The following is a 53,512-nucleotide window of genomic DNA, read 5'->3' as shown; positions in this document are numbered from 1 at the left end:
TGGAAAGCGCGGCTTGAAAGGCGGCAGATCGAGGGAATCGATGGACGGGGGCACGGTGGGTCCGTATTCACGCTTTGGTTCGCATGAAAACGCTCGCCACCTTGCCAAGTTCCCCTCTGCTCGGTGTGCTGTTCGCCGTCGCTGCCGCTATCACCTTCAGCACGGCAGGCGTCATCGTTCGACGGATCGACCTTCCTGCATGGGACGTGTCCTTCTGGCGCTCGGCCCTCCTCGTGGCCACGATGCTGCCGCTTCTGGTCTGGCAGCGCCGGCAGATACTGATCGACATCCGCAACGGCGGCCCTGCCCTGCTGCTCAGCGCCCTTCTGCTCGCAGGAAGCTTCGTCAGTTTCATCCTGGCGTTGGGGTTGGCGCCGGTCGCCAACGTGCTGATCATGTTCGGCGCGACGCCCTTCATCACCGCCATCGCCGCCCGCCTGTTCCTCCGCGAGCCCCTGCATGGTCACACGATCCTCGCCATGGCCGTGGCGGTCGTCGGCCTGGCGATCAGCGTCGCCGGCTCCCTGCAGCCCGGTGCCCTGGCCGGCATGGCGGTCGCCTTCATCGTCGTGCTGTGCATGAGCGGCAACTACGTCGTCGTCCGCCACCGCCGCGACATCGGCATGACGCCTTCGATCTGGCTGGCCGGCCTGATCTCCGGCCTGGTGGCGCTGCCCTTCGCCCACCCCGAGAACGTCACTTGGTCGCAGCTCCCCTGGCTCTTCGCCCTGAGCCCGGGTCAGCTGGCGGTCGGTCTACTGCTCTACATGGCCAGCTTGAAGCGCATTCCCGCCGCGCAGGCGGCCCTGCTCGGCCTGCTGGAGCTGGTGCTGGGGCCGGTCTGGGTGTGGCTGTTCGATGGCGAAAAGCCGGACGATCTCACCTTGTTCGGCGGCGTCATCGTGATCTCGGCGGCGGCGGTCAACGTGTGGCTGGATTCGCGGCGGTCCACTGGCTAAGAACCGGGCATGACCCAGAATACCAAGGGCCCGCTGTCGGGCATTCTCGTCGTCGATCTCTCCCGCATCCTGGCGGGCCCCTACTGCACCCTTCTGATGGCCGAAATGGGCGCCCGGGTGATCAAGGTCGAGCCGCCCAAGGGCGGCGACGATGCCCGCGCCTACGGTCCCTTCGTGAACGGCAAGTCGACCTATTTCGCGTCGGTGAACCGCGGCAAGGAGAGCATCGCGCTCGACCTCAAGAACGACGAGCACCGCAAGATCTTCGAGAAGCTGCTCGAGAAGGCCGACGTGGTCGTCGAGAATTTCCGCCCCGGCACGATGGAGAAGCTGGGCTACGGCTGGGAGACGCTGCATGCCAAGTATCCCAAGCTGATCTACGCTTCGGCCTCGGGCTTCGGCCACACCGGTCCCAACTCGAAGGACCCCGCCTACGACATGGTCATGCAGGGCCAGGGCGGCATCATGAGCATCACCGGCAACGAGGGCCAGCCGCCGAGCCGGGTCGGCATGTCGATCGGCGACATCGGCGCCGGCCTCTATACCGCCGTTGCCGTCAACGCCGCCCTCGTGCACCGGCTCAAGACCGGCGAGTCGACCAAGGTCGACATCGCGATGTTCGACTGCCAGCTCGCGCTGCTCGAGAACGCGATCATGCGCTACACGGTCGAGAAGGAAATCCCCGGCCCGCTCGGTGCCCGCCATCCGACCATCACGCCGTTCGAGGCCTTCGCGACGTCCGACGGCTCGATGATCATCGCGGCCGGCAACGACAGCCTGTTCATCAAGATGTGCGAGGCGCTCGGCCGTTCCGACATGGCGACCGATCCCGCCTACAAGTCGAACGCGCTGCGCCAGAAGAGCCAGCAGAAGCTGAAGCAGGAGATCGAGTCCGTTCTCAAGACGAACACGACCGAGCACTGGATCACCGTCGTGTCCAAGGGCGGCGTGCCCTGCGGCCCTATCAACAACATCGCGCAGGCGATCGAGCATCCGCAGGTCGCCGCCCGCAACATGCTGGTCGACGTGCCGGACGGCAGCGGCGGCACGCTGAAGCTGGCCGGCAACCCGCTCAAGATGTCGGCCTTCCCCGATCCGACCAGCCGCCCGGCCGCACCGGACCTCGACGGCGACCGCGACGCGATCCTCTCCTATCTGGGCGGTTGACCCGGTGAGGCTGTTGGTCCGCGTCGCAGCCTTTCTCGGAAAGTTCCTGCTCGGCACGGCGCTGGCCGTCGCGGTCTTGCTGGCCGGCACGTACTTCCATGTGCGCGGCGCGCTGCCGAGCTACGCGGGCCAGCTCGAGGCGGCGGGCCTCAAGGCGCCCGTGGAGATCCTGCGCGACAAGAATGCCGTGCCGCACATCATCGCGGGGTCGATCGAGGATGCCTCCTTCGCCCTGGGCTACGTCCATGCCCAGGACCGGTTCTGGCAGATGGAGTTGATGCGCCGCATCGGCCAGGGACGTCTCGCAGAACTCGTGCCGCCGGCCGTGGTCGGCCAGGGACTGGTCGACACCGACCGCACGATGCGCGGCCTCGGCGTCTACCGTCGTGCCAACGAAAGCGTGGGCGCGCTGTCGCCGGCCATGCGCGCCCAGCTCGACGCCTATGCCGCGGGCGTGAATGCCTGGATCTCCAACGACGCCCAGCAGTACGGGCTGGAACTGACGCTGATCAAGCTCCTGTCCGGCGGGCGTTACCGCCCCGAGCCCTGGCGGCCGGCCGATTCTCTGGTCTGGGCCAAGCTCATGGCGCTCGGCCTCGACGGCAACTGGCGCGCCGAGCTGTTGCGCCTGCGGCTGTCGCAGAAGATCGGCGAGGACGGGGTGAAGTTCCTGATCCAGCCCTCCGGTGATAGCAAGGACTCGACCCTCTCGATGGTCATGGCGGCGACGAAGGGCATCGACCTCGACCGCCTCTTCCATGGCACCGACAACGAGGTGACGCGCAAGCGCGAGGCCTCCAACGAATGGGTGCTGTCGGGCGCCCACGCGGTCTCGGGACGCCCCCTCCTCGCCAACGATCCGCATCTCGGATTCAGCTTTCCCGGTGTCTGGTATCTCGCTCGCCTGGTCGGTCCGGGCTTCGACATACGCGGCGCCACCTCGCCGGGCTCGCCCGCCGTGGTGCTGGGCCATAACGGCACCATTGGCTGGGGCTTCACGACCACCAACCTCGACAGCCAGGATGTGTTTGTCGAGCGCGTCGATCCGACCGATCCCAACCGCTACATCACGCCCGACGGCGCCCGTCCCTTCGCGGTGCGCGACGAGACGATCAAGGTCGCCTGGGGCGATCCTATCACGATGCGGGTGCGCGAGACGCGGCACGGGCCGGTGATCGACGACTTCGTCCGCCGCGGCGACAACCTCACGCCGCAGGGACACGTGCTTGCCCTTCAGGCGACCGCACTCGATGGCGCCGACACCTCGGCCGAGGGCTTCAGCCGCATCGGCTCGGCGCAGAACTGGGAGGACTTCCTGGCGGCGGCCCGTCGCATCGTCTCGCCGATGCAGAACATGGTCTATGCCGACACCTCGGGGAACATCGGCCTGATCTCGCCGGCACGCGTGCCGATCCGGCGCAAGGGTGACGGCTCGATGCCCGTACCGGGATGGACCTCGGAATACGACTGGGCGGGCTTCGTGCCGTTCGACGACCTGCCTCGGGTCTACAATCCCGGAACCGGCGTGATCGTCAACGCCAACGGCCGGCTCGTGCCCGACGACTACCGTCACTTCATCAGCCGCGACTGGGCCGAACCCTATCGCCAGCGCCGGGCCGCCCAGCTCCTGGGCGAAGTCCAGCGCCATCCGGTCTACGGCATGATCGTCATGCAGGCCGACAATCTCACGCTCGACGCTGCGGAGATGCTGCCCCACCTGCTGAAGGGGACGCCGCGCAACGCCCGCGCCGCCCAGGCCCGCGAGCTGCTGACGCGCTGGAACATGTTCATGCTGGCAAGCCGGCCCGAGCCGCTGATCTACGACGCCTGGATTGCCGAACTCCAGAAGGGCCTGCTGGGCGACGAGCTGGGCGAGGATCTCTATGCCTCCCTGGCCGTGCCCAATGTTCCTCTGCTGGTGCGCATCCTGCGCGACAAGCCGGGCTGGTGCGACGATGGCGGCACCCGCCAGCCCGAGTCCTGCGAGGAGGCGATCGCCCTGGCACTCGACCGCGCGCTCGACTGGATCTCGCGCCGCCAGGGCGCCGACATGACCAAATGGCAATGGGGCCGCGAGCATCTCGCCGTGCATCGCCATCCCCTGTTCGATGGAATCCCCCTTCTGCGTGACATCGCATCGGTGCGCTATCCGTCGGACGGTGGAAACCAGACGCTGAACCGGGCCGCCCCCTCGTTCCGCGGCAACCGGCCGTTCGACGCCGTGCACGGCGCGGGCTATCGCGGCATCTACGATTTCAGCGATCTCGAGAACAGCCGGTTCGCCACGCCGCTCGGGCAGTCCGGAAACATGCTCTCCCCCTGGGCGCGCAACTTCGTCGAACCGTGGCAGAAGCTCGCCTACATCAACATCGGCGGCACCCGCGCCGAAACGGCCCGCAGCGCCATCGGCACGCTGACGCTGGCGCCCCCGTCGTCACACTGACGGGTCAGGCCTCGAGCGTCGGCGTGCGGCGCACCAGCAGCTTGTCGATCCGCCGCCCGTCCATGTCGACGATCTCGAAGGTCCAGTCCTCGTAGGTGAATTGCTCGCCGGCCGTCGGGATATGGCCGAGCTGGGCCAGGGCGAAGCCGGCGATCGTGTGGAACTTGGTGCTGACGGGCAGCTTGTCGAGCTTCAGCCGGTCGAGGGTCGCATGCACCGGCGCCATGCCGTCGATCAGCAGCGAGCCGTCCTCGCGCTCGAAGACGTCGGGATCCTCGCCCAACGCCTCCGGAAGGTCGCCGGCCAAGGCTTCCAGCAGGTCGGCCTGCGTGACGATTCCCTCGATGCCGCCATACTCGTCGACCACCACGGCAAGCCGTACCGGCGTCTTCTTGAACTGCTCCAGCACCTTGAAGATCGGCATGGCCTCATGGACCATCAGCGGCGCCACGACCACGGCGCCCGGGTCGATTGTGCCGCCGCGCAGCATCTGGTTCAGCAGGTCCGTCTTGGTGACCGCGCCCAGCAGGTTGTCGATACTCCCGCGCCCGACCAGCATCTGCTCGTAGGGGCTCTCCAGGACCGTCCGCACGATCTCGTCGCGCCCGTCGTCGATGTCGATCCAGTCGAGTTCGGTTCGGGGGGTCATGATCTCGCCAATGCGACGATTGCCGATCTCGAGCGCACGCACCATGACCTCTTCCTGCGCATCCTGCAGGAGCCCGGCGTCCTGGCTGGCCTCGACCAGCAACTTCAGCTCACCCGGCGAATGCAGGGATTCCTCCCCTGTTCCCGGCCGCAGCCCGCACAGCCTCAGCACGAGATTGCCCATCCCGTTCAGCACGAGGATGGCCGGGCTGAGCAGCCACCTGAACAGGCTGAGCGGCCGCACCACCCACAGGGCCGTGCCTTCGCTGCGCTGGAGCGCGAGGCTCTTGGGCGCCAGTTCGCCCAGCACGATGTGCAGCGCGGTGATCAGCAGGAAGGAGATGCCGACGGCGATCGCGTAGGCGCTGACGCCGGCCGTCGTGCCCCAGAGTTGCGTCAGCGGCTCTTCGATCAGATGCGCGATCGCGGGCTCGCCGATCCAGCCCAGCGCCAGGGACGAGATGGTGATGCCGAGCTGCGTTGCAGCGAGGTTGGAATCGAGATGGTCGAGGGCCCGCACCAGCGCCTTGGCATTGATCCGCCCCGAGGCGGCGAGTTCGATGACCCGGCTGCGGCGGACGGCGACCAGCGAGAATTCGGCCGCGACGAAGAACCCGTTGGCCGCGACCAGCACCAGAACCGCCAGCAAACCTCCCGCTCCGGACATGTCCCTCTCCCTCTATCGCGGCTTGTCGCCGGCGAGCGTGATCCGGTGCATGACGCGCCGGAAGCCGTGATAGTCGTTGATCGGATTATGCATGGCGCAGCGATTGTCCCAGAAGGCCAGCGAGCCGGGTTCCCAGCGGAAGCGGCAGGTGAACTCGGGCCGCGTCTGGTGCTCCCACAGGAAGCGCAGCAGCGGCAGGCTCTCCTTCTCCGTCCAGCCCTTGATGTGCGCCGTATGGGCGTCGGAGGTGTAGAGCGCCTTGCGGCCGGTCTCGGGATGGGTGCGCACGATCGGATGCTCGGCCGTCATCACCTTGAGCTCGGCGCCCGCGGCCTTCATGCGGTCCTCGCGGGTCTTGGTGACGTCCGCCTTGGCCGATGAACTGACTCCGATCAGCCCATCGAGTGTCGCCTTCAGCCCGTCCGACAGCGCTTCGTAGGCGAGATACTGGTTGGCGAACATGGTGTCGCCGCCGAAGGCCGGCACCTCGCGCGCCAGCAGCATGCTGCCCATCGGGGGCACCGGCAGGTAGGTCGTGTCGGAATGCCAGATCCCGCCGAAATTGTTGCGCTCGTGCTCGAGCTTCACCACCGGGGTGATCATCGGCGACTCGGGAAGTCCCTTGAGCTGCGGATACTCGACCGGCTCGCCGAACTTCCGGGCAAAGGCGAGCTGTTGCAGCGGCGTCACCGTCTGGTCGCGCAGGAAGATCACGAGATGATCGAGGAAGGCCTGACGCATCTCCGCCACGACCTCCGCATCGAGATCCTGCGCCATGTCGACGCCGTGGATCTCCGCGCCCAGCGCCCCCGCGATCGGCCTCACTTCGATGTGGCGATAGTTACGCATGTCTACCTCTTGGCCCAGGAGGGCGTCGTCTTCGCCATGAAATGCCGGATGCCCTCGGCCGCCTCCGGTTGCCGCAGCAGGCCGACCAGGTTTCCCGCCGCCTCGTCCAGCACGTCGAGATCATCCTTCGTCGCGCAGGACAGCACCAGCCGCTTGGCCACGGCCAGCGCCTTCGGCTCCATCTTCAGAATGTCATCGAGGAGACCCTGAAGCGTCGCTTCGACCTCGGCGCCCGTCGCGCAGAGATGGCCCCCGACTCCCAGCCGGTACGCCTCGGCGGCATCGATCACGCGGCCGGTCACGGCAAGGTCGCGCAGCGCGCCCTCGCCCATGCGCCGCACCAGGAACGGGATGATCTGCGAGGGAATGAACCCCACCCGCGGTTCTGGGATCCCGAACCGGGCGTCGCCGCGCAGGATCACGACATCAGAGCAACAGGCCATGCCGAAGCCCGCCCCGACCGCCGAGCCTTCGACCACGGCGACCGTGGCCTGCGGCAGCGTATCAAGCGCCAGCAGCGCGTTGCCGAACTGGCGATAGGTGGGCAGCAGCGGATCCGTCCCACCCGGCGGCACGGGCGGAAGGTCGGCCATCGTGTCGAGATCGCCGCCGGCGCAGAAGTGCCCGCCCGCCCCGCGCAGCACGAGCGCCCGGCAGGCGGCATCGTTGCCGACGCCGACGAAGGCGTCCTCCAGTTCCAGCATCATGCGGTGGGTCAGCGCATTGCGCCGCTGCGGCCGGTTCAATGTCAGGTAGGTGACAGCGCCCTGCCGGTCGATCTTGAGGAACTCGTAGTCGGCCATGGGCAAAGTCTTAGCGAGCGACTATCGTGCCAACAAGATGATGCGCCTCGCGGTTCCGCTGCTCGCGGCTCTCCTTTTCCTGACGAACGCGGCCCGCGCCGACGATTGGGCCACGGTCCAGACGCCCGCACCCGGTCCGACGCAATCGATCGGCTTCTACACTGCCGGATGTCTGCAGGGCGCCCAGGCACTGCCGCTGGAAGGCCCTGGCTACGAGGCCATCCGGGTCAGCCGCAACCGCTACTGGGGCCAGCCGGTCACCATCGAGTTCATCAAGACCCTGTCGGAGAAGATCCGGGCTGCCGGCCAGGCGCACCTCTATATCGGCGACATCGGCCAGCCGCGCGGCGGCCCCGCCCCGTCGGGCCATGCCAGCCACCAGATCGGGCTCGACGCCGACATCTGGTTCGAGCGCCAGCCCGGGGCTCGTCGCACGCCCGCGGATCGCGAGAATCCGCGCCTGCGCTCTCTGGTCCTTGCCGACGACAGCGGGATCGACGATTCGGTCTTCAACGAGCAGCATGTATTCCTGCTGAGGACGGCCGCGCAGATGCCGAACCTGGACCGCATGTTCGTCAACAAGTGGATCAAGCAGCGGCTCTGCCAGACGGTCGGCGGCGACCGCTCATGGCTGCGCAAGCTCGTCCCCTGGTACGGGCACGACTCGCATTTCCATGTCCGCCTCTACTGCCCGCCGGGCAATCCGCAATGCCAGCCGCAAGCCGACTATGCGCAGGATGACGGCTGCGGCGAGGCGCTGGAATCGTGGTTCCGCAAGGCGCCGGTCGTTCCGCCGACCACCCCGCCCAAGCCCTACCGACCGAAGCTGCCGGCCGCCTGCACCGCGGTGCTGAACGCCCGGTAGCGTAGCCGGATCAGCCGATCCCGCCGCAGCGGTTGGCGCGCTCGCGGGCCTGGACGTCGAGCCAGTCGAGACCGCCCACCGTGCCGATGCGGATCCAGTCGACCTGGATCGTGCCGTCGGGCACGCGCTTCACGACGTAGCGCGACTCTGCCTGCGGGGCGCTCTGCGGCACGTAGAGGACCGTCGTCGTGCCGGGCGCCGAGGACGGCTCGATGTTCACGACGAAGCCGCTGGCGGCCGGGGCTGCCAGGCAGGCCACCATCGCGTCATAGGGAACGGTGTAGACGCTCGACCAGGCCGGCACCGGCTTGGGCGGCGTAATCGGCTCGCTGCCCAGTTTGTCCACGGTCGAGCACGCTGCGGCGGCGAGCGAAAGAACAGCGGGAATCATCACATGCTTGAGCATCACTCACCTCCGGAAACGGCCCTATTCTACTCACCCTGACCGAGGAGTGAACCGGCCCGTCGCGACGAGCGGAAAAACCATTGAAACACCTGGAAGCCGATCACCAGGTAGACGGCCGACAGTCCGAAGGCGAGGGCCAGCATGTCCCAATGGACCGTCTTCTCCAGCATGATCGAGCGCATGCCTTCGAAGATGTAGGCCGGCGGCAATCCCCAGGCGATGACTTGCAGCCAGTGCGGCAGCACGGAAACCGGATAGTAAACCCCGCTCACCGGCATCAGCACGAACACCGCCGCCCAGGCGAAGCTCTCCGCACTCTGCCCCACCCGCATGACCAGGCCCGACATGGCGAGCCCGATCGACCAGGAGAACATCTGCAGGATCAGGAAGAAGGCGAGCAGCGGCAGGCCCAGCGTGTAGATCGAGTAGCCGAAGAACGCCCAGGCCATCAGCGACACCGGGATCATGCCCAGGAGCGTGCGCAACAGCGACGCGATGATGATGCCGGTGGCCAGCTCCCAGGAGCGGATGGGGCTGACGAAGAGATGGCCGAGATTGCGCGACCAGATCTCCTCCAGGAAGGCGATCGAGAGCGAGAGATTGCCGCGCACCACGACTTCCCAGAGCAGCAGCCCCGACAGGAGCACACCCGCCGCCTGCGCCACGAACGAGGCCTGCGGCAGCAGATACTGGGTCATGAAGCCCCACATCACCATCTGCACGGCCGGCCAGTAGATCGAATCGACCAGGCGCATCACCGAGCTGCGCCAGAGATAGATATGGCGCAGCACGAGGGCATAGATGCGGTTGGCGGAGCCGCTCATGGCTTCCGACCGTCTGGCTTCTGACCGTCGGGCCGCTGACTGTCGGGCTTCAGGGCGTCGAGCCCACGGGCACGACCGCGCGCCATGTCGAGGAACACCTCCTCCATGTCCTCGCGGCCGAACCGATCGAGCAGCTCGCGCGGACTGCCGCGCTCGAACACCTTGCCGGCCTGCAGCAGGATCACGTCGTCGCACAGCCGCTCGACCTCGGCCATGTTGTGCGACGCGAGCAGGATCGTGGCGTGGGTTTCGCGCTGGTAGGTTTCCAGGTAGCCGCGCACCCAGTCGGCCGTGTCCGGGTCGAGCGACGCCGTCGGCTCGTCGAGCAGCAGCACGTCGGGCCGGTTGATCAGCGCCTTGGCCAGCGCCACGCGCGTCTTCTGGCCGGCCGAGAGCTTGCCCGCCGGGCGGTCGAGAAAGGCCTGGACCTGCATGTGCTCGGCGATCTCTTCGATGCGGTGGCGCAGGTCCTTCACGCCATAGAGCCGGCCGTAGAACTGCAGATTCTGACGCACCGTCAGGCGATGCGGCAGGTCGACATAGGGCGAGGAGAAATTCATCCGCGGCAGCGCCGCGTAGCGTCGCCGCAGCATGTCGATGCCGAGGATCTCGATGCGACCGCCGGTCGGCTCCAGCAGCCCGAGCAGCATCGCAATGGTGGTCGTCTTGCCCGCGCCGTTGCCGCCGAGCAGCCCCAGCACGGCCCCGCGCGGGGCCCAGAAGCTCAGATCGTCGACCGCGACGATCTCGCCATACACCTTGCGCAGGTGATGGACCGCGATGGAGGGCGTTTCGGGCATGCCGGCATTACAACGCCTTGACCGCCGCTTCGATGCGATCGAGGCCCTTGCTGAGCCGCTCGGCGCTCGACGCGAAACACAGGCGCACATTGCCCTGCCCGCCCGGCCCGAAGGCCTCGCCCGGCGCCAGGCCGACCTTGTGCTGCTTGGCCATCGTCTTGCAGAAGGCAAGCGTGTCGCTGACGCCCTCCACGGAGAAGAAGGCATAGAAGGCCGCATCCGGCCGCGCGATCGTGACCTTCGGCAGAGCGGAAAGCCGCTGAAACACCAGCTCTCCACCGGCGCGGCAACGCTCGACCATCTCGTGGACGAACTGGTCGCCCTGCTCCAGCGCCGCCACCGCGCCCTTCTGCAGGAAGGCGGGAACGCCCGAGGTGTTGATCTGGACCAGCTTGGCGAACTGGTCGCCCAAGGCCGCCGGATGGGTGAGCCAGCCCAGGCGCCAGCCCGTCATCGCCCACGGCTTGGAGAAGCTGTTGAGCACGATGACCGGATCGTCCGGTCCGGCCAGTTCGAGGAAGGACGGCGCCACCTGCCGGCCGTCCGGCCGCTTGCTGTAGATCAGGCGAGCATAGACCTCGTCGGCCATGATCCAGACGCCGCGCTTCCTCGCAAAATCGAGCAGCGCTGCCTGCTCCTCGGTGGACATGGTCCATCCCGTGGGATTGCCCGGTGAGTTGACGAAGATCGCCCGCGTGCGGTCGTCGACCGCGTCGAAGATCTTCTGCAGGTCGAGCGTCCAGCCGCCGGTCGGCGTGCGGTCGAGCGCCACGTACTTCGGGACCCCGCCTACCAGCTTGGTGGCAGAAGTGATGTTCGGCCAGATCGGCGAGACGATGACGATATTGTCGCCGGGATCGAGCAGCAGCTGGCAGGTGAGCAGGATGGCCTGCATGCCGCCGGTCGTCACCGTGAGGCGCTCCACCGGGCAATTGATGCGATAGAGGCGCTCGGTGTAGGCCGACAGGGCGCTCCGCAGCTCAGGGATGCCGCGCTGCCAGGTGTAGAACGTCTCGCCCACCTGCAGGCCCTTGGCCGCGGCGTTGCGCACGAAATCCGGGGTCACGAGATCGCTTTCGCCGAACCACAGCGGCACGACGTCGGGGTCTCCGAACACGGTCATCGCCACTTCGGAAATGGGGGTTTCGGCCAGGCCGGCGGTGGCGCCGCTCAGCGAAGCCGGGAGACCCGGCGCGACAAATCTGGGGTGGTCCTGCATCCTTCGGACGTACCGCATCGTTCGGAATTGCGCCAGCCATCCGCCTGCACGACAATTGTTGGCGGCGAGGCCCAACCCTACTAATCACAGGAGAAAGCCATGAAGTATCCAGCCTGCCTGCTTGCGACCGCCTTCCTGCTGGGCGGTTGCGTGCACGGCGACAATGTCGAGCGCCTCCAGGCGGGAATGGACCGCGAGCAGGTCCGGGCCGTCATGGGACCGCCCGAAGGATCGACCTACACCCCCGGCAAGGATTGCGCCTACTACACCGTGCTCAGGGACTTCTGGAGCCGCACGCCCTGGTCGATGTCGGACCGCTATTACGTCTGCTTTACCGACGGGAAGGTCGAGACCTACGGCAAGGCGACCCAATCGGCCCAGATGACAGCGCCATAGGCTGGCGCTACGCTATCGCCAGGGAGAGACAATGCATTCACATCAGGATGACGGGCAGATCGCGCAGTGGCTCGGCGATCGCCAGGACAGCCTCTACGCCGACGGGCGCCGCTGCGATGAAATCCAGTACCTGCAATGCAAGCTGATCCTCAAGCCCGATCGCTTCACCTCGGCCCATGTGTTCAAGGAGTTCGCCGCCCTCGTTCAGCGCGCCGCGGCGACTACCGGTGTCGGCTACCAGCACACGCCTAAGTCCCAGCAACGGCCCGAGGTGCGCGAGGTCCTGTTCCTCGATACCGGCGGCTACCACCTCTACAACAACAACTTCATCGTGCGCCGCCGCATCGCCTATCAGGACGGCTTCGCGATCGGCGATCCCGAGATCGTCTTCAAGTATCGCAGCGACAACATGGCGAAGGCCCAGGCCCTCGACGTGCGGCCGCGTATCGACGGCAAGTACAAGATCAAGTTCAAGCTCGAGGTGATGCCGCTCAAGGAGAGGATCGGCGGCATCCGTCGCCTGCTCTCTCACAATGTCGAGTTCGGTCTCAGCCAGGCGCCCCAGGCCGCCCGGATCGTGATGTCGTCGCTCGGCAACATGTCCCTGCCGGAACTGACGCAGATTTTCCCGACCCTCAGCTCGGTCAATTGCGACGGTCCCAACGACGTCTCCCTGGTGAACCAGACCATCGTCGAGGAACTGCTGCAGGACATCTGCCTGCTCGACTTCGGCCACCACACCGCGGCGACGGCCAATCTCGGCCTGTGGCGGGCACGCGGCGACCATCACGCGTTTGTCGGCGAATTCGCCTTCCAGCTCCGGTTCGCGGGCCCCGACGATATCAAGCACAAGTCGCTGAACCACTGCGAGCGCTTCTTCCTGGAGCTCCAGCAGGTCGCGGCCGACTGGCTGACCCTGACCACGACCAAGACCGGTGCGGTGTACCGCCTGAAGGGCAACCCGCCGCAAGCGCACGAATGAGCGTCGTCGAAACCTCCCCGCCCCCGCCCTCGCTCGGAAAGCTTTTCTGGGTTTTCCTGGTGATGGGCGCGACCAGCCTGGGCGGCGGTGTCGTTGCCTACCTGCGTACCGGGCTCGTCGTGCGTCAGCGCTGGCTCGACGACCTCACCTTCGTCGAGTTGCTGTCGATCAGCCAGACCCTGCCGGGCCTCAACGCCACCAACATGTCGATCCTGGTGGGCGACCGCCTGCGCGGCGGGATGGGCGCCCTGGTCGCCACCTTGGGCATGTGCCTGCCCGGTGCCAGCCTCATGATCGCTGCCGGCTATCTTTATGGGGCCGGCGGAGACGGCCCATGGTCGAAGGCCTTCCTGCATGGCATTGCCGCCGGCGCGGTCGGCCTCATCCTCGTCGTCCTGGTCCAGCTGGGCGCCAAGACGCTGAAGACCTTTGCAGATTATGTGTTCGTCGTGGCCACCGCCGTGGCGGTCGCCTTCTTCAAGGTCCCGGTCCCCTACGCGCTGCTCGCGGCGGGATGCATCGCCATCTGGTGGCACCGGCCGCGCGACCGCGACAAGGGCAACCCATGAAGCAGCTCTGGGACCTCGCCGGCGTCTTCGCCTACCTGTCGCTCCTCACCGTCGGCGGCGGCATGGCCGCATTCCCGGAGATGAAGACGCTCACGGTCGACACCTATCACTGGGTGACGTTTCCGGAACTGCTGCATTTCTACAGTCTGGGGCAGCTCGCGCCGGGGCCGAACATGATGATGGTGGCGTCGATCGGCGTCACCGTCGCCCATCTCCCAGGCGCCCTCGTCGCGCTCGTCGCGTTCTTTCTGCCGACCGGCCTGCTGACCCTGTTCGTGGGCCGACTGTGGACGCACCTCGCCACCTGGCGCTGGCGCCCTTCCATCCAGACCGGCCTCGGCTCCGTCGCCGTCGGCCTCGTGCTGGCCGGCGCGATCATCATGGGACGCGGCGCCATCACCGAGTTCTTCTTCGGCCTCATCGCGCTGGCGGTGTTCCTGCTGCTCTGGCGGACCAAGATCAATCCCGCCTATCCGATCGTGGCCTCCGGCCTCATCGGCATGGCGCTGCACTACTTCAACATCGCGTAGCTAGCGAAGGCTGGCCGTTTCGGCCGAGACTTCCGGCTCCTGTTCGCAGCTGTCCCTCGACACGCCGATCGCCGCCACCTTGTCATCGACTCTCAAGCAGCCGTTGCGCCACTCACCGGAGAGAGTCGTCCCGGAAATCGTGACGGTGCCAAAGCCGTTTGGGAGATCGTTGGAGTAGCTACCCTCGAAGTGATCGGTCTCGTTCCACACGTAGCGTCCGGGCCCTTCCCGGCGACCGTGCCGATAGGTGCCCTCGAAGCGGTCGATCAGTTGCCGGTGCTCGGTCCATTGGACGACTCCGGTCCCTTCCTTCAGGGCTGCCCGGCATGAACCGCTCCAGGTCCCCCTGTCCTCCTTGTCGGGATGCCAGTCCGCCATCCGACACCCCACGCCCGGCTCGTAGATCCAGTTTCCGGTTTCACACGGCGTGTCCCAGCTGATCTGCACGGAATCGGGTTCTTCGCGACCGCAATCGCTCTTCCCGGGTGCCAGCGCGAGCTGCTGGGCGACGACGGGAAGGACCGTCAGCATCAAGGCCGAAGAAACAAGCACGGGCAGAATTCTCATGAGAACCTCGACCACTACGCAACCTTCCCAGAGAACGCCGCACGCCAGCGGCCGTTGCATGCAACGTTGTGGGCTAATCCGCATTAAGCATCGGACTTACATAACCGCAGGAGTGTCCCCATGAAGCTCGTCCTATCGCTCGCCGCGGGTCTTATCCTCACAGCCACGATGGCCGTTGCCCAGATGCCGCCGAGCACGGGCAACTCCACCACGCCGGCCGCTCCGCCGGCCGGCATGCCGGGCTCCGCCCAGACGGCGACGTCGGCCCGTACTCAGATCGAGGCCAGCGGGTATACCAACATCAAGGATCTCAAGCGCCGCGACGATGGATCCTGGCAGGCCACCGCCACGAAGAACGACACCGAGGTCGCGGTGTCCGTCGACACGAGCGGAAGCGTCACGCAGATTTCGCGGTAATTTCCAGATCCGACGAACTGCTGGGGAGGGACAGGCATGCTATCGTGAGGCATGTCCATTCTTCTCCTCGGCCTTGTGCTGTTCATCGGCATCCACATCTTCACCACGCTCCGCCAACCGCGTGCGGCAATCATCGGCCGGCTGGGCGAAGGTGGATACAAGGGCCTCTACTCCCTGATCGCGCTCGCGGGCCTCGTGCTGCTCGTCATTGGGTTCGGGCACTATCGCAGCGCGGGGTACATTCAGGTTTGGGACCCGCCCTTCCGCGCCTTTCATCCGATTGCGGCAGCGCTCCTATGGTTCGCCTTCGTTGCGCTGGTCGCGACATACGCGCCGCCGAGCCGCATCAAGTCCCTTCTCCGCCATCCCATGCTGGTTGCCGTGAAGGCTTGGGCGCTGGCGCATCTGCTCGTGAATGGCGATCTGGGATCCATGCTGATCTTCGGCAGCCTGCTCGCCTGGGCGGTCTACGACCGCATTGCCGTCAAGCGCCGGGGCGATATGGGCGCCCCGCGCGTCGGCTGGTCGAAGAACGACGTCCTCGTCGTGGTCATCGGCACAGCGGCCTATGCCGCCATGATCTGGCTTCACGACTCGCTGATCGGCGTCGCCGCCGCCTAGTGGTGATGGTGACCGTGGTAGGCGTGGTGGTGGCTGCCGCCGAAGCGGTCGATATGTAGCGGCTGCTTGGCGAGGCCCGGACAGAAGGTGTTCACGACCTTCTTGAGCTTGTCGTAGAGCGCCTTGGCTGGCTTGCGACCCCGCTCGAGCCGCTCGCGGGCCTTTTCGGCGAGACGCGCGAGCTGCGCCATGTCGACATTCAGCAGCTTGCGATCCTCGAGGATCATGCGACCGGCGACCATCACCGAATGCACGGCCGATCCGTCCTCGGTGTGGACGATCTGGTTGGTCGGATCGTTGAACGGGATCCAGTTGATGTGGCCCAGGTCCAGGAACACGATGTCGGCCTTGTAGCCGGCCTCCAGCTTGCCGATCTTGTCGCCCAGCCCCAGGGCGCGGGCGCTGCCGGCCGTCGCGGCGTGCAGCACCTCCTCGGTCGTGATCCAGTCGCGGTTATCGGGTCCCTGAACCTTCGAGACCATCGAGGCCAGCCGCATGTTCTCGTACATGTTCTGATTGTCCGAACAGCTCGCGCCGTCGGTGCCGATGCCGACATTGACCTTGGCATCCAGCATGCCGCGCATGTCGGCGATGCCGTTGCCCAGGACCATGTTCGAGCCCGGATTGTGCGAGACCGAGGCGCCCTTGTCGCCCAGCAGCTTCATGTCGTCGCCGTCGAGCCAGACACCATGCGCCACCGTGAACTTGGGCCCGACCAGCCCAAGTGAATCCATGTAGGCGGTGAGCGACGTGCCGTAGAGCCGGTAACCGGCGACGACCTGCACCTTCGATTCGGAAACGTGGGTGTGCAGGCCGGTATCGTAGTCCTTGGCGAGCTTCAGGCAGGCCAGCAGGAATTCCTTGCTGCAGTGATGCGGGATGGTCGGCGCGACCGCCAGATGCACGCCCTGCCGGTCGAGCTTCCAGCCATGCAGCGCTTTCTTCATCTGCTTCACGCTCGCCTTGTAGGGCGAGAATTGATAGGCCTCGACTTCCTTCTGCAGCGAAGGCGGCAGCTGGTCCATCAGCCCGGGAATGGCCTGGAAGAAGCTGGTGTCGGCCACCATCGGCGCCAGCATGGCGCGCATGCCCACGTCGGCGTAGGCCTGCCCGATCGCCGCGAGCCCTTCTGCCGTCGGCATGGGGAACTCCGCCGCGAGATCGTAGGCGGCGGTGCAGCCCTTCATCACCATCTCGCACGCGCCGATCAGGCTCGACAGGTACTTGTCCTCGAGGGTGCGGGCGCCGCTCATGTAGGGGCCGGCCGTCAGCAGCAGCTCCAGCGTCACCCGGTCGACCATGCCCTTGGCAAGATTGCCATGGCTGTGGGTGTGGCCGTTGATCAGGCCGGGATGGAGCAGCTTGCCCCGGGCGTCGATCACCGTGGCCGACTCGGGCGCCGAGACCTTCGACCCGATCTCCACGATGGTATCGCCGTTCACCAGGATATCGGCCTTGGGCGCGGCATGGCCCTTGATGTCGACCACGCGGCCACCGCGGATCACGGTCATCGACTGCTTCGGCGCTTTCGCCATGTCACACTCTCCCCTTGCGCGGCCCGGTCAGGCCCCCGGCGTCGTATTGCTGCTCGACCACGGGAAGAAGACCCGTTCGGCTGCGACCACGATCTGGAACAGCACCACACCCATCACCGACAGGATGATAAGCGCCCCGAACGCCACAGGCACCTTGAAGAACGCCGTCGACGTCTGGATGAGGAATCCCAATCCGGCGTCGGCGTTGACGAACTCCGCCACGACCGCGCCGACGACGGCGAGCGAGATCGCCACCTTGAGCCCAGCGAAGATGAAGGGAATGGCATAGGGCAACCTGATGCGCAGGAGCTCGCTGAGCTTCGAAGCGCGACAGGCCCGGCTGAGCTCGATCAGTTCCGGCGGCACGGACAGCAGCCCGGTCGCGACGGAGATGACGAGCGGAAAGAACGCCACCAGCACGGTGATCACGATGCGCGGCAGTTCGTTGGTCCCGAGGAGCACGACGAGGATCGGCGCCAGTGCAACTTTGGGAATCGACTGCGTCCAGACCAGGAAAGGATAGACCGCCGCCGCGATCGCCGGCGATGCGGTCAACACGACGGCCAGTGGCAGGCTGATCAGGATCGACACGAGGAAGCCCAGCATGACGGTCTTGAAGGTCGCCATCGTATGGCCGGCCACGGTGGGTCCGATGGCCATCGTGTCCTTCCAGATATCGCTCGGCGCCGGCAGCAGGTAGCCCGGGATGCCGAAAGCGCGACAGGCGCCTTCCCACAGCAGGAACAGGCCGGCCGTCGCGATCAGGGGCACCACCACTTCGTACAGGGCGGCGCTTTTCTTCCGTCGTCGGGGCGGCTTCTGCCGCTCCTCAAGCGGCGGCGCGGCCTGGACTGACATTGCGTGTTCCGAAGATGAGTTGGCGGATGCGATGGCTTGCTTCGTGGAATTCCGGCGCGGCTTCGGTCTCGAAGCTGCGCGGGCGCGGCAGGCCGATATCGATGATTTCGGCGATGCGGCCGGGACGCGGCGACATCACGACCACGCGGTCGGCCAGCACCACGGCTTCCGTGATCGAGTGCGTCACGAACAGGACGGTCTTGGGCCGCTCGCTCCAGATACGCAGCAGCTCCATGGTCATCTCTTCGCGGGTCAGCGCGTCGAGCGCCCCGAACGGCTCGTCCATCAGCAGGATGTCGGGATCATGGACCAGGGCGCGGCAGATCGCGACCCGCTGCTGCATGCCGCCCGACAGCTCGCGCGGCGACTTGCCCTCGAAGCCCGTGAGGCCGACCAGCTTGAGCAGCGCCATCGCCTTGTCGGTGCTGGTCGAATCGATGCGATGCATCATGCGCAACGGGAACAGCACGTTGTCCAGCACACTGGCCCAGGGGAGCAACGTCGGCGCCTGGAAGACGATGCCGGTTTCCGCCCGCGGCTCGGTGATCTGCTCCCCACCGATCGAGGCCCGGCCCGCCGTCGGCAGAATCAACCCCGCCACGATGCGCAGGAGAGTGGACTTGCCGCAGCCCGACGGCCCCACCAGTGTGATGAACTCGTTGCGGCCGATTTCCAGCGACACGTCCTGCAGCGCCGTGACCTGATCGCCATCACGGCTGTTGAAGATACGCGTGACCCGGTTGAGCGAGATCACTTCGAGCCCGTCACTTGGGAACTTTGCTGGTGTCGATCGCGGTCTTGTAGTCGAACTCCGGCTTCAGCTCGTTGGCCGTGGCGATGGTCTCCCACGAGAACTTGAGCCGGTCCGGGCTTTCCTTGCCCCAGCCGAACTCCTTGGTGTGGTCGTTGAAGACGAACTTCATCACCGCTTTCACGCTGCCCATGCAGTCGTCGAGCTCGACCTCGGGAAAGCGGGCAACGTGCAGCTTGCAGGCTTCTTCCGGATTGGCCGCGGCCCATTCGAAGGCCTCCTTGGTGGCGGCCAGGAAGCGCGCCACCAGGTCAGGCTTGTCCTGGATCATCTTGTCGGTGGTGATGAGGCTCGCCGCGTAGATCTTGAAGCCGACTTCCACGAACGGCAGGGGCAGGATCTCCTGCCCGGCCTTAACCGCCGCCTTGTTGATGTAGTAGTAATGGATCGAATAGAACGGCGCCGCGTCGATGTTCTTGGCGATGAGCTGCGCCGCCATCGCGGCCCCGTCCATGTTGGTCCAGATCAGCTTGTTGGGATCCGTTCCCGCCTTCTTGGCAACTTCGGGAAAATAGAAGCGATGGCTGTTGCCCGGCGTGATGCCGATCTTCTTGCCTTCCAGTCCCTTGAAATTGGTGATGCCCGAACTCTTCAGCACGAACAGCGAATGGGGAGACTCGTTGTAGAGCACGGCGATCGTCTTGACCGGCACGTTGGTGCGCGCTCGCGCCGTCATCACCGCGGCAATGTCGGCGACGCCGAAATCGGCCGCGCCCGAGGCGACCTTGGTGACGGTATCGCCCGAGCCGTAGCCGCGCGTGATGGTGATGTCGATGCCGTGCTTGGCGTAGATGCCCTTGCTCCAGGCCCCGTAGTACATCGCGTGCTCGCCTGACGGAATCCAGTCGGTCTGGAACCGAACCTTGTCCTGGGCGAGCGCGGGCCCTCCGAACAGGAACGTCAGGGCAAGGGCCGCCAATCCTGTGCGCCGGCGAATCGATGATGACTGCATGTGTGCCTCCCCCTGGCGTGTCGAGCACTGCAAGTGAAGCAATATCGGTGCCACGCCCTTATCGCTAAGCGAGCCAGCCCAGAGTCGCGGCGACCAGGACTGCGTATCGCGCGGTCTTGCCGATCGCGACCAGCAGGACAAACGGAGCCAAGGGCGTGCGAAGCGCGCCGGCCACCACGGTGAGGGCGTCGCCCCCGAACGGCAGCCAGGCGAACAGCAAGGACCATACGCCCCAGCGGGCGTACCAGCGCTCGACCCGTTCATAATCGCGCGGCTTGACTGGAAACCAGGACCGGTCGCGGAAGCGCACGATCAGGCGCCCCAGCACCCAGTTGACGACCGATCCCAGCGTGTTTCCCACGGAGGCCGCGAGCAGCAACGTGCCCCAGTGAGTGGGCTCGGCCACCACAAGGCCGACCAGCACCAGCTCTGACTGAAAGGGAAAGATCGTGGCTGCCAGAAATGCGGCGGCAAACAGTCCCGCGTGGCTGAGGATCAGGGAACCGAGGTCCATCGAGGCTCTATGTAGCCGATAATGGCGCAGCCATCGCGACGGTGGCGCGCAAACCTTTCCGCGTCCTGATGCAACACCTTCGGAGAGCAGGCGTTGATCCCGCACACGCTACGATTTCCGCTGAACCCACTGGAGGAAAACCATGAACAAGACCCTCGTCACCCTCGCCGCTATTGCCATCACCAGCGTCGGCGGCGCCGCTTTCGCCCAGACGATGCAGCCGAGCACGCCGGCCGGCCGCGACATGAACTCCATGCCGGGCCAGACCAGCAACCCGAACACGAACCTGCCCGCGACGTCGCCCAACGCGACGGCGGCGGAAGCCGCGGCCAAGTCGCAGCTGGAAGCCAAGGGCTATAACGGCATCAAGTTGCTGACGCGCGATACTGCCGGCAACTGGACCGGCAAGGCGATGCGCAACAACGTCGAGGTCGCCGTGACCCTCGACACTTCCGGTAACGTCCGCGAGCAGTAGAAGCCACACTCTACTGGCATGCGGAAAGGCGGGGTGCCCTACCCTCGTGGGGTGCCCCGTTCGCATGTCTTCTCCCCGCGGGATTCGCAAGTGGCGGGACGGGCTGATGACGTTAGGATGCGGTCCGTTTTCATATAGCGACAAGGAAAATAGCCGCATGCGCACAGTCAAGGACGTCACCTTCGACCTGCTCCGCAAGCTCGGCCTGACGACGATCGTCGGCAATCCCGGCTCGACCGAAGAAACCTTCCTCAAGAATTTTCCCGATGATTTCGACTATGTGATGGCCCTCCAGGAAGCCAGCGTCGTCGGCATTGCCGATGGAATCGCCCAGGGCCTCCGCAAGCCGGTGATCGTCAACGTCCATACCGGAGCCGGCATGGGCAATGCCCTGGGCTGCATCGTCACGGCCTACCAGAACAAGACGCCGTTGATCATCACCGCAGGCCAGCAGACTCGCGAGATGCTGTTGCTCGAGCCGCTCCTCACCAACATCGATGCCGCAAATCTGCCGCGCCCCTGGGTGAAGTGGGCATACGAGCCGGCGCGCGCCGAGGACATTCCCGCCGCCTTCATGCGCGCCTATGCGACGGCGATGCAGCAGCCGGCGGGCCCGGTATTCCTGTCCCTGCCGCTCGACGACTGGGACAAGCCCATGCCGGAGATCGATGCCTTCCGCACGATTGCCACGCGCATGGGACCCGATCCCGCCCGCGTCGCCGAATTCGCGGAACGCATCAATGCCGCCCGTTCGCCCGTCATCGTCTACGGATCGGACCTGGCCCGCAGCCAGGCCTGGAACGAGGGTATCCGGTTCGCAGAAACACTGGGCGTGCCGGTCTGGACGGCGCCTTTCGCCGAACGGACGCCGTTCCCGGAAAACCATATCCAGCATGCCGGCGCCCTGCCCGCAGCGATCGGCCCGCTGGGCAAGAAGTTCGCCGGCCACGATCTGGTGATCGTGATCGGTGCACCGGTGTTCCGCTACTACCCGTATGTCGGCGGCGACTACGTACCCCAGGGCACGCACCTCCTGCAGGTGACCGACGACCCCAACATGTCGTCCAAGGCTCCGGTCGGCGACAGCCTGGTGTCGGACGCGCGGCTGTTCCTGGAGACGATCCAGCCACTGGTGAAGAAGCGCACCGCGTCCGTGACCGCGCCGTTGCGGGCCGCGCCGAAGAAGCCCGACATGAATGCGCAGCCACTGGCGGCCGATGCCATCATGGCGGCCGTTCGCGACGCCTGCCCGGCCGACTATGTGCTGGTCGAGGAAGCGCCCTCGGTCGTTCCGGAGATGCAGGACCAGTTCCGCATCGACAAGCCCGATTGCTTCTACACTTTCGCGTCAGGCGGCCTGGGTTGGGACATGCCGGCCGCCGTTGGCCTGGCGCTTGCGGAACGCAGCAGCGGCCGCAACCGCCCCGTCATCGCCCTGATGGGCGACGGCTCCTTCCAGTATTCGATCCAGGCGCTTTACAGCGCCGTGCAGCAGAAGGCGCACGTCGTTTTCGTCGTTCTGCAGAACCACGAATACGCCATCCTGAAATCCTTTGCCGAACTCGAGGAGACGCCGAACGTACCGGGTCTCGACCTGCCCGGCATCGATCTGGAAGCCTTGGCGAAGGGCTACGGTGCGCCCTCCAAGCTGGCCAAGACGGGCGCGGAAGTTACGGCGGCCGTGGCCGAGGCCCTCGCCCGTCCCGGCGCCAGCGTGGTCGTCGTGCCGCTCACGCGGAAGCGTCACTCCTTGTTGTAGGAGCTACTCGCCAGGCGGCGACCGGCGCGCGATCGGCCATAGCCGAAGTAGATGATCAGGCCGATCGCGATCCACACGACGAGCCGCGCCCAGGTCAATGGCGCCAACCCGAGCATCAATCCAAGACAGGACAGGATGCCGAGGATCGGCACCAACGGCACGGCCGGCACCCGGAAGGGCCGCGGCGCCCGCGGCTCCAGATGACGAAGACGCACCACCGACGCGCAGACCATGAGGAACGAAAACAAGGTGCCGACGCCGACCAGCTCGCTCAGCGTCTCGATCGGCGCCACGGCGGCGATTGCCGCGACGATCACGCCGATCAGGATCTGACTCATCCAGGGCGTCTTGAGCCGCGGATGAACGCGGCTGAACACCGGCGGCATCAACCCGTCGTTCGCCATGGTCGCGAAGATGCGACATTGCCCATAGAGCAGAACCAGGATCGCCGTCGTAATTCCGATCAGCGCTCCAAGCTGGATCAGCGCGGCGAACCAGCCGATGCCCATGCGATCGACCGCCAGCCCGACCGGGGCCGCCACGTTCAACTCCGAATACGGCACGACACCGACGAGCACGCCCGCCACCAGGACATAGAGGATCGTCGAGATCACGAGCGCGCCCAGGATGCCGATCGGCATGTCCCGCTGCGGCCGCCTTGCCTCCTGCGCACAATTTGAGACGGCGTCGAAGCCGATATAGGTGAAGAACACGACTGAGGCGCCGTGCAGCACGCCGCTCCAGCCAAAGTCCCCGAAGGTCCCGGTGTTGGACGGCACGAACGGCTTCCAGTTGGCGGCCGAGACGTGGCCGATCCCGACGCCGATGAACGCCAGGATGACGACCAGCTTGATCGCCACCATGAGATTGTTGATGCGCGCCGACTCGCGCGTGCCCCGCACCAGCAGGAGGGTCAGCAGCGCCACGATCGCCGCGGCCGGCAGATTGGCGATGGCCGTCGCCGTCGTGCCGTCGGCGAGTTGGACGACCTGGCCGGTCGAGGTCGACAGCCGGGGCGGGATGGCAAGACCGACGGAGGCCAGGGTCCCGTTGAAGTAGCCCGACCACCCGACGGCCACTGCGGCCGCACCGATCGAATATTCGAGAATGAGGTTCCAGCCGACCAGCCAGGCCGCGAGCTGGCCCAGGCTCACATAGGTGTAGGTGTAGGTGCTGCCGGAAACCGGCATCAGCGCCGCCAGCTCGGCATAGCAGAGCGCGACGAACGCGCAGGCGAGGCCGGCCAGCACGAACGACACGACCACGGCGGGCCCGGCATAGAGGGCGGCGGCCGTACCGGTCAGGACGAAGATGCCGGCGCCGATGATGGCCCCGATGCCCATGAAGACGATGCTGATGGGGCCCAGAACCTTGGGCAGAGAGGCAACAGGGCCGGACGGTGCCAAGATATCGGAAAGCAACTTACGCGACGCGGCGCCCGTGAATTTCATGCGGATCCCCCGCCCACCTCATAGCAAGAGCCGGCCGGACCGCCCATATAAACTCCATGCGTATCCCCCTCCTCGCTTCCGTTTTCGCGATGGCCCTGGTCGCTGCGGCGGACACCGGCTTTGCCCAGCTCGTCCCGGGATCGATCGGCAATGGCGGGCGCATGCCCGACACCATGTCTCCAGGTGCCTTGCTGCCGCCGCCGGTAGCGCCCCCGGCACCGGTCATGGCCCCGCCGGCGCCCCAGCCGAACACCTATTCCCTCAACCGGGACCGGCTCGAGAACCAAGGATACAAGGTCCAGCGCCTTGAGCAGGAGAACGATGGGTCCTGGCGCGCCAGGGTGACGCGCGATCCCGTCCCGACCCGGCCGCAAGGCGTCCCGAAGCGGGTCACTATTCATCCTAACGGGCAGGTCATCGAAGAATACTAGGCCTGAGGCCGAGGTTCGGACGCGGGGCTGTCCGAGTAAGTGCAAATCCGGTGTCGGATCGGGCGGCCTCCGCCCGTCCTTGGGGCAGACACATCGGAGTATTGCCATGAGAAAGATCATTGCCGGCGCCTTCGTGAGCCTCGACGGCGTCATGCAGGCGCCCGGCGGGCCCCCGGAGGATCCGACGGGCGGCTTCGAATACGGCGGCTGGACAGTGCCCTATTGGGACGAGCCGATGGGCCGGTTCATGGACGCATGCTTCTCGCGGCCTTTCGATCTCCTGCTCGGTCGCAAGACCTACGACATCTTCGCCGCGCACTGGCCGTTCGTCGGCACGGACGATCCCATCGGCAAGACCTTCAACGCCGCCACCAAATACGTCGCCACCGCCTCGAGCGAGCCGCTCGCCTGGAAGAACTCGGTCGCGCTGAAGGGCGACGTCGCCGCGGCAATCGCCAGATTGAAGGAGGGCGACGGACCGGTCCTGCTGACCCAGGGCAGCAGCGTGCTTCTGCAGACCCTCCTGGCTCACGACCTGATCGATGAGTTCCGCGTGCTCACCTTTCCGCTGGTCCTGGGACGCGGCAAGAGGCTGTTCGGGCAAGGAACGAAGGCGGGCGCGCTGAAGCTGGCCGAGAGCACGGTCTCGACGACGGGCGTCACGATGAGCGTCTACGCGCGCGCGGGAGCCGTAAAGACCGGCAGCTTCGAGCTGCCGGAGCCTTCGGAAGCCGAACGGGCCCGCCAGGAGAAGATGAAGCGCGAGGGCTGAACCGCTCTACTGTCCCGTCTTGATGTTGGCGTCCTTGATGACCCTGGCCCATTTCGGGATGTCGGCCGCGATGGCGGCGCGCGTCTCTTCCGGCGTGCTGCCCACGAGGTCGAGCCCCATGACCGCGAACTTCTTCTGCATTTCCGGATCGGCCAGCACCTTGAGGGATTCCGCTCGCACCTTGTCGACGATCGAACGCGGCAGGTTGGCGGGCCCCAGGAGGGCGAACCACGACGTCGCCTCGAAGCCCGGAAAGCCCTGCTCGGCCAGAGTCGGCAGCTCGGGCGCGCTCGAAGCGCGCATCAACGAGGTGACGGCGATGCCGCGCACGCGGCCGTCACGCACCATCGGCATCCCCGCTCCGGCGTTCTGAATCCCGACCGGCATGACGCCGCTCATCACGTCGGTGAGGTTGGCGCCGCGATACGGGATGTGCTCCATCTTGATGCCCGCCAGGTGACAGAACAGTTCGCCCGCGATGTGCTGCGGCGTGCCGACGCCTGGCGTCCCATAGGAGAGTTTGCCGGGATTGGCCTTGGCATAGGCGATCAGGTCGGCGATCGACTTCACCGGCAGGTCGTTGTTCACCACGAAGACCGACGGCATGACCAGCGAGGTCGAGATCGAACTCAGGTCCTTCAGCGGGTCGAAGGGCAGTGCCTGCAGCGACGGCAGGATGGTGATGGCGGCATTTCCCGACCACATGAGCGTGTAACCGTCCGGCGGCGCCTTTGCGACGCGGTCGACCCCGATCGCACCGGAGTTGCCCGAAACGTTTTCAACGACCACAGATTGGCCCCAGGCCTCGGTGAATTTTTGCGCAAACATGCGGGCCGTGACATCGGTGGCGCTGCCGGCCGTGAAGCCAACCACAAGCTTCACCGGCTTTTCCGGCCAGTTGGCCTGCGCGAATGCCGACTGCGCGGAGATCAACGCGAGAACGCAGGACGCAGCCACGCGAATGAGACTTAACATGAGCATTCCTCCGGTAGGCGATCTTCGCCGCCTGCCAGAACAGTAGGTGTCTTCCCCCGATTCATCAATTGCATCGCCGATGCGGATAGATGAAAGGTAGGTGTAAGACACGCATGCGATACCCATGTTCATCCTAGGAGGTATGTCTGTGACGCAATCCCATCCAGTTGACACCCACGTCGGCAGCAGGCTGCGCCAGCGGCGCGCGCTGCTCGGCATGAGCCAGACCGACCTCGGCAAGGCTGTCGGACTCACCTTCCAGCAGGTTCAGAAATACGAGCGCGGCTTCAACCGCATCAGCTCGAGCCGCCTGTTCGAGTTCTCCAAGGTCCTCGATGTTCCCGTCGCTCATTTCTTCGATGGAATGGATGCTTCGGTCGGAACCACCAAGCGCAAGCCGGGTCGTCCCAAGTCGGTCGACAAGTCCCCTGACACTCTCAACACCAAGCGGGAAACTCTCGAACTGGTGCGGGCCTACTACAAGATCCGGAGCAAGAGTCTGCGCACCAAGACCCTCGACCTGATCCAGGCCCTCGCCCGGGATTGAGCCGCACTGGCAACATTCTTTCTGGCGATACGTTGAGGAGACTGCCGCGCCACCGTCGTGCCGCCCGCGGCTCTGGAGACGTTCGATGACCCACCGGCTGGCGTCCGCCGCCTTCGTGCTGCTCGTGCCCGCAGTCGCTGCCTGCAATGACGGGCCGCCGCTCAAGGCACCGTCTGCCGATGCGCCCATGTCGACCGTCCGGTATCAGTGTCAGGGGAACAAGACGCTGGTGGCGGACTTTTACGACGGCAAGTCGAGCGTCGCACCCGACGGGCGGCCCGTTCCCGGCGGCCGGGTCGTGGTCCAGCTCAGTGACGGCCGCAAGCTCACCCTGCCGCAGACCCTGTCGGGCTCCGGGATCCGCTACGCCGATTCAAGCGGCACGTTCGTCTTCTGGAGCAAGGGCGACACGGCCTTCGTCGAGGAAGGCGCAAGCCAGACCGTGACCTACGCTGGCTGCGTGCCCAAGCGCTGAGGCCCTGCGTCACCGGCGGCCGGCAAGCGCCCGGTTCTCCAGGCGGCTCAGCAGCCGTACCACGGGCCAGAGCAGCAGAAAGTAGATCACCGCGGCCATCACGATCGGCGTCGGATTGTAGGTGATGCTCTGCGCCTGGCGTGCCTCGTAGAGCAGCTCCGGCACCGCCACGACCGATCCCAGCGAGGTGAGCTTGACCACTTCCAGCGTGTTGGAGAGCAGGTCCGGCATCACGTTGCGCACGGCCTGGGGCAGCACGACGTAGCGCATGGCCTGCATCCGGCTGAGACCGGTGGAGCGCGCGGCCTCGACCTGGCCCCCCGGCACGGAGTCGATGCCGGCGCGGAAGATCTCTCCGTAGTACGAGCCGGTATTCAAAAAGAAGGCGATCGCCACGCAGGCGAAGCCACCCAGCTCGAGCCCGGCAAACGGCAGTCCGGCGAACAGCAGGACCAGCAGGACCAGCGGCGGAAAGGCCCGGAAGAAGTCGACCCACGCCATTAGCGGCCAGCGCACCAGCGGATGCTTGATCGAGGCGAGCAGCGCCAGGATCAGGCCGCCGAACAGACCGAGCGGCACGACGATCAGGGACAGCAGGATCGTGTTCCACAGGCCCGTCAGCACGATCGGCCAGGCCGCCTTCATGATCTCGATGTTGAAGAAGGCCTCGATCATCGCTTCCACGCGAACTTGGCCTCGACCCAGCGGGCCGCAACGACGACCGGGAAGAACAGCACCACGTAGGCCGCCGCCCCCATCATCAGCGGAGAGGGATTGTAGGAGTTGGACATCGCGGAGCTGGCCTGTCCCAGGATCTCGGTCACGGCCACGACGGTTCCGAGCGCCGTTCCCTTGGTGATCGAGATGGTGCGGTTGGTGAGCGGCGGGATGGTGAGCCGGAAGGCCTGCGGCAGCACGACGTTGAACAGCGTCTGGCCGAACGACAGGCCGGTCGAGCGCGAGGCTTCCCACTGGCCCTTCGGGATCGAGGTGATGCCGGCCCAGAAGATCTCCTCGGAGAAGGCCATCAGCACGAAGGCGAGCGACAGCCAGGTCGAGACGAAGCCGGACGGCGCCGGGCCCGCGTAAGGCAGGCCGAAATACATCAGCACGATGATGACCAGCGGCGGCAGCGACCGGAACAGGTCGACGATGAAGATGATCAACCAATTGAGCGGCCGGATCGCGAGGCTGCGCAACAGGGCGAGCGCGAGCCCTGCCCCGAGCCCGGTGACCACGATCAGCAGCGCGAGCTCGATGGTCACCACCATGCCGGACAGGATGTCCGGCAGGTACTTCCACATGACCTTCGCATTGAAGAAGGTGTCGACGAACTTGTCCCAGCCGTTCATGCCACGCCGGCCTCAGTGCCGCTGGATCTGGCCGATGAAGGCGCGCGTGCGTTCGTGGGATGGGGCCTCGAAGATCGCGGCGGGCGGTCCCTGCTCCACGATCAGCCCGTCATCCATGAACACGACCCGGTCGGCCGCATTGCGGGCAAAGCCCATCTCGTGGCTGACCACGATCATGGTCATGCCGCTCTCGCGCAGGCCGCGCATCACCTCGAGGACCGACCCGACCAGTTCGGGATCGAGCGCGCTGGTCGGCTCGTCGAACAGCATCACGCGCGGCTCCAGCGCGATCGAACGGGCGATCGCCACGCGCTGCTGCTGGCCGCCGGAAAGCTGGCCCGGCGTATGGTCCGCACGCTCGGCGAGGCCTACGCGTTGCAGCGCCGCCCGCGCCAGCGCCTCGGCCTCGGCGCGGCCCTTGCCGGCCACCTTGCGCAGCGCCAGCATGACGTTCCCGAGCGCCGTCATGTGCGGGTAGAGATTGAACGACTGGAACACCATGCCGATGCGGCGGCGGGCATGGTTGATGTCGGTCTTCGGGTCGAGCATGTCGATGCCGTCGACCACGATCGAGCCGGAGGACGGTTCCTCCAGCCGGTTGAGGCAGCGCAGCAGGGTCGACTTGCCCGAGCCCGAGGGCCCGATCACGAATACCAGCTCGCGCTCCGCCACCTTCAGATCGACACCCTTCAGGACATGAAGGGTGCCGAAATGCTTATGGATCGCGCGCGCATCTACGATTGGATTGGTCACGATACTTCTGTCATCCCGAGCGGAGCGAAGCGCCGCCGAGGGACCTTTCCTGCTGTCAAAAAGATCCTTCGGCCTGCGGCCTCAGGACGGCGGCTTTCAGCCGCCGCACTTCAGTTCGTGCGGCGTCGGGTCGTAGCCCGGCATGCCCGGCACGCCGTAGCCCGGTGTGACCACGACAGCGAGATCGTCCGCCGCCGGCTTCTTGTTGAACCATTTCTCGTAGAGCTTGGCCATCGTGCCGTCCTTCTTCATGCAGTCGAGCGCATCCTGCAGCTCGGCACGAAGCTCTGGCTTGTCCTTCGGCACGGGCGCGGCCCAGTGGGCCCGCGTTTCGGCGAGTTCGAGGTCGGCGATGAACTGCGGGTTCTTGGACGCGGCGTAGACGATGGTGGTGTTGCCGCCCAGCGTCGCGTAGGCGCGGCCGGAGAGCACGGCCTGCGTGGCGTCGGGCTGCGTGTCGTAGACCTGCACGGTGAAGCCGTGCTCCTCGCCCATCTTCTTGGCCAGCGTCTCGTAGGGCGTGCCCTTGTTGACCGCCACCGCCTTGCCCTTGAGGTCGGCCCAGCTCTTGATCGGCGCGCTGCCCTTCTTGATGCCGAACTGGAACGCGGTCCACAGATAGCCCGCGGTGAACAGCATGTTCTCGGCGCGCTCCTTGGTCACCGTCGTCGGCGCCGCGATGAAGTCGTAGCGGCCGGACTGCATGCCGGGGATCAGTGTCGAGAAGCTCACGGCATCGATCGTGATGTCGCGCTTCATGCGCTTGGCCGCCTCGGTGAACACGTCGATCTGGAAGCCCTCGACACCGCCGCCCAGCTTCGGCATGGCGTGCGGGGCAAAGGTGCCGTCCACACCGGTGCGCAACGGCGGCTTCTTGTCCTGGGCGAATGCCGGGCTCACGCACATCAGTGCCGCAACGGCCAGCGCTGCAAAGCGACGGTGCATCATTTCGTCAGTTTCCTTCCCATGAAATCCCCAAGCCACAACGTTAGATCAGGCGTTGTTCAATAGCAATTTAGAGGCCATCCTGCGGCCCATGTCCGACCGCATCCTCGTCATCAATCCCAACTCCACCGACGCCGTCACCCGCGGGATCGACGCCGCCATGGAACCGCTCCGCATGCAGGGTGGCCCGGCCATCGAATGCGTCACGCTGAAGGACGGCCCGGCCGGAATCGAGAACCAGGGCCATGTCGAACAGGTCGTGCCGCTGATCGGTGCCATGGTTAAGCAGCGCGACAACGACTGCTCGGCCTTCGTCATCGCCTGCTACTCCGATCCCGGCCTGCATGCAGCGCGCGAAGTCACGACCAAGCCGGTGCTCGGGATTGCCGAATGCGGCATCCTGACCGCCCTCACCCTCGGCCAGCGTTTCGGCGTGATCTCCATCCTGCGGAAGTCGATCCCCCGCCACCTGCGCTATGTCGGCCAGATGGGCCTGAACGACCGCATGGCCGGCGACCGCGCGATCGGCCTTGGCGTCGTCGAGCTTGCCGACGAGGCGCGCACCTTCAGCCGCATGGCCGAAGTCGCCGCCGAGCTGCGCGACGAGGACGGCGCCGACGTGCTGGTGATGGGCTGCGCCGGCATGGCGCGCTACCGCGACCGCCTGCAGCGCCATGTCGGCCTGCCGGTGGTCGAGCCCAGCCAGGCCGCCGTCTCGATGGCGATCGGGCGTTCCCGGCTGAACTGGTCGTAATTGCCATCCCGAGCGTAAGCGAGGGACCTTTCCGCAGCCCGACGATCCCTCGCAAATGCTCGGGATCGCGGGCACGGCCCGTCACTCAGCCGCTGCCTTGACGACCGGCGCCGCCGGGAAGTCCATGCGATCGTTGGTCCGGCAGTAGCGATCGGCGAACATGCGGCCGACCGGATGATACTTGTCCATGTGGACGCGCTTGGCCTTGTCGTCCCACAGCTCGTCGCGGATGTGGAAGCGCAGCCCCTCGCCGATCACGAGCTGGCGGTCGTCCTTCACGTTGATGACCTGCCAGGTCTTGCATTCCATCGACCAGGGCGCGTCGGCAAGACGCGGCGTCTTGATGTCGACTGACGGTGCGAGTTTCAGGCCGAGATAGTCGGGCTCGCCGACATTCGGCGGAAAGTCGCCGCTCGATTCGTGCATCTTGAGCGCCAGCGGCTCGTCGGTGAGGTTGATCACGAACTCGCCCGTCCGCTGGATGTTCGTCCAGGTGTCCTTGAGGCGCCCGTCCGGTCGCTTGTTGATGGCGAACATGCAGAGCGGCGGGTCTTCGGCGAAGACGTTGAAGAAGCTGAAGGGCGCGGCGTTGACCACGCCGGTCGGTCCCAGCGTCGTCACCCAGGCGATCGGCCGCGGCAGGACGAAGGCGGTCAGGACCTTGTAGCGCTCGTGCGGTGTCAGGTCGTTGGAAGCGTATTGCATTTCTGGAGCCCTCAGTTCGACGGTTCGAGCTTCACGCCGGTGCGCTCGCTGATGAGCTTGTAGTGCTCCGGTCGACGATGCTTGGCGAAATTGAACGTGGTGTTGCGGATGTATTCGCCGAGTCCGAGGTCGCAATCGTAGGAGATGACCTCGTCGTCCTCGGTCGTGCCCTTGGCCACGATCTCGCCGGTCGGAGCCACGATCACCGACCCGCCATGCAGCCAGAACCCGTCCTCCTTGCCGGCCTTTGCCGTCGCAACGACCCAGATGCCGTTCTGATAGGCAGCCGCCTGCAGCGACAGCATATGATGGAACACGCGCAGATACGGCGGCTCGTGCGGCGCGTAGACGTTGTCGCTGGGCGTGTTGTAGCCCAGCACGACCATCTCGGCGCCCTTCAGCGCCATGACGCGGAACGTCTCGGGCCAGCGGCGGTCGTTGCAGATGCACTGGCCGACAATCACCTCGTCCTTGAACATCTTCCAAACGTTGAAGCCGAGATTGCCGACCTCAAAATACTTCTTCTCGAGATGCTGGTACGGAACGGTCGGCCGGTGCTCGTCATGGCCGGGCAGATGGACCTTGCGGTACTTGCCGATCAGCCTTCCGTCAGGTCCCACCAGGATCGAGGTGTTGAAATGATGGGTCGAGCCCTCTTCCTCGGTCCGCTCGGCATAGCCCAGGTAGAAGCCGATTCCCTTCTCGCGTGCCAGCTCGAACAGCGGCAGCGTATCCGGGCTGGGCATCTGGCTCTCGAAGTACTTCTCGACCTCGTTCGGATCTTCCATCCAGTAGCGCGGGAAGAAGGTCGTCAGCGCCAGCTCGGGAAACACGATGAACTTGGAGCCGCGGCTGTCGGCCTCCTTCAACATCTCGATCATGCGCTTGACCACGCTCGCGCGGCTGTCGGCGAGATGGATCGGACCCAATTGGGCGGACGAGACTTTCAGACGACGGGACACGGTTAACTTCCTTTCTGTCATCCTGAGCGAAGCGAAGGATCTCCCGCTTCGTATAGATACGGTTTAACTCCTGTCAGGTCCTTCGCTTTGCTCAGGACGACAGTGAAACTAGAACAGCGGCTTCAGACCGAAGCGCGACATGGCCTGCAACTCGGGCGCACTCTGCCCGATCGGCTTGGACGAATCGGGCGAGGCGCAGGGCAGGAACTGGCCGGAGCCGCGCTCGGCGTTCAGCTTGCCGTCCTCGACCACGACCCTGCCGCGGCTCACCACGGTGATCGGCCAGCCCTTGATCTGGCGTCCCTCGTAGGGCGTGTAGCCGACATTGTCGTGCAGGTCCTTCCAGGTGACCGTGACGTCCTTGTCGGCATCCCAGATCGCGAAATCGGCGTCGGAGCCGACCGCGATCGTGCCCTTCTTCGGATAGAGGCCGTAGAGCTTGGCGTGGTTGGCCGACGTCAGCGCCACGAACTGCTGCAGGGTGATGCGGCCCTTCTGGACGCCCTCCGAGAACAGCATCGGCAGCCGGATCTCGATTCCGGGCACGCCGTTGGCCATCTCCTTGAAGGTGGTCTTGTCGCCCTTGGGAATCTTGCCGCCGGCGTTGAACTGATACGGCGCATGGTCGGACGAGAAGGTCTGGAAGGTGCCGTCCTTCAGCGCCGCCCATACCGCTTCCTGGGCCGCCGAATCGCGCGGCGGCGGGCTGCAGCACCACATGGCGCCCTCGACGCCGGGCTTGTCCATGTCATCGGCGGTCAGCGCAATGTACTGCGGGCAGGTTTCGCCGAAGATCTTCAGCCCCTTCTTCTGCGCCTGGCGCAGCGTCTCGATCGCCTCGATCTCCGACATGTGGACCAGCAGCAGCGGCGCATCGACCAGCCGGGCCAGCGAGATCGCGCGGTTGGTCGCCTCGGCCTCGGCCAGGCGCGCATGGGCGATGGCGTGGAACTTCGGCGCACCGTGTCCCTGATCGACCAGGTGATGCGCCAGCCACTGGATCATGTCGTGATTCTCGGCATGCACCATGACCAGCGCGCCGTCGCGCCGCGCCACGGAGAGGATGTCGAGGATCTGATAGTCGCTGACCTTCATCGCATCGTAGGTCATGTAGATCTTGAACGAGGTATAGCCGTCCTTGATCAGCGCCGGCAGCTCCTGCCCCAGCGCCTGCGGCGTCGGATCGGTCACGATCAGGTGGAAGGCGTAGTCGATCACCGCCTTCGGGGTCGCGGCCTCATGATACTCGTTGACCACCTGCCGCAGCGACATGCCGCGATGCTGGGCAGCGAAGGGAATGACGGTGGTCGTGCCGCCGAACGCGGCCGAAACCGTACCGGTGTAGAAATCGTCGGCGCACATCACGCCCATGCCCGACTTCTGCTCGATGTGGCAGTGGCTGTCGACGCCGCCCGGCAGGACGAACTTGCCGCCGGCATCGATCTCGCGCGTGCCCGTGCCTTTCAAGTCCGGCCCGATCTCGACCACCTGGCCATCCTTCACGGCGATGTCGCCTTCGGCCTGCCGCTCGGCAGTGACGATGCGGGCGTTGCGAACGATCAGATCGTAATCAGCCATTTTCCTACTCCGCCGCCTTCGCGAGACGGCCGGTGGCCGCCAGACGCCGTTCGAGGCGCGCAATCATTCCATCGAGTTCCGATTTGTCGGTCGTCGTCAGCGACGATCCGGGTGCCCGCTGTTTCGGACTCTTGATGGCGCCGCGCCGGAACAGCACTTCCTTGCGCAGCGCCAGGCCGATCGCCGGCTGCACCTCGTGGCGCACCAGCGGCAGGTAGATGTCGAACAGGTCCTCCGCTTCCTCGGCCCTGCCCTGAGCGAAGAGGTCATAGACCTGCACAAGCATCTCGGGCCAGGCGAAGCCGGTCATGGCGCCGTCGGCGCCGCGGCGCATCTCCTGCGGATAATAGAGGCCGCCATTGCCGACCAGGATCGACACGCGGCGACGGCCTGGCTTCTTCTCGCCTTCGCGGACCTTCGTCAGCTTGGCGAGGCCCGGCGCGTCCTCATGCTTGAGCATGACGAGTTGCGGGAAATCGTCGACCAGCCGCTCGAACACATTGACCGGCATGTAGACACCGGTGGTCTGCGGGTAGTCCTGATAGACGACCGGGATGTGCGGACCCAGTGCCTGGAAGACCTGCGCATAGTAGTTGTAGAGGCCCTCGTCGCCCTTGAGACCCGGAGACGGCGCCACCATCACGCCGGAAGCGCCGGCCATCATCGCTTCATGCGAGAGACGTCGCACGTTCTCGAGTCCGGCATGGCTCACGCCCACGATCACCTGCCGCCCCTGCGCCCGGCCGATTACGCGGTTGACCACGGAGATCGATTCGTCGGCGGTCAGCTTGTGCGCCTCGCCCATCATGCCGAGCAGCGTGAATCCATGTACGCCGCAACCCAAATAAAAGTCGGTCAAGGTGTCGACGCTCTGGAGATCGACCGCGCCCTCGTCGGTGAAAGGCGTGGCGGCGATGATGTAAACGCCCTTCGCCTGCTCGTTCAGTTTCCCTGCTGACATCGTCGACACTCCTCGGCGCGGTTCTTGCAACGCCCCGGGTATGAGGTTGCAGCGATCATGCCATTCGTCGGGCGCTTGTCGAGCGTCGCGGCGTCGGCCAGTGTTCATACCCGAAGAGGGGCAGGTGTCGAAATAAATGGCGCGGCATATCGCTCATCGATTGATGATTTCGCTCCCGGTGCTGTTGGGGGTGCTGCTCATCGGCTTCCTGCTGCTGCAGGTCGTGCCCACGGATCCGGCAACCGTCGTCGCAGGCCCGACCGCGACCAAGGCTGAAGTCGACGCCATTCGCAACGACCTCGGACTCAACCAGCCGCTCTGGGTCCAGTTCGGCCGCTACCTGGGCCGCGTCTTCCAGCTCGACCTCGGCCGCTCCATGATCTCCAACCGCGCCGTCGTCGACGAGATCGCCCTCACCCTCTGGCCGACCATCGAGCTGATGCTGGCCTGCCTGATCTGGGCGGTGCCGCTTGGCATCACCTTGGGCACCCTCGCCGCCCGGCGCCGCGGCACGGTCATCGACCGCGCCATCATGGCGCTGTCGGTGATGGGCGTGTCGGTGCCGATCTTCTGGGTCGGCCTGCTGCTGATCCAGTATGTCGGCGGGGCAGGCCTGTTGCCGTTCCAGGGCCGCAACGGCCCGATCTGGACCGCCGACGGCTTCATGAGCATCATCCTGCCGGCCGTGACCCTGGGCGCCGTCTTCGTCGGTCCGGTCGCGCGCATGACCCGGACGTCCCTGCTGGAAACCCTGGGCGCCGATTACGTGCGCACCGCCCGCGCCAAGGGCGCCTCGGACTGGCGGGTCACGATCCGTCATGCGCTGCGCAACGCGATGATCCCCGTGATCACGCTGGTCGGCTTGCAGATCGGCTTCCTGCTGGGCGGTTCGATCGTCACCGAGACCATGTTCGCCTGGCCGGGCGTCGGCCGCATGGCAGTGGGCGCCATCACGTCGAGTGACTTCCCGCTGGCGCAGGGGGCGATCCTGATCCTCGCCGTCGGCTTCATGGCGATCAACCTGCTGGTCGACGTGCTTTACGCCTATCTCGACCCCCGGATCGCGCGCGGATGACCGACACAGCCCTTCCCCTGCAGAGCCAGGCCGACCAGCGCGCCATCGCCGCCATCCGGCGCAAGAACGCCGTGTGGCGGCGCATCCTGCGCGATCCGCCGGCCGCCCTCGCGGCGCTCTTCCTGATCGTGATCGTTGGGGCCGCACTGCTCGCACCGTGGATCGCGCCCTTCGATCCCTACTCGTCCAACATGCGGATGCGCCTCTGCCCGATCGGCGGTGCGCGCTGCCCGGATTTCCTGTTGGGTGCCGACGCTCAGGGTCGCGACATGCTGAGCCGCATCCTCTTCGGGCTGCGCGCCACTTTGGGAATCGGCATCATCGCCGTGGTGGTCGGCGGCGGACTGGGCGCGCTGATCGGGCTCAGCGCCGCCTACTTCAAACGCCTCGACCAGCCGCTGATGCGCCTGGTCGACGTGCTGCTGTCCTTCCCGTCGATCCTGTTCGGTCTGGCCATTGCGGCCGTGCTGGGCACAGGCCTCTTCTCGCTGGTCATCGCGCTCAGCATCGCCTCGGTCCCGTCGATCGCCCGCATCGCCCGCGGCGCCGCTCAGTCGATCATGCAGCAGGAATACATGGAGGCCGGCCGCGCGGTGGGACTTGGCGACGGCGCGCTCATCTGGCGCTACCTCGCCCTCAACTGCTGGCCGACCATCCTGATCTACATGACCCTGCAGCTCGGCCAGGCGATCCTCCTGGGGGCCGCGCTGTCGTTCCTCGGCCTCGGTGCGCAGCCGCCGACCGCCGAACTGGGCAGCATGGCCGCCGACGGCCGCAAGTTCCTGTCGATCGCCCCCCAGGTCTCGACGATCCCCTGCGCGGCGATCTTCCTCGTGGTGCTCGCATTCAATGTTCTGGGCGACGCGCTGCGCGACGCTCTCGATCCGAAGCTGAGGCAATAAAGTCGGAACAACAGGAGGTGTGGGCATGAAGAAGTTGACTGTGGCGGCGCTGGCCGCGGTGGCCGTGGCGGGCGTTGCGGCGCCGGCGATGGCGCAAAAGAGCGTGACGATCGTGCGTGAGATCGACACCGACCGCTACGATCCGCACAAGTCGACCTCCCGCTCGGGCGCCGAAGTCATCTACATGATGGGCGACACGATGGTGAACCTCGACTTCGACATGAAGACGTTGAAGCCGGGCCTCGCCAAGAGCTGGACGGTCTCGCCCGACGGCCTCACCTACACCTTCAAGCTGCGCGACGACGTCACCTTCTGCAGCGGCAAGAAGATGACGGCCAAGGACGTCGTCGCCACCTACGAGCGCTGGCTCGATCCCGAGACCAAGGGTCTCGTGAAGTGGCGCATGGGCGACGTCGACAAGGTCACGGCGCCGGACGACGTCACCGTCGAGTACAAGCTCAAGAAGCCGTTCTCCGAGCTGCTCTACCAGATGACCCAGTACTTCCACACGGTGCTGAACGTCGACCAGGCCAAGCAGCTGGGCGCCGACTTCGGCGTCAAGGGCTTCGACGGCACCGGCCCCTACTGCTTCGAGAGCTGGACGCCGCGCGACTCGACGGTTCTGACCAAGCACAAGGGCTACAACTGGGGCCCGCCGATCTACGACTACACCGAGGCGCAGGTCGACAAGGTGATCTGGAAGGTGGTGCCCGAGGAGAATACCCGCGTCACCGCGCTGCAGGCCGGCCAGGCCGACGCCAGCCAGTACGTGCCCTACTGGTCGATCAAGGAGCTGCAGGCCAACAAGAACCTCTCGGTGACCAAGGCCGAGAACTTCTTCTGGACCTACTTCATCGGCTTCAAGGTCGACAAGGAACTGGTCAACGACGTGCGCGTGCGCCAGGCGATGAACCTTGCGGTCGACCAGAAGGCCATCACCGAAGCCGTGACCTTCGGCTTCGCCGATCCGGCCTCGACGATGCTGATGCCCAACGTCCTCGACTTCAACGGCAAGCTCAACAAGGCGGCCTATGGCGAGAACATCAAGGAGGCCGACAGGCTGCTCGACGAGGCGGGCTGGAAGAAGGGCCCCGACGGCTTCCGCTACAAGGACGGCAAGAAGCTGGCGCCGGTGATCTACGGCATTTCCGGCGCCTTCAAGGAGATCGCCGAGGCCGTGCAGGGCGACCTGCGCAAGGTCGGCGTCGACCTGCAGATCCAGCTGTTCGACGCGACGGTCGCCTGGGGCAAGCTCGCCACGCAGGAGTTCGACGCCTTCGGCATGAGCTTCCCCTATGTCAGCGCCGGCGACGCGCTCAACCTGTACTTCCGTTCGACCAATGCGCCGACCCCGAACCGCATGAACTGGAAGGACAAGGAAACCGACGAACTGCTCGACAAGGGCTCGACCGCCCTCGACGAGGCCACGCGCACGGCCTCCTACCAGGCCGTGCAGCAGAAGGTGCACGACGCGTTCGTGTGGATCCCGCTGTTCCACGAGCCGCTGTTCGTCGTGGCGGGCGCCAAGCTGAAGCCTATCAAGGCCCACGGCAACTATGGCTGCGGCCTCTACAAGGGCCTGGGCCTCGCCTACAAATAGCCAGCAGACAGCAAGCAACCGGAGCGAAGCGCTTATGAAGACGACCAGGATCGCCGGCCTCGACCACGTCGTTGCGTGGGACGAGGCCGAGGGGCGACACGTCTATCTCGAAAATGCCGATCTCGTGTTCAAGGGCAACGAGATCGCCCATGTCGGACCGGGCTACACCGGCCCGGTCGACACGGTCATCGAGGGCAAGGGGATGATGGCCATCCCCGGCCTCGTCAACGTCCACAGCCACCCCTTCTCCGAGCCCGCCAACAAGGGCCTCACCGAGGAGTATGGCAGCGACAAGCTCGGCCAGAGTTCGCTCTACGAATACCTGACGGTGTTCGGCCTCAACCCCGAGGATGCAGGCCCTTCGTCCAAGGTCGCGGTCTCGGAGCTGCTGAAGAGTGGCGTGACGACCATCACCGATCTTTCGATGGCGCGCCCCGGCTGGGCAGACGACCTCGCCGCAACCGGCATCCGCGCCGTCGTCTGCCCGATGATGCGCCAGGGCGTCTGGTACACGAAGAACGGCCACACCGTTGAGTATGCCTGGGACGAGAAGGCCGGCGAGAAGGCCTTCGAAGCCTCGATGGCGACGCTCGACGAAGCGGCAAAACATCCCAGCGGCCGGATCTCCGGCATGGTCGGCCCGGCGCAGATCGACACCTGCCGCGAAGGCTTCTTCAAGGAGGCCCTGCAGGAGGCCCGACGCCGTGGCCTGCCGATGCAGACCCATGCCTGCCAGGCTGTCGTCGAGTTCCACGAGATGGTCCATCGTCACGGCAAGACGCCGATCGAATGGCTCGACTCGATCGGCGTGCTCGGGCCCGACCTCATCATCGGCCATGGAATCTTCCTGAACGACCATCCGCAGATCCACTACCCGCACGCCAACGACTTCGAGCGGCTGCGCGATTCCGGCGCTTCGGTGGCGCACTGCCCGACCGTCTTCGCGCGGCGCGGCATGGTGATGAACTCGATCGGCCGCTACATGGATGCCGGTATCACCGTGGGCATTGGCACCGACACCTTCCCGCACAACATGCTCGATGAGATGCGGCTGGTCTGCTACCTCGCCCGCGCCATCACGATGAACTACAAGATGGGCACGACGCGGCACGCCTTCGAGGCGGCCACGATCGGCGGTGCCAAAATGCTGCGCCGGCCCGACATCGGCCGGCTCGCACCGGGCTGCAAGGCCGACTTCTCGCTGGTCGACATGAGCCATCCTTATATGCAGCCGGCGCACGAGCCGGTGCGCAGCCTGATCTACTCGGCCGGCGACCGCGCCATCCGCCACGTCTATGTCGACGGCACGCAGGTGGTGAAGGACGGCCAGGTCCTGACGGTCGATGTCGAGGCGGCCACCGCGGGCCTGGTCGAAGGCCAGCGCAAGCGACTCGAAACGGTGAGCCAGCGCGACTGGGCCGGCCGCACCGCCGACCAGCTCGCGCCCCCGGTCTACGGCACCCGCGATCGCCTGCCCCAGTCGCGGCCGGTGACGTGACCGCGATGAAGCTCGACCAACTCATGCTCCTCTCCCCCGCTAGGGGGAGAGGTTGGGTGAGGGGGTTACACCCGGCCTCGCCCCCTCACCTAGCCTCTCCCCCTAACGGGGGAGAGGAACACGATCGGCAATGATGACAACGGATACTCCCCTCCTCGAAGTGAAGGGCCTGCGCACGGAGTTCCGTTCCGGCGGCAGTTCGTTCGCGGCCGTCGATGGCATCAGCTTCTCGCTAGCACCCGGCGAGACGCTGGGGATCGTGGGCGAATCCGGCTGCGGCAAGTCGGTGACGTCGCTCTCGATCATGCGGCTGGTGCCCAACCCGCCCGGCCGCATCACGGCGGGCGAGATCAAGCTGGAAGGCCGCAATCTCCTCGACCTGCCGGAAAGCGACATGCGCGCCGTGCGCGGCGACGACATCGCCATGATCTTCCAGGAGCCGATGACCAGCCTCAACCCGGTGCAGACCGTGGGCGACCAGATCATCGAGGCCGTCCAGTTGCACCGCTCGCTCAGCGCCGCCGCGGCGCGCGCCCGCGCTCTCGAAATGCTGCAGCTGGTCAAGATTCCCTCGCCCGAGACGCGTCTCGACGAGTATCCGCACCAGCTCTCCGGCGGCATGCGCCAGCGCGTGATGATCGCCATGGCGCTGGCCTGCGACCCCAAGCTGCTGATTGCCGACGAACCCACGACGGCGCTCGACGTCACCATCCAGGCGCAGATCCTCGACCTGCTGCGCGACCTGCGCGAGCGCACGGGCGCGGCGATCATGCTGATCACCCACGATCTCGGCGTCGTCGCCGAACTCGCGCACCGCGTGATCGTCATGTACGCCGGCCGCATCGTCGAGGAGGCGCCGGTCGGCCTGCTGTTCGCCGACCCGCAACATCCCTATACGCTGGGCCTGCTCGGCTCGATCCCGCGACTGGGCAGCGACGGCGACGAGCGGCTCACCGCCATCGAGGGCGTGGTGCCCAATCCCTACGCCCTGCCGCCCGGCTGCCGCTTCAGCCCACGCTGTCCGCTCGCCGACACGCAGTGCCGTGCCGAGCAGCCCACCTTGCGCGAGATCGCGCCCGGCCACCGCGCCGCCTGCTGGAAGGCGCCCCTCGATCTCGTCCTGGCCGAGGCCGCCGAATGACCACCGAGCCCCTCCTCTCCGTCTCCGGCCTCGCCAAGCACTTCCCGGTAAAGCGCGGCATCGTTTTCCAGAGCGCCGTCGGCACCGTGCGCGCGGTCGACGGCCTCACCTTCGACGTCGCGCCCGGCGAGACGCTGGCGCTGGTGGGCGAATCGGGCTGCGGCAAGTCGACGACGGGGCGGCTGGTGCTGCGCCTGATCGAGGCCACCGAGGGCACGATCCGCTTTGCCGGCCGCGACGTGCGCGGCCTCGGCCGCGGTGCGCTGCGCGACCTGCGCCGCGACATGCAGATCATCTTCCAGGATCCCTACGCCTCGCTGAACCCGCGCCTCACCGTGGGCGAGACCTTGGCCGAACCGCTCCGCCTGCACGGGCTGGCCTCGGGCGCGGCGCTGCGCCGGCGCATCGACGAGCTGCTGGGCGAGGTCGGCCTCTCGGCCTGGCATGCGCTGCGCTACCCGCACGAATTCTCCGGCGGCCAGCGCCAGCGCATCGGCATCGCCCGCGCGCTGGCCTCGCAGCCCAAGCTGATCGTCTGCGACGAGCCGGTGTCGGCGCTCGACGTGTCGATCCAGGCGCAGGTCATCAACCTGATGCAGGACCTCAAGGGCAAGTTCGGCCTGTCCTACATCTTCATCGCCCACGATCTCGCCGTCGTGCGCCACATCGCCGACCGCGTCGCCGTCATGTATCTCGGCAAGATCGTCGAGCTGGCGCCCAAGCGCAGCCTGTTCGCGCGGCCGCGGCACCCCTACACGCAGGCCCTGCTGTCGGCCGTGCCGGTGCCCGATCCGACCGCCCAGCGCGCCCGCATCCGCCTGACCGGCGACGTGCCGAGCCCGCTCAACCCGCCCAGCGGCTGTCGCTTCCACACGCGCTGTGCCTACGCCCAGGACCGCTGCCGCAAGGAGGAGCCCCCGCTTCGTCCCCTGCAGGACGGCGCCGGCGCCGACGGCCAGGTCGTGGCCTGCCACTTCGCCGAGAGCATCGTGCCGCCGACCCTCGTGCCGGAAAACGACCCACCCTACGCCCGCCGACTGGCTGCCCTGCGCAAGCTCTCCGTGGCCGCCTGACGGCGGCTCACGCGAGGGCAATCACGTCCTCGACTGCCGCCTCCAGGACGAGGTCGTCGGAGGCGCCGAGGAGCCAGAGCGCGGTCACGTCGAGCGTCAGGATGGAACGGTGCCACCAGCGCTGGATGAGGTCGTGCAGCGCCGCCGCTTCCACGGCCTCCAAATGATCGACGAAGTTGAACAGGCCGACGAGGTACAGGTCCGTCTCGGGCCTGCCGAGAGCGCTCTGGATCCGCCGCAGCAGGTTCATGCCGTTCCGACACTCCGGGTAGACGCGCAGATAGAGGCGGCCGACGTTGATGTTGCCGGAGAACAGGCCGCGCACCTCGACACGCAACGGACCGAGCTGGCTGAGCGCGGCCCTCTCGTCGTCGGAAACATGGTACGGCACATCCTTCGACAGAGATCCGCAGATCGTCGCATGGAGTTTGTCGCCGCGCTTAGGCAGCAGGTCCCAGGCGATCTTGTTCGCGAAGGGCAACTGCCTCAGCTCACCGTCCAGCTCCCGATACGCGGCGGATTTCTCCAGCTCGTCCGGAGGGATCGGCAGGACCAGCGAGAAGATGCGCTCGTGCCGTCCCATGCGATACGTGGCACCGGGGCGCGACGAGATCACGTCGGCATGATCCGGTGCAATCAACGGCAGATGCGCGAGGCGATAGGCCTCGTCCAGCTGGAGCTTCTCTCCCGGGACGAACCGCGTCCGGTTCCGCTCGTAGCCGAGTTCTGCATCGGAGCAGAAGGTGTCCACGGCGGCCCGCTCAGGCGTCGGGCACGCCCGAAGTCGTCGAATACTCGAAGTGCAGCGGCGTCTCGGGATGGATGAGTGCGTAGGCCGAGCGCGCGGCGATCGCGGCCTCCGCGAAGCCCGTCAGGATCAGCTTCAGCTTGCCCGGATAGGTGACGACGTCGCCCACGCCGAAGATCCCGGCCTTGCTCGTCGCCGCGGTCGCCGGATCGATCTCGATCTGGTTGCGCTCCAGCGCCAGCCCCCACTCGGCGATCGGACCGAGTGACATCGATAGGCCGAAGAACGGCAGCAGCACGTCGGCCTCGATCCGCTTCGTCGCCCCCTCAAGGGTGGCGACCGTCACCGCCGTCAGCTGGCCGCCCGCGCCTTCGAGCCCGTGCAGCTGGTACGGCACCACGAGGTCGATCTTGCCCTCCTTCGCCAGCGCCTTGAGCCTCGCCTCGCTGTCGGGCGCGGCCCGGAACCGATCGCGGCGATGGATCACCGAGACGCGGCTCGCGATCTCGGCGAGCGACAGCGCCCAGTCGACCGCCGTATCGCCGCCGCCCGCGATCACCACCCGCTTGCCGCGGAAGGTCTCGCGCTGGGTGACGTAGTAGAAGACGCTCCGGCCCTCATAGGCCTCGATGCCGGGCAATGGCGGGCGGTTGGGCCCGAACGCGCCGACGCCGGCGGCGATGATCACCGCCTTGGCCTGCAGCACGGTGCCCTTGGAAGTCGTCACGCGCCAGAAGCCACCGGTGAGCGGCTCCAGCGCCTGGACCTGCTCGCCCAGGTGATAGACCGGCCGGAAGGCCGCCGCCTGGGCCTTCAGCCGGACGATCAGCTCGGCCGCCTCGATGCGGGGAAAGCCGGGAATGTCGTAGATCGGCTTCTCGGGATACAACGCCGTGCACTGCCCACCGGCATCGTCGAGCACATCGACGACATGGCAGTTGAGGCGGACCATGCCGCACTCGAAGACGGAAAACAGGCCGACCGGGCCCGCCCCTATGATGATGACGTCGGTCTGCTGCGTGTGTCCGGTGGCCATGATCGCAAATTGGCGCAGATGATGCGCAAATGAAAGGCCCCCGGCCGCACACTTGAAGCGCGCAGAACCGGGGGCCGGAATTGGTAGCTGGGGGCGACCTCGTAGCAGACGAGCAGATCAACGACTTAGCCGCTCCCACCGGCGAGGCTGTTGCATAGCGGCGCAAGGGTTTTCCCGCAAGCGGCTCCCACCGATTCGCGCCAGCACCGCCAGCAGCCGCGCACCCGGCTCACAGCGCCATGCCGAGACGGTGGCTGACGGCCGCCGGCGGCGGCCCTACCTTGGCGCCATGGCCCGTCCGAAGCGCAGCCCGAACAGCCACCAGCTCCGCCTGAGAGCCCTGCCCCATTTCGCCCGCATGCGACGCGAGGAGCCCTTCCGTGAGGCGGACAAGGCCGACTGGCAGGCCGCCGCCGATCGCATCGCCGGGCCGGCAGGCTGGTACTCGGTTGCCGGCACACATGCCGACTGGGACTGCAAGCTGATCCACTTCGCCACGGCGGCCGAGGCCGAGGCGATGCAGCGCTGGATCGCGGAGGCGGGTATCGAGACGCGGCCCGTGCCGGGCGCCTACCAGGGGCCGCAGCTGGGCGTGGCGGGCGCCGGCGTGACCAAGGTCTAGCCCGGCAGGTGTTACACGCCGTGTAAGAGCTGCCGGCCGGCGTCGGTCAGACAGACGCTATGCCCGCCCTCGACCAGCAGCCAGCCGCGATCGACGGCCAGATGCACCGCCTCCTGCGTTTCGCCACCCTCCGAGATCCCGGCCAGCGACCGCCACTGCATCGGCCGGCCGCCGGTCGAATCGTAGAGCGCCCGTATCAGGTGGAGCGCCAGGGATTCGGTCTTTGTCTTGCGGGCCATGCCGCACGATGGCACGCGACCGGACACAAAAAAAGCGCCCGCCGACCCGGTGAAGGGCCGACGGGCAGTTTAGGGAGGAAACGCCCAAGACGGGCACCTCAGCGGACGGTATGCGCGACCGCCGAGCTCAAGGTCGATCAGCTCTTCGGTAGATCGACGAACTCAGTGAAGACCAGGTCGTACGTCTTGCCCGGCACGAACTGCTCGAAGGCCGCTCGGTTCGTGATGACCATGCGGAGCGACGCCTGAGGGGTCGCCTGCGAGAAGCTATAGTTGGGACTGGACTTGTCGGCCGAGTAAGCAGCGTTGAAGAACACCTCGCGATGCCCTCCGAAGTCGTTGACGTTGCTGCAAGCCATGCGTGCTTTGACGGACATATCGCTCTCCAATGAAGATGCCGGGGAAATGACCCGCCCGGCTCGGGATCTCGTGGACCGGCTAGTTGCCGATCGATGGCTTGAGGCACTCGGCGTCGCGGACCTTGTTGAAGCCCAGCAGCCAGCGGACCAGCGATCCGAACACCGCCTCGCCGGATCCGACCTCGACGCTCTGGCCGTCATCCTTCAGCACCGTGACGCGCCGCGCGGCATAGACCGTCTTCTGGTCGGCCGTCGTGTGGTAGCGGTCGGTCAGGGTGCAGAGCGTGCTGGTCGCCACGACGACCGGCGGCGATTCGCAGGACGCCGCCCCGAGCGGCAGGCTAATCGAGGCGATCAACAGCATCCTTGTAAGGGGTCTTGCTGACTTCATCATCGACCTGGTCCTTCCGTTCCTGCGCCTTGCGGACGGTGTTGAGGGTTTCGCTCTGGACGGCGTTGGTGACGGCGGCCGCGCCGGCCTTCTTTCCTTCGGCGAACTGGTCGCGGAGCAGCCAAGCCGCGGCGCCCATGAGCAGCGCGGCGATCAGGGTGATGGCGCCCACTTTGGCGAGCGGGGATGCGAGGAACGCGGGCATGGCGGCCTCCTACAAGCCCAGCGCCTGGCGCGTCATGACGCCGACGATGCCGTCGACCACGAGGCCGCGCGCGCCCTGCAGGCGCCGGACGGCCGCGAGGGTGACCGGCCCGAAGTCGCCGTCGGCCAGCACACCGAGCGCCGTCTGAAGAGCCGCGACATCGGCGCCACGATCGCCGGCGCGCAGGACGCGCGGCGGGGGCGCTGCGTCGCCCACACCGCCGGCATAGAGCGCGGCCGCGGCGCGCAGCTTGACCGCGTAGGCACCGCCGTAGCCGCCGCCGTTGTAGAGCGTCTCGACCGTCTCCCAGTCGCCGATGCGCAGCGCTTCCTGCAGCGTGTCGTCGGCATCCACGTAGCGCGTGAAGGCGTCCATCTGGCCGTCGTCGCCGTTCGCGCTCATGCTGGCGACAAAGACGTCGATGCCGGAGTAACCGAGGCGCTTCCAGTGGTAGCCCATCACCTGGAAGCCGCCCCAGCTTGTCGCGGCATATGCTGCCACCTGGTCGAGCTCATGGGCGCGCCGCACCTGGTCCCACGCGCCGGCCTTGGTGCGGGCCGCGAGATCCGGGTTCCACGCACGGCACGACAGGTCCGGGTGACTCGCGTTGAAGCGGTAGTCCGTCAGCTTGCCGAACCAGTGCGCCTCGAAGCGCACCGGCACCGCGAGGCGCCCGTCGAGCACCCAGAAGGTCTCGCCCGAACTCTCCACGGCGGACATCGCCATGACGTGCGGCACGGGCACGCGCAGATGCGCGGCCGCGCGCTGGTAATCAGCGGCTTCGAAGGGCATGAGGTGCTTTCCTCTGGAGATCGCCGGCGGCCGGCAGCGCCTTCACAGGCGCGGGAGGCCGCACGGTGCAGAAAAGATCACGGTGTTGAGACAGACAGACGCCGCTGCCGGATGCTGCCGGGCTAAATGAGCCCGGCCAGCAAGGCCGCCACGGCGAACACGAGCAGCCAGCCCCATTCGCCGCAGGCGTGCTTGAGCGACGCGCGGACGAACAGCGCGCCGCCGATGATCTGGAAGAGCCGACCGAAACCCGACCAGGTCAGCGCATCGGCCGGCCAGGACGCGATGCCATAGACGTAGACCACCAGCTCGCGGATCAGCGTCCCGATCAGGAAGATGCAGAAGGCCAGGAGGAAGTCCCGGCGGTTGGCCGTCCGCCACCGGAAGGCACAGGCACCGACGCCCGCGGCGCAGAGCAGAGCCAGCAGCTCGGACGTGTTGTGCACAAACGGACCGCCCATCATTTCCCCTCCGGGTTGCCGGCCAGGTCGTCGCCGATCGATTTCAAGCCATCGTCCAACGGGATCTCCTCGAGCTGCCGGGCCAGCCGCCTCAGGGACCGTTTGAAGTTGAGCCGCGCCGCCTCCTTGGCGCGCTCTGAAGCCTCGCTCTCCTTGCGAAGCACCTCGACCTCGTCGCGAACCTTCTTGAAGAACATCACGGCCTGCCCTTCAGCGCCGCCAGCGCCAGATCCATGGTGGCTTTCATGTCCTTGAGCGATTCGGCGACGAGGCGGCTATCCTCCGATTTCTGCTGGAGCATCGCCTTCTGCGCCTCGAGCTGATCCCTGAACATCTGGATCAGCGACGTGCCGAGTTTCCACGCGACGTAGGCCAGGCCGATACAGACGGCCGCCAGGATCAGCTGAGCGGAGCCGCCGCCCAGCAGCTTGATCGTTTCGATATCCATGGCGGCCCCTACGATTGTCGTGCGAGATCGACGAGCCAGCGGACCAGCCGCTCGCTGAGGGGATGGACGCCCGAGCCGTCGGCGACATAGTCGATCCCGTCGACGCCCGAGAGCGCCACCAGGCGGGCGATCTCCTCCTCGGTGAACGCGGCGCTGCCGCCGCCCTCCTCGCAGCGGACCACCGCCGCCTGCAGGAATTGTTCATCGTTCATGGTATGCTGCCTCCGCAGCCGATCCTTCCTGCGGCGGAGAGCCCGCGATGGCCGAAGTGCCCCTGAGAAACCCGTTCGCGGTCAATCCCGAGGCGGTGCCGCCACCCTCCGGCGCCGGGCCCGGCATCACGGAGCTGTTCCGGCGCGTCGTGGCGGGCGAGCTCGACGCCACCGAATCGCTCGAGGCGCGCCTGCTCCTCATGCAGTTCCTGTCGGGCGGCGCGACGGTGGTGCTCAACGGCCTCTTCCTGCCGGATGGAGCGCTGGATATCCGGACGCGGTCCTTCTTCATCGATCGCAACGTCGGCGTGCGCCTGGTCTCGAATTCCGACTGTGTCGAGGCCGCGCGGGACGCCACCTTCGACGGGCCGATTCCCAGCGAGGAGGAATCGGTCGGCGTCAAGACTGTCGCCGACTGGTTCCGGGACCAGAAGAAATAGGTGCCCACGTCAGCTCACCGAGACGTTCATGCCGGCGATGCAGACCCCGTTGGTGGTGTCGGCATTGAGGGTCACTGCCGCCGAGCCGGCATTGTTGATCCGGAATGAGATCCTGGCCTTCAGAGCCGGCGTGATGGCCGAGGCGATCTCGATGGATTCGTTGTCGCCGGTCGAGATCAGGGGATCGTGGTTGGTGCCGCCTTCGGTAACCGATGCCGCGAAGAAGAGGCACGGCGGCGTGCCGGCCCCGACCGTCTGGTTGGCGACGCCCGAAGCCGCGCCGTTCACGACGTTGCGGGCATTGAGGCGGGTCCAGACGTCGCCCACGGCGGGATTCGACGGGCGGAAGACGGCCGCCGCCTTCAGCGCCCCGCGCGCGCCGGCCGTGATACCGGTGAGCGCGGTTTCCGTGCCGGCGAGGATCTTGATCCCGAGCGCCGCGCGCGTGCCATGGGTGGCCGCGCTGGTCTGCGACAGGACGTTGGAGAATCCCGACGGCGTGACCAGCGACGGCGCCGACGTGATGACGTTCTGCGAGAAATCGAACAGGATACAATAGTCGCCCGCCTGGAGGCCGGACGGCAGCGAGATGGTCGAGCTGTCGACCGACGTCCCGAACCCGACGAACGACGCCGAAAGCGGCGGGTTGAGGTTGATGGTCGGGGCCGGCAGCACGCCGCCGGGCAGATCGCCCAAGGGCAGCGTGTTGATGTACGGGTAGAAGCTCGAATGGCTGGACGAGCGCGACCACCGGCCGTCGAACCCGCCCGGAATGGCCGCGATGAGCGACGCGTCGCTGATCGCGGTGACGCCTGCCGACGTGCCCGAACCGATGCCGGTCGCGCTGCCGGTGCTGTCGACATCCCATCGCACGTTGGTGAGAGTCGAGCCGGCCTGCACGTTGCCGATCGCCGCGCCGACGCGCAGGAAGCCGGTGCTGATGCCCGTGCAGAAGCCCTGGTCGATGACGCAGCCGCTGAGGGTCTGGCCGAACAGGCCGCCGACGTTGGCGCCGGTCGTCCCGTCCAGATTCACCAGGCCGGAAACGTTGCCGAAGCCGACGAACCCGGTGATGACGGCGGAGCCGCGCACCAGGCCGCCGACGCCGCCGAGCACCCCGCCCCCGGAGACGTTGCCGTAGCCCGTGACATCCTCGACGATGCCGTAGGTCTGGCCGAAGATGGTGCCCAGATTGGAGCCGTAGTCGCCGTCGACATCGCGCTGGCTGAGAATGTCACTGAGCGAGATGCAGCGCCGCAGCGCGTTGGTCGAGATGGCCCCGCAGCCCAGGATGCCACCGACGCTGTTCGCACCGGTCAGCCTCGTGCTGAGATTGAGACAGTCCTCGGTCCGGCCGTCGCCCTGGTAGCCGATGATGCCGCCGGTGTAGTTGGCGGAGTTGGTGTTGTTCGAGTTGAGAAGGTTCGCCTCGTTGATGCAGAAGCGCACGAGGGCGGTCGGGCTGCTGCCGATCGTCGGCAGTCCATTGTCGCCGCAGAGGCCGCCGTGCCACGAGCCGGTGGTCTTCGACGTGCCCGGCGCCTTGGGCGACATGAAGAGATCGCGGCTGGTGACGTTATTGCCGGCGCTGACCGAATAGGTGCCGACCCCACCCGGCGTGCCCGTGAGCTGCCCCGTGACCGTCTGCGACGCGGTGACGATCGTGCCGGGAATCGAGTTCGGCGCGTAGACGTACTGGCCGTTGATGATCGAACCGCGAGCGATGCTGCTCACGGTCATCACATTGCTTGTGATGCTGCCGGTGAAGACCGCGCCGGTATCGTAGTAGTCGGCCAGGACGGGCGTGAGGTTGTAGCCGCCCGCCGCGATGCTGACGCAGGATGCGAGGGTGCGGTTGTGCTCGAGCAGGCCGTGGTTCGAGCCGACCAGCGGCGAGTGATAGCAATTATAGGCGAAGCTGTTCAGGACCACGGCGCCGGCGGCCGTGCAGAACCTGACCGTGCCCGCGCCCAGCGCGACGCCGCCCGAGACATAGGCGCCATATCCCGTCGTGTTGACGCCGATGCTGAATGTATTGGCGTCGATCCGGGCGATCGTCACCGTCTGACCGTTGAGCTCGGTCATGCCGACGATGTCTTTGAGGTAGAGCCGCGCCCCGGTCTGCATGCCGTGGTTGGCGATCGTCATGACGCCGTTGGCGGCCCGCGTGATGCCGGTGATGGTCTTGTCGGTCCATTCGAGGTTGCGGCCGACGAGCCCGGCGAACTGGCCGCCCGAGCCCGAGCCGAAGACCTTCATTTCGGTCCGGACGTACTCGATCGTGCCGCGGTTGAACGCGCACAGGCCGCCGACCGTGACGCCCAGCAGAAAGCGGTTCTGCCCGTCGATCGTCTCGCGCTCCCAGGCGGTCTGCCTGATCGTGCCGCCAATGGTCAGGTTCTTGATCTTGCCGGCGCCGCTGTTGTCGCCGATCTGCGCGAAGATGCCGATGTCGCGGCTGGGGACGGCCGACGTGTCGGTCAGGCGGAAGCCCCGGAACTTGTAGAACTGGCCGTCGAAGGTTCCGGTGTAGGCAGCCGTCGTGGCCAGGGGCGCGGAGGCGAAGACGCCGTCGCGCTCGGCGTTGTAGTCGCCCAGCAGCGTGACGTCGGCGGACGGATTGGCGTCCAGCATCGTCTTCAGCTGCGCCAGGGTGCGCGCCCGCCCGACGCCCGCCACCAGAAACCCCGGCCCGCGACTCGGCGTGTCGAGGAGCGACCGCTTCCGGCCGACGAAGCTCACGGCACGAGGACCAGGGTCAGGACGCGGTTGCCGCTTTGCGTGACGGGCGTGCCCGACGTGCCGCTGCGAAATTTCAGGTAGCGGGCGCCGAGGAAGTCCGGGAGGTTGATCACGATCGCGCGCGAAGCGGCGCAGACCACCGTGTATTCGACGCCATAGGCATCGTACTTGTCGACGAAGGTGCTGTTGTCGACGCTCTCCTTGAACGTGAGATCGGCGGCGGTCCAGCCGGCCGGCATGATGATCAACGCCAGTCGCGCGCTGCCACAGTCCACGGCCCCCGAGAGGCCCGTCGCGTCGCCCCCGGTGATCGTCGCCGTCGCCGTCGTACTGTTCGCGCCCTGCACCGTCAGCGTGCCAGCCAGCGCGGCTGCGATCGTCTTGAGCCGGTCGAGCAGGGTGTACGCCGTGGGCGAGGCCTGGACCTCGCCGATACGGCTCAACAGATCCACGAAGCCGACGATGCGGGAGAGGAGCCCCTTCTTCGTCGAGCCGGTCGCTTCCTCGGTCGCGACGACCGCCGCGATCTTGGCTGGATCGTCGGCATCTCGCAGTCGCGCGGGAAGCGCGAAATCCCGCAGGTTCGCTTCGGACATCGACAAACTCCCTTAGAGGCAGACGAGCCAGGCGCCGCCTTGCGGACGGAGAGACAACTCTGCGGTATCCTCGCAGCGCACCGAGGTCGCGCCGCCGACGAAGCTGCCGATCAGCACCAGGTTGTGGATCGGCCAGGTGCCGTCTTGATCCAGGATCATGATCGGCGCATCGGTGTCGTCCGGGCTGTCCGGCAGGGTGACGTTGATGGCGCCGGCTGACGTGTCAGCCCGCAGCCGGTCGCCTGCCACGGCCACGTAATCGGCAGTGATCACCGTCCACGCCGCCAGGGCCGCGACCAGCTCGGATCGAGAGATCCGCTTCAGGGTCGCCGCGGACGTATCCCAGACGAGATGCAGATCGTCCGTCGCCAACTCGGCCGCGGTGATCGGGTCGAGCGCAGGGACGCGTTTAATATCGGCCATGACGCGCCCCGGTGCTCGCAGCGCAGCGAGAGCGCCAGCAGGCGGCAGGGCCTGCAGGCGCGCAGCGCTGAAGGCCCGAGAGCCTGCACGGTGCAGAACGGATCATCTTGTCGCTCCACGATGAATTCATGTGAACGTGCGCAGTAGGAACCGAGTGAGCTCCCGGGCTTGGTTACAAGCCCTGCCGCTCACCCGCGCCGCTAGCGGCGCGACCACTCGAACGAATCGACGGCGGCCTTGACGCCGACGCCGGCGGCGCTGGCCTGCATCGCCAACTGCCGGCTCGTGTCGGTGCGGGCGCGCTGCTGGTACTTCACGACGGCCGTGACGCCGGAGACGAACTGGCTGCCGGGCGACATCGAGATGCCGATGTTGATGCCGGCCAGGCCGAGACCGCTGCCGATCGACGGCGTGATCTCGTTGTGATCGGGGCAGTTGATGTCGAGCGCCACGTTGTGACCGGTCATCTCGACGGCCAGCGTGGCGACGACGGAGATGCCGGTCGGGACGCTGGGCAGGCTCACCAGCGAGCGCGCGGTGCCGATCGTCTCGCTGACATCGGTGGCCCGCAGGTCGCGCGCGATCTCGAGGCCGCCGCCCGGCAGCTCGTAGGAATGGAACGGGCCGACCTCGCCCGAGGCCACCTGAAACCAGCCGATCGGCCGGAACAGCGTGTAGCCCGAGGGCAGGCTGGGTGCGGTCCGCGACTGGTCGAAGATGTAATCGACCGTCTGGGCCGACACGTTCAGCACGGCATGGATCCACCAGTCGCCGTTGGCGGCGCTGCCGCGACGGCCGCCATTGCCATTGCCGGCGGCCCAGGAAGCATCGTAGCGCTTGGTCAGCGCCACGCCCTGGATCAGCGCCACGCCGGTCGTGTCGATGCCCGCGCCGGCCGCGATGTCGATGTCGTGCAGCGGGTCGCTGCCATTGTTGACCGAGGTCCAGCCGGAGATCAGCCCCTTGGCCCCGCCGATCGCCAGCGACGAGGCCGGCACGAAGGTATTGGCGACCGTGTCGACATATCCCCAGACGATCCAGTCGGTGCCGTCATATTGCTTCAGAGTCCACAGGGTCGACGAGGGCGTGTCGTCGTCGAGCCACAGCATGCCGCTGTAGAGCGTGGACGGCGCCGACGAGCCCTTCATCAGCGAGCCCAGAGCCTGCAGGGCGCTCTGAATGTCGCCGCGCACGGTGGTGCGGCTGGCATTG

General features: G+C 66.4%; 64 protein-coding genes (2 of these 64 running past the window's edge). 25 read left to right on the top strand and 39 right to left on the bottom strand.

The window, feature by feature from the left end; genetic code table 11:
- A protein-coding gene (locus tag ACP15H_RS08055) for a YheT family hydrolase (RefSeq protein WP_425065687.1) crosses the window boundary here: on the bottom strand, positions 1-54 show its beginning. It extends 957 nt beyond the left edge of the window; 54 of the gene's 1,011 nt are visible here — the first part of the coding sequence; it begins with the start codon at positions 52-54; its stop codon lies off the left edge, out of view.
- 29 nt (positions 55-83) lie between these two features.
- Between ACP15H_RS08055 and ACP15H_RS08050 the strand changes: the two genes are divergently transcribed.
- The 3 genes from ACP15H_RS08050 to ACP15H_RS08040 are packed head-to-tail and all read left to right on the top strand — an operon-like array spanning position 84 to position 4,569.
- The gene (locus ACP15H_RS08050) at positions 84-959 is read left to right on the top strand and encodes a DMT family transporter (protein ID WP_425065686.1); all 876 of its coding nucleotides are present in this window, start codon (positions 84-86) and stop codon (positions 957-959) included.
- A 9-nt stretch (positions 960-968) separates the two neighbouring features.
- Positions 969-2,126: a CaiB/BaiF CoA transferase family protein gene (locus tag ACP15H_RS08045; protein ID WP_425065685.1), complete on the top strand. Its 1,158-nt coding sequence runs from the start codon at positions 969-971 to the stop codon at positions 2,124-2,126.
- Positions 2,127-2,130: 4 nt separating this feature from the next.
- The gene (locus ACP15H_RS08040) at positions 2,131-4,569 is read left to right on the top strand and encodes a penicillin acylase family protein (protein WP_425065684.1); all 2,439 of its coding nucleotides are present in this window, start codon (positions 2,131-2,133) and stop codon (positions 4,567-4,569) included.
- A gap of 4 nt (positions 4,570-4,573) precedes the next feature.
- Here ACP15H_RS08040 and ACP15H_RS08035 read toward each other — a convergent pair whose 3' ends face one another.
- Genes ACP15H_RS08035 through ACP15H_RS08025 form a run of 3 tightly spaced genes read right to left on the bottom strand, consistent with a single transcriptional unit; the run spans position 4,574 to position 7,536 of the window.
- Positions 4,574-5,884, bottom strand: coding sequence for a hemolysin family protein (locus tag ACP15H_RS08035; RefSeq protein ID WP_425065683.1), 1,311 nt, complete (start codon positions 5,882-5,884; stop codon positions 4,574-4,576).
- A 12-nt stretch (positions 5,885-5,896) separates the two neighbouring features.
- On the bottom strand, positions 5,897-6,733 hold the full coding sequence (locus tag ACP15H_RS08030; protein ID WP_425065682.1) for a TauD/TfdA dioxygenase family protein: 837 nt from the start codon (positions 6,731-6,733) through the stop codon (positions 5,897-5,899).
- A 2-nt stretch (positions 6,734-6,735) separates the two neighbouring features.
- Positions 6,736-7,536, bottom strand: coding sequence for an enoyl-CoA hydratase/isomerase family protein (locus ACP15H_RS08025; protein WP_425065681.1), 801 nt, complete (start codon positions 7,534-7,536; stop codon positions 6,736-6,738).
- Between ACP15H_RS08025 and mepA the strand changes: the two genes are divergently transcribed.
- The gene (gene mepA, locus ACP15H_RS08020) at positions 7,535-8,401 is read left to right on the top strand and encodes a penicillin-insensitive murein endopeptidase (protein ID WP_425065680.1); all 867 of its coding nucleotides are present in this window, start codon (positions 7,535-7,537) and stop codon (positions 8,399-8,401) included. The two genes, ACP15H_RS08025 and mepA, sit on opposite strands and share 2 nt — an antisense overlap.
- 10 nt (positions 8,402-8,411) lie before the next feature.
- Here the strand turns inward: mepA and ACP15H_RS08015 are convergent, their stop codons facing one another.
- The 4 genes from ACP15H_RS08015 to ACP15H_RS08000 are packed head-to-tail and all read right to left on the bottom strand — an operon-like array spanning position 8,412 to position 11,554.
- Positions 8,412-8,807, bottom strand: coding sequence for a hypothetical protein (locus ACP15H_RS08015; RefSeq protein ID WP_425065679.1), 396 nt, complete (start codon positions 8,805-8,807; stop codon positions 8,412-8,414).
- A gap of 26 nt (positions 8,808-8,833) precedes the next feature.
- Complete coding sequence (locus ACP15H_RS08010) at positions 8,834-9,631, bottom strand: ABC transporter permease (protein WP_425065678.1); 798 nt, start codon at positions 9,629-9,631, stop codon at positions 8,834-8,836.
- Positions 9,628-10,431 carry an ABC transporter ATP-binding protein gene (locus tag ACP15H_RS08005; RefSeq protein ID WP_425065677.1) on the bottom strand — a complete coding sequence of 268 codons (804 nt, stop codon included), beginning with the start codon at positions 10,429-10,431 and terminating at the stop codon, positions 9,628-9,630. Before ACP15H_RS08005 ends, ACP15H_RS08010 begins: the two co-directional genes overlap by 4 nt.
- A gap of 7 nt (positions 10,432-10,438) precedes the next feature.
- Entirely contained in the window at positions 10,439-11,554 is a 1,116-nt protein-coding gene (locus ACP15H_RS08000) for a pyridoxal phosphate-dependent aminotransferase (protein ID WP_425065676.1), read from the bottom strand.
- A 195-nt stretch (positions 11,555-11,749) separates the two neighbouring features.
- On the opposite strand from ACP15H_RS08000, the gene bamE reads away from it, so the two are divergent.
- From bamE to ACP15H_RS07980, 4 genes are read left to right on the top strand one after another with little or no spacing between them, the layout of a single operon-like run.
- Positions 11,750-12,046, top strand: coding sequence for an outer membrane protein assembly factor BamE domain-containing protein (gene bamE, locus ACP15H_RS07995; protein ID WP_425065675.1), 297 nt, complete (start codon positions 11,750-11,752; stop codon positions 12,044-12,046).
- A 31-nt stretch (positions 12,047-12,077) separates the two neighbouring features.
- Complete coding sequence (locus tag ACP15H_RS07990; RefSeq protein ID WP_425065674.1) at positions 12,078-13,028, top strand: hypothetical protein; 951 nt, start codon at positions 12,078-12,080, stop codon at positions 13,026-13,028.
- Positions 13,025-13,597 (top strand): chromate transporter, encoded by a 573-nt coding sequence (locus ACP15H_RS07985; protein WP_425065673.1) that lies wholly within the window; start codon positions 13,025-13,027, stop codon positions 13,595-13,597. Before ACP15H_RS07990 ends, ACP15H_RS07985 begins: the two co-directional genes overlap by 4 nt.
- Positions 13,594-14,127 carry a chromate transporter gene (locus ACP15H_RS07980; RefSeq protein ID WP_425065672.1) on the top strand — a complete coding sequence of 178 codons (534 nt, stop codon included), beginning with the start codon at positions 13,594-13,596 and terminating at the stop codon, positions 14,125-14,127. The genes ACP15H_RS07985 and ACP15H_RS07980 overlap by 4 nt, the downstream gene beginning before the upstream one ends.
- Here the strand turns inward: ACP15H_RS07980 and ACP15H_RS07975 are convergent, their stop codons facing one another.
- Entirely contained in the window at positions 14,128-14,709 is a 582-nt protein-coding gene (locus ACP15H_RS07975; protein WP_425065671.1) for a hypothetical protein, read from the bottom strand.
- Positions 14,710-14,814: 105 nt separating this feature from the next.
- Here ACP15H_RS07975 and ACP15H_RS07970 point away from each other — a divergent pair, with 105 nt between their 5' ends.
- Together ACP15H_RS07970 and ACP15H_RS07965 are read left to right on the top strand one after the other, a co-directional pair.
- Positions 14,815-15,111, top strand: a complete 297-nt coding sequence (locus tag ACP15H_RS07970) for a PepSY domain-containing protein (RefSeq protein ID WP_425065670.1) — start codon at positions 14,815-14,817, stop codon at positions 15,109-15,111.
- 51 nt (positions 15,112-15,162) lie between these two features.
- Positions 15,163-15,732, top strand: coding sequence for an NnrU family protein (locus ACP15H_RS07965; RefSeq protein ID WP_425065669.1), 570 nt, complete (start codon positions 15,163-15,165; stop codon positions 15,730-15,732).
- Here the strand turns inward: ACP15H_RS07965 and ACP15H_RS07960 are convergent.
- The 5 genes from ACP15H_RS07960 to ACP15H_RS07940 all read right to left on the bottom strand — a co-directional run bounded on the left by ACP15H_RS07960 (position 15,729) and on the right by ACP15H_RS07940 (position 20,402).
- Positions 15,729-17,267, bottom strand: coding sequence for an amidohydrolase family protein (locus tag ACP15H_RS07960; protein WP_425065668.1), 1,539 nt, complete (start codon positions 17,265-17,267; stop codon positions 15,729-15,731). The genes ACP15H_RS07965 and ACP15H_RS07960 overlap by 4 nt on opposite strands.
- 27 nt (positions 17,268-17,294) lie before the next feature.
- Positions 17,295-18,125, bottom strand: a complete 831-nt coding sequence (locus ACP15H_RS07955) for an ABC transporter permease (protein ID WP_425065667.1) — start codon at positions 18,123-18,125, stop codon at positions 17,295-17,297.
- Positions 18,097-18,879: an ABC transporter ATP-binding protein gene (locus tag ACP15H_RS07950; protein ID WP_425065666.1), complete on the bottom strand. Its 783-nt coding sequence runs from the start codon at positions 18,877-18,879 to the stop codon at positions 18,097-18,099. Before ACP15H_RS07950 ends, ACP15H_RS07955 begins: the two co-directional genes overlap by 29 nt.
- A gap of 10 nt (positions 18,880-18,889) precedes the next feature.
- Positions 18,890-19,888: an ABC transporter substrate-binding protein gene (locus tag ACP15H_RS07945; protein WP_425065665.1), complete on the bottom strand. Its 999-nt coding sequence runs from the start codon at positions 19,886-19,888 to the stop codon at positions 18,890-18,892.
- 64 nt (positions 19,889-19,952) lie between these two features.
- Positions 19,953-20,402, bottom strand: a complete 450-nt coding sequence (locus tag ACP15H_RS07940; protein ID WP_425065664.1) for a YqaA family protein — start codon at positions 20,400-20,402, stop codon at positions 19,953-19,955.
- Positions 20,403-20,544: 142 nt separating this feature from the next.
- Between ACP15H_RS07940 and ACP15H_RS07935 the strand changes: the two genes are divergently transcribed.
- Both ACP15H_RS07935 and mdlC read left to right on the top strand, forming a co-directional pair.
- Complete coding sequence (locus ACP15H_RS07935; RefSeq protein ID WP_425065663.1) at positions 20,545-20,877, top strand: hypothetical protein; 333 nt, start codon at positions 20,545-20,547, stop codon at positions 20,875-20,877.
- Positions 20,878-21,034: 157 nt separating this feature from the next.
- Positions 21,035-22,636, top strand: coding sequence for a benzoylformate decarboxylase (gene mdlC / locus ACP15H_RS07930; RefSeq protein ID WP_425065662.1), 1,602 nt, complete (start codon positions 21,035-21,037; stop codon positions 22,634-22,636).
- On the opposite strand, the gene ACP15H_RS07925 is transcribed toward mdlC, so the two are convergent.
- Complete coding sequence (locus tag ACP15H_RS07925; RefSeq protein ID WP_425065661.1) at positions 22,621-24,087, bottom strand: amino acid permease; 1,467 nt, start codon at positions 24,085-24,087, stop codon at positions 22,621-22,623. The genes mdlC and ACP15H_RS07925 overlap by 16 nt on opposite strands.
- Positions 24,088-24,143: 56 nt before the next feature.
- Between ACP15H_RS07925 and ACP15H_RS07920 the strand changes: the two genes are divergently transcribed.
- Positions 24,144-24,518 carry a hypothetical protein gene (locus ACP15H_RS07920; RefSeq protein ID WP_425065660.1) on the top strand — a complete coding sequence of 125 codons (375 nt, stop codon included), beginning with the start codon at positions 24,144-24,146 and terminating at the stop codon, positions 24,516-24,518.
- Between the two features lie 106 nt (positions 24,519-24,624).
- On the top strand, positions 24,625-25,290 hold the full coding sequence (locus ACP15H_RS07915) for a dihydrofolate reductase family protein (protein ID WP_425065659.1): 666 nt from the start codon (positions 24,625-24,627) through the stop codon (positions 25,288-25,290).
- Positions 25,291-25,296: 6 nt separating this feature from the next.
- On the opposite strand, the gene ACP15H_RS07910 is transcribed toward ACP15H_RS07915, so the two are convergent.
- Positions 25,297-26,265 carry a Bug family tripartite tricarboxylate transporter substrate binding protein gene (locus ACP15H_RS07910; protein ID WP_425065658.1) on the bottom strand — a complete coding sequence of 323 codons (969 nt, stop codon included), beginning with the start codon at positions 26,263-26,265 and terminating at the stop codon, positions 25,297-25,299.
- 148 nt (positions 26,266-26,413) lie between these two features.
- Here ACP15H_RS07910 and ACP15H_RS07905 point away from each other — a divergent pair, with 148 nt between their 5' ends.
- Positions 26,414-26,812, top strand: coding sequence for a helix-turn-helix domain-containing protein (locus ACP15H_RS07905; RefSeq protein WP_425065657.1), 399 nt, complete (start codon positions 26,414-26,416; stop codon positions 26,810-26,812).
- A gap of 85 nt (positions 26,813-26,897) precedes the next feature.
- Positions 26,898-27,287, top strand: a complete 390-nt coding sequence (locus tag ACP15H_RS07900; protein ID WP_425065656.1) for an MliC family protein — start codon at positions 26,898-26,900, stop codon at positions 27,285-27,287.
- A 9-nt stretch (positions 27,288-27,296) separates the two neighbouring features.
- Here the strand turns inward: ACP15H_RS07900 and ACP15H_RS07895 are convergent, their stop codons facing one another.
- From ACP15H_RS07895 to ACP15H_RS07880, 4 genes are all read right to left on the bottom strand, one after another.
- Positions 27,297-27,962: an amino acid ABC transporter permease gene (locus ACP15H_RS07895; RefSeq protein ID WP_425065655.1), complete on the bottom strand. Its 666-nt coding sequence runs from the start codon at positions 27,960-27,962 to the stop codon at positions 27,297-27,299.
- Positions 27,959-28,639, bottom strand: coding sequence for an amino acid ABC transporter permease (locus ACP15H_RS07890; RefSeq protein WP_425065654.1), 681 nt, complete (start codon positions 28,637-28,639; stop codon positions 27,959-27,961). The genes ACP15H_RS07895 and ACP15H_RS07890 overlap by 4 nt, the downstream gene beginning before the upstream one ends.
- A 12-nt stretch (positions 28,640-28,651) precedes the next feature.
- Positions 28,652-29,392 carry an amino acid ABC transporter ATP-binding protein gene (locus ACP15H_RS07885; protein ID WP_425065653.1) on the bottom strand — a complete coding sequence of 247 codons (741 nt, stop codon included), beginning with the start codon at positions 29,390-29,392 and terminating at the stop codon, positions 28,652-28,654.
- Positions 29,393-29,488: 96 nt separating this feature from the next.
- On the bottom strand, positions 29,489-30,340 hold the full coding sequence (locus tag ACP15H_RS07880; RefSeq protein ID WP_425065652.1) for a transporter substrate-binding domain-containing protein: 852 nt from the start codon (positions 30,338-30,340) through the stop codon (positions 29,489-29,491).
- An 88-nt stretch (positions 30,341-30,428) separates the two neighbouring features.
- Between ACP15H_RS07880 and ACP15H_RS07875 the strand changes: the two genes are divergently transcribed.
- Positions 30,429-31,091 carry an aspartate/glutamate racemase family protein gene (locus tag ACP15H_RS07875; protein WP_425065651.1) on the top strand — a complete coding sequence of 221 codons (663 nt, stop codon included), beginning with the start codon at positions 30,429-30,431 and terminating at the stop codon, positions 31,089-31,091.
- 81 nt (positions 31,092-31,172) lie between these two features.
- Here the strand turns inward: ACP15H_RS07875 and ACP15H_RS07870 are convergent, their stop codons facing one another.
- The 4 genes from ACP15H_RS07870 to ACP15H_RS07855 all read right to left on the bottom strand — a co-directional run bounded on the left by ACP15H_RS07870 (position 31,173) and on the right by ACP15H_RS07855 (position 35,297).
- Positions 31,173-31,796: a flavin reductase family protein gene (locus ACP15H_RS07870; RefSeq protein WP_425065650.1), complete on the bottom strand. Its 624-nt coding sequence runs from the start codon at positions 31,794-31,796 to the stop codon at positions 31,173-31,175.
- 11 nt (positions 31,797-31,807) lie between these two features.
- On the bottom strand, positions 31,808-32,758 hold the full coding sequence (locus tag ACP15H_RS07865; RefSeq protein WP_304850439.1) for an N-carbamoyl-D-amino-acid hydrolase: 951 nt from the start codon (positions 32,756-32,758) through the stop codon (positions 31,808-31,810).
- A 108-nt stretch (positions 32,759-32,866) separates the two neighbouring features.
- Positions 32,867-34,336, bottom strand: coding sequence for a dihydropyrimidinase (hydA, locus tag ACP15H_RS07860; RefSeq protein WP_324504709.1), 1,470 nt, complete (start codon positions 34,334-34,336; stop codon positions 32,867-32,869).
- 4 nt (positions 34,337-34,340) lie between these two features.
- Positions 34,341-35,297, bottom strand: coding sequence for a dihydrodipicolinate synthase family protein (locus ACP15H_RS07855; protein WP_425065649.1), 957 nt, complete (start codon positions 35,295-35,297; stop codon positions 34,341-34,343).
- 136 nt (positions 35,298-35,433) lie between these two features.
- Here ACP15H_RS07855 and ACP15H_RS07850 point away from each other — a divergent pair, with 136 nt between their 5' ends.
- From ACP15H_RS07850 to ACP15H_RS07825, 6 genes are all read left to right on the top strand, one after another.
- Positions 35,434-36,372, top strand: coding sequence for an ABC transporter permease (locus tag ACP15H_RS07850; RefSeq protein WP_425065648.1), 939 nt, complete (start codon positions 35,434-35,436; stop codon positions 36,370-36,372).
- On the top strand, positions 36,369-37,274 hold the full coding sequence (locus tag ACP15H_RS07845; RefSeq protein WP_425065647.1) for an ABC transporter permease: 906 nt from the start codon (positions 36,369-36,371) through the stop codon (positions 37,272-37,274). Before ACP15H_RS07850 ends, ACP15H_RS07845 begins: the two co-directional genes overlap by 4 nt.
- 25 nt (positions 37,275-37,299) lie before the next feature.
- Positions 37,300-38,874, top strand: coding sequence for an ABC transporter substrate-binding protein (locus tag ACP15H_RS07840; RefSeq protein WP_425065646.1), 1,575 nt, complete (start codon positions 37,300-37,302; stop codon positions 38,872-38,874).
- A 34-nt stretch (positions 38,875-38,908) separates the two neighbouring features.
- On the top strand, positions 38,909-40,372 hold the full coding sequence (locus ACP15H_RS07835; RefSeq protein ID WP_425065645.1) for an amidohydrolase family protein: 1,464 nt from the start codon (positions 38,909-38,911) through the stop codon (positions 40,370-40,372).
- 130 nt (positions 40,373-40,502) lie between these two features.
- Entirely contained in the window at positions 40,503-41,513 is a 1,011-nt protein-coding gene (locus ACP15H_RS07830; RefSeq protein WP_425065644.1) for an ABC transporter ATP-binding protein, read from the top strand.
- Positions 41,510-42,586, top strand: a complete 1,077-nt coding sequence (locus tag ACP15H_RS07825) for an ABC transporter ATP-binding protein (protein ID WP_425065643.1) — start codon at positions 41,510-41,512, stop codon at positions 42,584-42,586. The genes ACP15H_RS07830 and ACP15H_RS07825 overlap by 4 nt, the downstream gene beginning before the upstream one ends.
- Before the next feature lie 7 nt (positions 42,587-42,593).
- Here the strand turns inward: ACP15H_RS07825 and ACP15H_RS07820 are convergent, their stop codons facing one another.
- Both ACP15H_RS07820 and ACP15H_RS07815 read right to left on the bottom strand, forming a co-directional pair.
- The gene (locus ACP15H_RS07820; RefSeq protein WP_425065642.1) at positions 42,594-43,337 is read right to left on the bottom strand and encodes a hypothetical protein; all 744 of its coding nucleotides are present in this window, start codon (positions 43,335-43,337) and stop codon (positions 42,594-42,596) included.
- A gap of 10 nt (positions 43,338-43,347) precedes the next feature.
- Positions 43,348-44,370, bottom strand: coding sequence for an NAD(P)/FAD-dependent oxidoreductase (locus ACP15H_RS07815; RefSeq protein WP_425065641.1), 1,023 nt, complete (start codon positions 44,368-44,370; stop codon positions 43,348-43,350).
- 289 nt (positions 44,371-44,659) lie between these two features.
- On the opposite strand from ACP15H_RS07815, the gene ACP15H_RS07810 reads away from it, so the two are divergent.
- Complete coding sequence (locus tag ACP15H_RS07810) at positions 44,660-44,992, top strand: hypothetical protein (protein ID WP_425065640.1); 333 nt, start codon at positions 44,660-44,662, stop codon at positions 44,990-44,992.
- Positions 44,993-45,003: 11 nt separating this feature from the next.
- Here the strand turns inward: ACP15H_RS07810 and ACP15H_RS07805 are convergent, their stop codons facing one another.
- From ACP15H_RS07805 to ACP15H_RS07765, 9 genes are all read right to left on the bottom strand, one after another.
- On the bottom strand, positions 45,004-45,231 hold the full coding sequence (locus tag ACP15H_RS07805; RefSeq protein WP_425065639.1) for a hypothetical protein: 228 nt from the start codon (positions 45,229-45,231) through the stop codon (positions 45,004-45,006).
- Between the two features lie 137 nt (positions 45,232-45,368).
- Positions 45,369-45,608 (bottom strand): hypothetical protein, encoded by a 240-nt coding sequence (locus ACP15H_RS07800; RefSeq protein ID WP_425065638.1) that lies wholly within the window; start codon positions 45,606-45,608, stop codon positions 45,369-45,371.
- Positions 45,609-45,669: 61 nt separating this feature from the next.
- Complete coding sequence (locus ACP15H_RS07795) at positions 45,670-45,948, bottom strand: hypothetical protein (protein WP_425065637.1); 279 nt, start codon at positions 45,946-45,948, stop codon at positions 45,670-45,672.
- Positions 45,932-46,186, bottom strand: coding sequence for a hypothetical protein (locus tag ACP15H_RS07790; RefSeq protein ID WP_425065636.1), 255 nt, complete (start codon positions 46,184-46,186; stop codon positions 45,932-45,934). The genes ACP15H_RS07795 and ACP15H_RS07790 overlap by 17 nt, the downstream gene beginning before the upstream one ends.
- A gap of 9 nt (positions 46,187-46,195) precedes the next feature.
- Positions 46,196-46,978 carry an N-acetylmuramidase domain-containing protein gene (locus ACP15H_RS07785; RefSeq protein WP_425065635.1) on the bottom strand — a complete coding sequence of 261 codons (783 nt, stop codon included), beginning with the start codon at positions 46,976-46,978 and terminating at the stop codon, positions 46,196-46,198.
- Between the two features lie 122 nt (positions 46,979-47,100).
- Entirely contained in the window at positions 47,101-47,439 is a 339-nt protein-coding gene (locus tag ACP15H_RS07780) for a hypothetical protein (protein WP_425065634.1), read from the bottom strand.
- A complete protein-coding gene (locus ACP15H_RS07775) occupies positions 47,439-47,636 on the bottom strand; it encodes a hypothetical protein (protein WP_425065633.1) in 198 nt (65 codons plus the stop codon). The genes ACP15H_RS07780 and ACP15H_RS07775 overlap by 1 nt, the downstream gene beginning before the upstream one ends.
- A complete protein-coding gene (locus ACP15H_RS07770; protein ID WP_425065632.1) occupies positions 47,636-47,887 on the bottom strand; it encodes a hypothetical protein in 252 nt (83 codons plus the stop codon). Before ACP15H_RS07770 ends, ACP15H_RS07775 begins: the two co-directional genes overlap by 1 nt.
- A gap of 8 nt (positions 47,888-47,895) precedes the next feature.
- A complete protein-coding gene (locus ACP15H_RS07765; protein WP_425065631.1) occupies positions 47,896-48,099 on the bottom strand; it encodes a hypothetical protein in 204 nt (67 codons plus the stop codon).
- Between the two features lie 47 nt (positions 48,100-48,146).
- Here ACP15H_RS07765 and ACP15H_RS07760 point away from each other — a divergent pair, with 47 nt between their 5' ends.
- Entirely contained in the window at positions 48,147-48,539 is a 393-nt protein-coding gene (locus ACP15H_RS07760) for a hypothetical protein (RefSeq protein ID WP_425065630.1), read from the top strand.
- Between the two features lie 9 nt (positions 48,540-48,548).
- Here the strand turns inward: ACP15H_RS07760 and ACP15H_RS07755 are convergent, their stop codons facing one another.
- From ACP15H_RS07755 to ACP15H_RS07740, 4 genes are all read right to left on the bottom strand, one after another.
- Entirely contained in the window at positions 48,549-51,281 is a 2,733-nt protein-coding gene (locus ACP15H_RS07755) for a ubiquitin-activating E1 FCCH domain-containing protein (RefSeq protein ID WP_425065629.1), read from the bottom strand.
- Positions 51,278-51,877: a hypothetical protein gene (locus ACP15H_RS07750; RefSeq protein ID WP_425065628.1), complete on the bottom strand. Its 600-nt coding sequence runs from the start codon at positions 51,875-51,877 to the stop codon at positions 51,278-51,280. Before ACP15H_RS07750 ends, ACP15H_RS07755 begins: the two co-directional genes overlap by 4 nt.
- A 12-nt stretch (positions 51,878-51,889) precedes the next feature.
- Entirely contained in the window at positions 51,890-52,300 is a 411-nt protein-coding gene (locus ACP15H_RS07745; protein ID WP_425065627.1) for a hypothetical protein, read from the bottom strand.
- 200 nt (positions 52,301-52,500) lie between these two features.
- A protein-coding gene (locus ACP15H_RS07740; RefSeq protein WP_425065626.1) for a hypothetical protein crosses the window boundary here: on the bottom strand, positions 52,501-53,512 show its 3' portion. The gene runs 26 nt beyond the window's last position; 1,012 of the gene's 1,038 nt are visible here — the last part of the coding sequence; its start codon lies off the right edge, out of view; its stop codon occupies positions 52,501-52,503.

The organism is Reyranella sp. (assembly GCF_965249915.1).
Classification (GTDB): Bacteria; Pseudomonadota; Alphaproteobacteria; order Reyranellales; family Reyranellaceae; genus Reyranella.
This window is presented reverse-complemented; position numbering and strand designations above follow the sequence as displayed.

Bases quoted from the DNA above. Each gene is read 5' to 3' on its own strand.
- ACP15H_RS08050 (WP_425065686.1), top strand. From the start codon at position 84: ATGAAAACGCTCGCCACCTTGCCAAGTTCCCCTCTGCTCGGTGTGCTG.
- ACP15H_RS08000 (WP_425065676.1), bottom strand. From the start codon at position 11,554: ATGACCGTGTTCGGAGACCCCGACGTCGTGCCGCTGTGGTTCGGCGAA.
- ACP15H_RS07830 (WP_425065644.1), top strand. From the start codon at position 40,503: ATGATGACAACGGATACTCCCCTCCTCGAAGTGAAGGGCCTGCGCACG.
- ACP15H_RS07920 (WP_425065660.1), top strand. From the start codon at position 24,144: ATGCGTATCCCCCTCCTCGCTTCCGTTTTCGCGATGGCCCTGGTCGCT.
- ACP15H_RS07775 (WP_425065633.1), bottom strand. From the start codon at position 47,636: ATGTTCTTCAAGAAGGTTCGCGACGAGGTCGAGGTGCTTCGCAAGGAG.
- ACP15H_RS07835 (WP_425065645.1), top strand. From the start codon at position 38,909: ATGAAGACGACCAGGATCGCCGGCCTCGACCACGTCGTTGCGTGGGAC.
- ACP15H_RS07900 (WP_425065656.1), top strand. From the start codon at position 26,898: ATGACCCACCGGCTGGCGTCCGCCGCCTTCGTGCTGCTCGTGCCCGCA.
- ACP15H_RS08045 (WP_425065685.1), top strand. From the start codon at position 969: ATGACCCAGAATACCAAGGGCCCGCTGTCGGGCATTCTCGTCGTCGAT.
- ACP15H_RS07825 (WP_425065643.1), top strand. From the start codon at position 41,510: ATGACCACCGAGCCCCTCCTCTCCGTCTCCGGCCTCGCCAAGCACTTC.
- ACP15H_RS07870 (WP_425065650.1), bottom strand. From the start codon at position 31,796: ATGCAATACGCTTCCAACGACCTGACACCGCACGAGCGCTACAAGGTC.
- ACP15H_RS07880 (WP_425065652.1), bottom strand. From the start codon at position 30,340: ATGATGCACCGTCGCTTTGCAGCGCTGGCCGTTGCGGCACTGATGTGC.
- hydA (WP_324504709.1), bottom strand. From the start codon at position 34,336: ATGGCTGATTACGATCTGATCGTTCGCAACGCCCGCATCGTCACTGCC.
- ACP15H_RS07935 (WP_425065663.1), top strand. From the start codon at position 20,545: ATGAACAAGACCCTCGTCACCCTCGCCGCTATTGCCATCACCAGCGTC.
- ACP15H_RS07850 (WP_425065648.1), top strand. From the start codon at position 35,434: ATGGCGCGGCATATCGCTCATCGATTGATGATTTCGCTCCCGGTGCTG.
- ACP15H_RS07895 (WP_425065655.1), bottom strand. From the start codon at position 27,962: ATGATCGAGGCCTTCTTCAACATCGAGATCATGAAGGCGGCCTGGCCG.
- ACP15H_RS07965 (WP_425065669.1), top strand. From the start codon at position 15,163: ATGTCCATTCTTCTCCTCGGCCTTGTGCTGTTCATCGGCATCCACATC.
- ACP15H_RS07990 (WP_425065674.1), top strand. From the start codon at position 12,078: ATGCATTCACATCAGGATGACGGGCAGATCGCGCAGTGGCTCGGCGAT.
- ACP15H_RS07915 (WP_425065659.1), top strand. From the start codon at position 24,625: ATGAGAAAGATCATTGCCGGCGCCTTCGTGAGCCTCGACGGCGTCATG.
- ACP15H_RS07855 (WP_425065649.1), bottom strand. From the start codon at position 35,297: ATGTCAGCAGGGAAACTGAACGAGCAGGCGAAGGGCGTTTACATCATC.
- ACP15H_RS07925 (WP_425065661.1), bottom strand. From the start codon at position 24,087: ATGAAATTCACGGGCGCCGCGTCGCGTAAGTTGCTTTCCGATATCTTG.
- ACP15H_RS07955 (WP_425065667.1), bottom strand. From the start codon at position 18,125: ATGTCAGTCCAGGCCGCGCCGCCGCTTGAGGAGCGGCAGAAGCCGCCC.
- ACP15H_RS08010 (WP_425065678.1), bottom strand. From the start codon at position 9,631: ATGAGCGGCTCCGCCAACCGCATCTATGCCCTCGTGCTGCGCCATATC.
- ACP15H_RS08025 (WP_425065681.1), bottom strand. From the start codon at position 7,536: ATGGCCGACTACGAGTTCCTCAAGATCGACCGGCAGGGCGCTGTCACC.
- mepA (WP_425065680.1), top strand. From the start codon at position 7,535: ATGGGCAAAGTCTTAGCGAGCGACTATCGTGCCAACAAGATGATGCGC.
- ACP15H_RS07970 (WP_425065670.1), top strand. From the start codon at position 14,815: ATGAAGCTCGTCCTATCGCTCGCCGCGGGTCTTATCCTCACAGCCACG.
- ACP15H_RS07960 (WP_425065668.1), bottom strand. From the start codon at position 17,267: ATGGCGAAAGCGCCGAAGCAGTCGATGACCGTGATCCGCGGTGGCCGC.
- ACP15H_RS07845 (WP_425065647.1), top strand. From the start codon at position 36,369: ATGACCGACACAGCCCTTCCCCTGCAGAGCCAGGCCGACCAGCGCGCC.
- ACP15H_RS07800 (WP_425065638.1), bottom strand. From the start codon at position 45,608: ATGTCCGTCAAAGCACGCATGGCTTGCAGCAACGTCAACGACTTCGGA.
- ACP15H_RS08015 (WP_425065679.1), bottom strand. From the start codon at position 8,807: ATGCTCAAGCATGTGATGATTCCCGCTGTTCTTTCGCTCGCCGCCGCA.
- ACP15H_RS07760 (WP_425065630.1), top strand. From the start codon at position 48,147: ATGGCCGAAGTGCCCCTGAGAAACCCGTTCGCGGTCAATCCCGAGGCG.
- ACP15H_RS07780 (WP_425065634.1), bottom strand. From the start codon at position 47,439: ATGGGCGGTCCGTTTGTGCACAACACGTCCGAGCTGCTGGCTCTGCTC.
- ACP15H_RS07910 (WP_425065658.1), bottom strand. From the start codon at position 26,265: ATGTTAAGTCTCATTCGCGTGGCTGCGTCCTGCGTTCTCGCGTTGATC.
- ACP15H_RS07770 (WP_425065632.1), bottom strand. From the start codon at position 47,887: ATGGATATCGAAACGATCAAGCTGCTGGGCGGCGGCTCCGCTCAGCTG.
- ACP15H_RS07790 (WP_425065636.1), bottom strand. From the start codon at position 46,186: ATGCCCGCGTTCCTCGCATCCCCGCTCGCCAAAGTGGGCGCCATCACC.
- ACP15H_RS07940 (WP_425065664.1), bottom strand. From the start codon at position 20,402: ATGGACCTCGGTTCCCTGATCCTCAGCCACGCGGGACTGTTTGCCGCC.
- ACP15H_RS08030 (WP_425065682.1), bottom strand. From the start codon at position 6,733: ATGCGTAACTATCGCCACATCGAAGTGAGGCCGATCGCGGGGGCGCTG.
- ACP15H_RS08005 (WP_425065677.1), bottom strand. From the start codon at position 10,431: ATGCCCGAAACGCCCTCCATCGCGGTCCATCACCTGCGCAAGGTGTAT.
- ACP15H_RS07750 (WP_425065628.1), bottom strand. From the start codon at position 51,877: ATGTCCGAAGCGAACCTGCGGGATTTCGCGCTTCCCGCGCGACTGCGA.
- ACP15H_RS07785 (WP_425065635.1), bottom strand. From the start codon at position 46,978: ATGCCCTTCGAAGCCGCTGATTACCAGCGCGCGGCCGCGCATCTGCGC.
- ACP15H_RS07815 (WP_425065641.1), bottom strand. From the start codon at position 44,370: ATGGCCACCGGACACACGCAGCAGACCGACGTCATCATCATAGGGGCG.
- mdlC (WP_425065662.1), top strand. From the start codon at position 21,035: ATGCGCACAGTCAAGGACGTCACCTTCGACCTGCTCCGCAAGCTCGGC.
- ACP15H_RS07805 (WP_425065639.1), bottom strand. From the start codon at position 45,231: ATGGCCCGCAAGACAAAGACCGAATCCCTGGCGCTCCACCTGATACGG.
- ACP15H_RS07745 (WP_425065627.1), bottom strand. From the start codon at position 52,300: ATGGCCGATATTAAACGCGTCCCTGCGCTCGACCCGATCACCGCGGCC.
- ACP15H_RS07985 (WP_425065673.1), top strand. From the start codon at position 13,025: ATGAGCGTCGTCGAAACCTCCCCGCCCCCGCCCTCGCTCGGAAAGCTT.
- ACP15H_RS07945 (WP_425065665.1), bottom strand. From the start codon at position 19,888: ATGCAGTCATCATCGATTCGCCGGCGCACAGGATTGGCGGCCCTTGCC.
- ACP15H_RS07890 (WP_425065654.1), bottom strand. From the start codon at position 28,639: ATGAACGGCTGGGACAAGTTCGTCGACACCTTCTTCAATGCGAAGGTC.
- ACP15H_RS07765 (WP_425065631.1), bottom strand. From the start codon at position 48,099: ATGAACGATGAACAATTCCTGCAGGCGGCGGTGGTCCGCTGCGAGGAG.
- ACP15H_RS07810 (WP_425065640.1), top strand. From the start codon at position 44,660: ATGGCCCGTCCGAAGCGCAGCCCGAACAGCCACCAGCTCCGCCTGAGA.
- ACP15H_RS07980 (WP_425065672.1), top strand. From the start codon at position 13,594: ATGAAGCAGCTCTGGGACCTCGCCGGCGTCTTCGCCTACCTGTCGCTC.
- ACP15H_RS07840 (WP_425065646.1), top strand. From the start codon at position 37,300: ATGAAGAAGTTGACTGTGGCGGCGCTGGCCGCGGTGGCCGTGGCGGGC.
- ACP15H_RS08035 (WP_425065683.1), bottom strand. From the start codon at position 5,884: ATGTCCGGAGCGGGAGGTTTGCTGGCGGTTCTGGTGCTGGTCGCGGCC.
- ACP15H_RS07875 (WP_425065651.1), top strand. From the start codon at position 30,429: ATGTCCGACCGCATCCTCGTCATCAATCCCAACTCCACCGACGCCGTC.
- bamE (WP_425065675.1), top strand. From the start codon at position 11,750: ATGAAGTATCCAGCCTGCCTGCTTGCGACCGCCTTCCTGCTGGGCGGT.